The organism is Paenibacillus sp. MZ03-122A, assembly GCF_024213325.1.
Classification (GTDB): Bacteria; Bacillota; Bacilli; order Paenibacillales; family Paenibacillaceae; genus Paenibacillus; species Paenibacillus polymyxa_B.
Map to the genome: position 1 here is coordinate 1 of NZ_JANAVI010000023.1, position 40,565 is coordinate 40,565.

The 40,565-nt window shown below is 47.1% G+C and carries 37 protein-coding genes, 1 other RNA gene and 1 pseudogene; 28 read left to right on the plus strand and 11 right to left on the minus strand.

Annotation, left to right across the window (positions count from 1 at the left end; all coding sequences use genetic code 11):
* Positions 1-178 precede the first annotated feature (178 nt).
* Positions 179-229, minus strand: a pseudogene (locus NLX74_RS25965) (putative holin-like toxin); the annotation flags it as partial.
* Between the two features lie 367 nt (positions 230-596).
* On the opposite strand from NLX74_RS25965, the gene NLX74_RS24725 reads away from it, so the two are divergent.
* Complete coding sequence (locus NLX74_RS24725; RefSeq protein ID WP_235306879.1) at positions 597-1,103, plus strand: PTS sugar transporter subunit IIA; 507 nt, start codon at positions 597-599, stop codon at positions 1,101-1,103.
* A 91-nt stretch (positions 1,104-1,194) separates the two neighbouring features.
* Here NLX74_RS24725 and NLX74_RS24730 read toward each other — a convergent pair whose 3' ends face one another.
* Positions 1,195-1,950, minus strand: a complete 756-nt coding sequence (locus tag NLX74_RS24730; RefSeq protein ID WP_254330858.1) for an MBL fold metallo-hydrolase — start codon at positions 1,948-1,950, stop codon at positions 1,195-1,197.
* A gap of 141 nt (positions 1,951-2,091) precedes the next feature.
* On the opposite strand from NLX74_RS24730, the gene NLX74_RS24735 reads away from it, so the two are divergent.
* Both NLX74_RS24735 and NLX74_RS24740 read left to right on the plus strand, forming a co-directional pair.
* A complete protein-coding gene (locus tag NLX74_RS24735) occupies positions 2,092-2,637 on the plus strand; it encodes a histidine phosphatase family protein (RefSeq protein ID WP_254330860.1) in 546 nt (181 codons plus the stop codon).
* 57 nt (positions 2,638-2,694) lie between these two features.
* Positions 2,695-3,048, plus strand: a complete 354-nt coding sequence (locus NLX74_RS24740) for a YunG family protein (RefSeq protein WP_254330874.1) — start codon at positions 2,695-2,697, stop codon at positions 3,046-3,048.
* Positions 3,049-3,318: 270 nt separating this feature from the next.
* On the opposite strand, the gene NLX74_RS24745 is transcribed toward NLX74_RS24740, so the two are convergent.
* The 3 genes from NLX74_RS24745 to NLX74_RS24755 form a co-directional block, all read right to left on the minus strand.
* Positions 3,319-3,399, minus strand: coding sequence for a putative holin-like toxin (locus tag NLX74_RS24745; protein ID WP_322175755.1), 81 nt, complete (start codon positions 3,397-3,399; stop codon positions 3,319-3,321).
* 47 nt (positions 3,400-3,446) lie between these two features.
* Positions 3,447-4,259 (minus strand): pentapeptide repeat-containing protein, encoded by an 813-nt coding sequence (locus NLX74_RS24750; protein WP_254330861.1) that lies wholly within the window; start codon positions 4,257-4,259, stop codon positions 3,447-3,449.
* Between the two features lie 118 nt (positions 4,260-4,377).
* On the minus strand, positions 4,378-4,770 hold the full coding sequence (locus tag NLX74_RS24755) for a VOC family protein (RefSeq protein ID WP_013308197.1): 393 nt from the start codon (positions 4,768-4,770) through the stop codon (positions 4,378-4,380).
* A gap of 119 nt (positions 4,771-4,889) precedes the next feature.
* On the opposite strand from NLX74_RS24755, the gene NLX74_RS24760 reads away from it, so the two are divergent.
* Positions 4,890-5,939, plus strand: a complete 1,050-nt coding sequence (locus NLX74_RS24760) for a hypothetical protein (RefSeq protein ID WP_367997064.1) — start codon at positions 4,890-4,892, stop codon at positions 5,937-5,939.
* Between the two features lie 135 nt (positions 5,940-6,074).
* The gene (locus tag NLX74_RS24765) at positions 6,075-6,539 is read left to right on the plus strand and encodes a transporter (protein ID WP_254330863.1); all 465 of its coding nucleotides are present in this window, start codon (positions 6,075-6,077) and stop codon (positions 6,537-6,539) included.
* 143 nt (positions 6,540-6,682) lie between these two features.
* On the opposite strand, the gene NLX74_RS24770 is transcribed toward NLX74_RS24765, so the two are convergent.
* The gene (locus NLX74_RS24770; protein WP_254330864.1) at positions 6,683-8,740 is read right to left on the minus strand and encodes a transglycosylase domain-containing protein; all 2,058 of its coding nucleotides are present in this window, start codon (positions 8,738-8,740) and stop codon (positions 6,683-6,685) included.
* A 282-nt stretch (positions 8,741-9,022) separates the two neighbouring features.
* Between NLX74_RS24770 and speE the strand changes: the two genes are divergently transcribed.
* Both speE and NLX74_RS24780 read left to right on the plus strand, forming a co-directional pair.
* Positions 9,023-9,850: a polyamine aminopropyltransferase gene (speE, locus tag NLX74_RS24775; RefSeq protein ID WP_053324352.1), complete on the plus strand. Its 828-nt coding sequence runs from the start codon at positions 9,023-9,025 to the stop codon at positions 9,848-9,850.
* Between the two features lie 270 nt (positions 9,851-10,120).
* Positions 10,121-11,413, plus strand: a complete 1,293-nt coding sequence (locus tag NLX74_RS24780; protein ID WP_254330865.1) for an MFS transporter — start codon at positions 10,121-10,123, stop codon at positions 11,411-11,413.
* 77 nt (positions 11,414-11,490) lie between these two features.
* On the opposite strand, the gene NLX74_RS24785 is transcribed toward NLX74_RS24780, so the two are convergent.
* Positions 11,491-13,230 (minus strand): ABC transporter ATP-binding protein, encoded by a 1,740-nt coding sequence (locus NLX74_RS24785; RefSeq protein ID WP_254330866.1) that lies wholly within the window; start codon positions 13,228-13,230, stop codon positions 11,491-11,493.
* The gene (locus NLX74_RS24790; RefSeq protein ID WP_254330867.1) at positions 13,227-14,981 is read right to left on the minus strand and encodes an ABC transporter ATP-binding protein; all 1,755 of its coding nucleotides are present in this window, start codon (positions 14,979-14,981) and stop codon (positions 13,227-13,229) included. The genes NLX74_RS24785 and NLX74_RS24790 overlap by 4 nt, the downstream gene beginning before the upstream one ends.
* 153 nt (positions 14,982-15,134) lie before the next feature.
* On the opposite strand from NLX74_RS24790, the gene NLX74_RS24795 reads away from it, so the two are divergent.
* From NLX74_RS24795 to argS, 3 genes are all read left to right on the plus strand, one after another.
* Positions 15,135-16,025: a LysR family transcriptional regulator gene (locus NLX74_RS24795; RefSeq protein WP_254330875.1), complete on the plus strand. Its 891-nt coding sequence runs from the start codon at positions 15,135-15,137 to the stop codon at positions 16,023-16,025.
* A gap of 92 nt (positions 16,026-16,117) precedes the next feature.
* Positions 16,118-16,552: a YwiB family protein gene (locus tag NLX74_RS24800; RefSeq protein WP_081112515.1), complete on the plus strand. Its 435-nt coding sequence runs from the start codon at positions 16,118-16,120 to the stop codon at positions 16,550-16,552.
* 2 nt (positions 16,553-16,554) lie between these two features.
* Positions 16,555-18,234 carry an arginine--tRNA ligase gene (gene argS / locus NLX74_RS24805; RefSeq protein ID WP_028542578.1) on the plus strand — a complete coding sequence of 560 codons (1,680 nt, stop codon included), beginning with the start codon at positions 16,555-16,557 and terminating at the stop codon, positions 18,232-18,234.
* A gap of 110 nt (positions 18,235-18,344) precedes the next feature.
* On the opposite strand, the gene NLX74_RS24810 is transcribed toward argS, so the two are convergent.
* Together NLX74_RS24810 and NLX74_RS24815 are read right to left on the minus strand one after the other, a co-directional pair.
* Positions 18,345-19,205, minus strand: coding sequence for a hypothetical protein (locus tag NLX74_RS24810; protein WP_254330868.1), 861 nt, complete (start codon positions 19,203-19,205; stop codon positions 18,345-18,347).
* 126 nt (positions 19,206-19,331) lie between these two features.
* Positions 19,332-20,225, minus strand: coding sequence for a LysR family transcriptional regulator (locus NLX74_RS24815; RefSeq protein WP_254330869.1), 894 nt, complete (start codon positions 20,223-20,225; stop codon positions 19,332-19,334).
* 202 nt (positions 20,226-20,427) lie between these two features.
* Between NLX74_RS24815 and NLX74_RS24820 the strand changes: the two genes are divergently transcribed.
* Genes NLX74_RS24820 through NLX74_RS24835 form a run of 4 tightly spaced genes read left to right on the plus strand, consistent with a single transcriptional unit; the run spans position 20,428 to position 25,574 of the window.
* Positions 20,428-21,426 carry an ABC transporter ATP-binding protein gene (locus NLX74_RS24820; RefSeq protein WP_254330870.1) on the plus strand — a complete coding sequence of 333 codons (999 nt, stop codon included), beginning with the start codon at positions 20,428-20,430 and terminating at the stop codon, positions 21,424-21,426.
* Between the two features lie 20 nt (positions 21,427-21,446).
* Positions 21,447-22,517 (plus strand): ABC transporter substrate-binding protein, encoded by a 1,071-nt coding sequence (locus NLX74_RS24825; RefSeq protein WP_254330871.1) that lies wholly within the window; start codon positions 21,447-21,449, stop codon positions 22,515-22,517.
* Positions 22,518-22,521: 4 nt separating this feature from the next.
* Complete coding sequence (locus NLX74_RS24830; protein ID WP_254330872.1) at positions 22,522-24,192, plus strand: ABC transporter permease; 1,671 nt, start codon at positions 22,522-22,524, stop codon at positions 24,190-24,192.
* A complete protein-coding gene (locus NLX74_RS24835) occupies positions 24,189-25,574 on the plus strand; it encodes an MBL fold metallo-hydrolase (RefSeq protein ID WP_254330873.1) in 1,386 nt (461 codons plus the stop codon). The genes NLX74_RS24830 and NLX74_RS24835 overlap by 4 nt, the downstream gene beginning before the upstream one ends.
* Positions 25,575-25,588: 14 nt before the next feature.
* Here NLX74_RS24835 and NLX74_RS24840 read toward each other — a convergent pair whose 3' ends face one another.
* On the minus strand, positions 25,589-26,749 hold the full coding sequence (locus tag NLX74_RS24840; protein ID WP_029514895.1) for a S8 family peptidase: 1,161 nt from the start codon (positions 26,747-26,749) through the stop codon (positions 25,589-25,591).
* A gap of 404 nt (positions 26,750-27,153) precedes the next feature.
* Between NLX74_RS24840 and rpoE the strand changes: the two genes are divergently transcribed.
* From rpoE to NLX74_RS24910, 14 genes are all read left to right on the plus strand, one after another.
* Entirely contained in the window at positions 27,154-27,702 is a 549-nt protein-coding gene (rpoE, locus tag NLX74_RS24845; RefSeq protein ID WP_103050209.1) for a DNA-directed RNA polymerase subunit delta, read from the plus strand.
* A 402-nt stretch (positions 27,703-28,104) separates the two neighbouring features.
* Entirely contained in the window at positions 28,105-29,706 is a 1,602-nt protein-coding gene (locus tag NLX74_RS24850) for a CTP synthase (RefSeq protein WP_013368772.1), read from the plus strand.
* Between the two features lie 213 nt (positions 29,707-29,919).
* On the plus strand, positions 29,920-30,288 hold the full coding sequence (locus NLX74_RS24855) for a response regulator (RefSeq protein WP_013308218.1): 369 nt from the start codon (positions 29,920-29,922) through the stop codon (positions 30,286-30,288).
* A 246-nt stretch (positions 30,289-30,534) separates the two neighbouring features.
* Positions 30,535-31,389 carry a class II fructose-1,6-bisphosphate aldolase gene (fba, locus tag NLX74_RS24860; protein WP_013308219.1) on the plus strand — a complete coding sequence of 285 codons (855 nt, stop codon included), beginning with the start codon at positions 30,535-30,537 and terminating at the stop codon, positions 31,387-31,389.
* 228 nt (positions 31,390-31,617) lie between these two features.
* Positions 31,618-32,871, plus strand: a complete 1,254-nt coding sequence (locus NLX74_RS24865) for a UDP-N-acetylglucosamine 1-carboxyvinyltransferase (RefSeq protein ID WP_013308220.1) — start codon at positions 31,618-31,620, stop codon at positions 32,869-32,871.
* A 259-nt stretch (positions 32,872-33,130) separates the two neighbouring features.
* Positions 33,131-34,468 carry a transcription termination factor Rho gene (gene rho, locus NLX74_RS24870; protein ID WP_069290792.1) on the plus strand — a complete coding sequence of 446 codons (1,338 nt, stop codon included), beginning with the start codon at positions 33,131-33,133 and terminating at the stop codon, positions 34,466-34,468.
* Positions 34,469-34,563: 95 nt separating this feature from the next.
* On the plus strand, positions 34,564-35,835 hold the full coding sequence (locus tag NLX74_RS24875) for a radical SAM family protein (RefSeq protein WP_061831800.1): 1,272 nt from the start codon (positions 34,564-34,566) through the stop codon (positions 35,833-35,835).
* 157 nt (positions 35,836-35,992) lie between these two features.
* The gene (gene rpmE, locus NLX74_RS24880) at positions 35,993-36,190 is read left to right on the plus strand and encodes a 50S ribosomal protein L31 (RefSeq protein ID WP_071639069.1); all 198 of its coding nucleotides are present in this window, start codon (positions 35,993-35,995) and stop codon (positions 36,188-36,190) included.
* Positions 36,191-36,300: 110 nt separating this feature from the next.
* Positions 36,301-36,567, plus strand: an RNA gene (gene ffs, locus NLX74_RS24885) — signal recognition particle sRNA large type.
* Positions 36,568-36,725: 158 nt separating this feature from the next.
* Entirely contained in the window at positions 36,726-38,477 is a 1,752-nt protein-coding gene (gene dnaX / locus NLX74_RS24890; protein ID WP_235306896.1) for a DNA polymerase III subunit gamma/tau, read from the plus strand.
* Between the two features lie 43 nt (positions 38,478-38,520).
* Positions 38,521-38,832 (plus strand): YbaB/EbfC family nucleoid-associated protein, encoded by a 312-nt coding sequence (locus NLX74_RS24895; RefSeq protein ID WP_013308226.1) that lies wholly within the window; start codon positions 38,521-38,523, stop codon positions 38,830-38,832.
* Between the two features lie 27 nt (positions 38,833-38,859).
* Entirely contained in the window at positions 38,860-39,459 is a 600-nt protein-coding gene (gene recR, locus NLX74_RS24900) for a recombination mediator RecR (protein ID WP_103050204.1), read from the plus strand.
* Positions 39,460-39,673: 214 nt separating this feature from the next.
* Positions 39,674-39,985: a DUF2508 family protein gene (locus NLX74_RS24905; protein WP_025676300.1), complete on the plus strand. Its 312-nt coding sequence runs from the start codon at positions 39,674-39,676 to the stop codon at positions 39,983-39,985.
* A complete protein-coding gene (locus NLX74_RS24910) occupies positions 39,982-40,257 on the plus strand; it encodes a pro-sigmaK processing inhibitor BofA family protein (RefSeq protein ID WP_061831803.1) in 276 nt (91 codons plus the stop codon). Before NLX74_RS24905 ends, NLX74_RS24910 begins: the two co-directional genes overlap by 4 nt.
* Positions 40,258-40,565: the final 308 nt, after the last annotated feature.

Genomic DNA, 40,565 nt, shown 5'->3' on the forward strand with positions numbered 1-40,565 from the left:
ATGAGCCCGGTACAATACCGAGCTCATGCCCAACTGGTTGCATAAAAATAGTTGTCTAACTTTAAGGGGTCACTTCAATCTGTGGGCTGCTTTTTTCCTATGAGAAGCAACCAAATTAGATCCTCTATTTAAGCTTTGTGTTACCTGGATATAGACCGTATTCCTTAGTCAGAGCGGTCTATTTCTTTTTCACGTAGGTAAGCAATGCCAGAATAAACATGCCAAACCCCTGATCATCAAGGAAATCGCGTCTTTAACCTCCATGGGCATCACTTCCCTTCGGGGAGACTAGCCGACCGCCCTTTTAGCCGTATGTTGTACTGGCAAAGTATATCATAAAACAATCGCTTTTAAGATTGAAAATGCTTAAATGCGTAATTGTGGTAACAAATGACCCGACTAAGATAGACATTATCTTAGCCGGGTTATTTTACGACGGCAGCGCCTTGACATCCTGAACAGGCATTCACTATAATTCAGATAGAAATCGCTTCCACTTTTCTTTTTATTTATTCTGTGGAACCGGTTCCTTGAAATGTGTAGCTAAGTCTCATTCACTGTTTATGAATGTAATCTCTAAATAAGGTGGCATCGTTATGTTTAAATGGTTGAAAAAGAAGGCGGCTCCTCGTATTGAACAATTTGACATGGTAGCACCAATCAAGGGAAAAGTGGTTTCCCTTGAAGAGGTTCCAGATCCTGCGTTCTCCACGAAGGCTATGGGGGAAGGTATCGCTATTCATCCGACTGAAGGTAAAGTGACTGCTCCTTTCGCGGGTAAAGTGGTCCACGTGATGGAGAAAAGTAAGCATGCTCTAATCATTGAGCATGAATCCGGTGTACAAATTTTGATACATGTCGGGATTAATACAGTTTCCCTCAAAGGACAAGGGTTTAACCCTCACGTTCAAACAGGAGATAACATTAAAGCAGGGCAATTACTGATGGAGTTTGATCTAGACGCGATTCAACAGGGTGGCTTGCCTGTAATTACGCCGGTAATCGTTCCAGACGGGCAAGAGATGATCAGTCATGTGGAAATCTTGGAAGGTACATCCGCCTCTTCAGAGGTACCCGTATTAAGAGTTCACTTAAAAGCCTAGTCTCATTCAGAAAAGACTAGCCAGTAATTCCTGGTTAGTCTTTTCTTTAGATGATTCACTGACTGGTCAAGGATCGGGTATGACCATGTGATCAAAAGCTAGGTTCACATATTTCAGATATCCGCTGATTACAATTGCCTCCGTACAGCCCTCCATGAAAGCAGATCACTTTTTTAATATCATATGGCAGCAGGTTTTTAAGAGATTCTTTGGCCATATTGAAATCACAGCAGTATTGCGGGTCTGGAGCCAATAATTTGCCGCTTACCACGCGTAGAGCATCTCCTGCAATCAGGGTTTGACTGGATTTATGATAGAAACTTAGGTGTCCTGGTGTATGTCCAGCAGTATCTATAACTACGATCCCCCCACAGAAGGGTAATTCCTCTCCGGCAACGATGGTGGAGTTTACAATAGCCTTTGGGGGATTTTCAAGTGTACGCCGGAATGCGTGTCTCCACTCTACCGGAACGGATTCGGGCATGGCGCTTACAGCTTGATCTATTGCTTCTGGAGTCAGCTTTATAAGCTGTTGTTCTCCCTGTATATAAGGCTTTTCGATAGAACTGGCTAATACTTGAACTGGGGATGAAGAAGCCCGGATTATATCTGCTAAACTGCCGATATGATCAAGATCTTGGTGTGTTATTAATATGAAGGTAAGTTTATGGATTGTTAATCCGGTGCCTAGAATAGCCTCATGCAAAAGTGAGAGTTGCCCGGGGTAAGCCGTATCAACTAAAATCATGTTATCTTCGTCCCACATTAAAGTGGGGTGAATACTCTCTATACTTCCCATAATGTTAGCAGAAACCTGGAGCATGTGTATTCCCTTGTCTAATTGCATCGAATCCCTCCCATAAGAGTTGATGTAATACCAAGGAATCGTATCATGAAATATAAATATGTAAACATATATTATATCACAAAAATAATTATTTGTAAATACATAGAATTTTAAATTTGTGTGACAGTTAGGAGTGATGACGTGAAGAAAATTTATTTTGTCAGACATGCCCAAGCAACAGGACAGGAACCAGATGCCCGACTTACCGATGAGGGTACCCGACAAGCTGAGTTGTTAGTTGATTTTATGGAGAATGTAGGTGTGGAATATATTGTGTCCAGCCCGTGGAAACGGGCCGTGCGAACCATTCAGCCCTTGGCTGAACGGAAACAGTTGCAGGTGTATACTGATGTACGTCTTCAAGAACGGGTACTTAGCCATGAGCATTTGGACCATTGGCTGGACGTGCTGGAACAGACCTATTTGGACGAGGACTTGAAGCTGGAGGGAGGGGAATCATCCCGTGAAGCAGTAGATCGAGGAATCCAGCTTGTTCAGGAGCTTATAGAGCGGGCGGAAAAAACGGTTATCATTGTAACTCATGGAGCTTTACTATCTCTTCTCATTCGACATTACGATCCGCAGTTTGGGTTTGAGGACTGGAAAAAGATTTCGAATCCCGACGTGTATTTGCTAGAGCTGAAAGAAGCAGAAGCCAAGATTCACAGAGTGTGGAATACGGGTTGAAATGAATAAAGCACGTTCACCATAAGTGCAGAATGGAATCGAAAGGGGAGGCGCATGTTGAATGCAAACCGTTTTTTAGAATTAGAAAAGGCGTTGTTTCAAGCTTGGTCTTTGGAGTCTAGTTCTAAATGGACAGCAAATAATCCTGCGGCTGGACAATGTGGTGTCACAACGCTTGTCGTTCAGGACAGGCTTGGCGGCGATATTTTGAGGACATGGCTGGATAGTGGCTGGCATTATTACAACCGTATTGGTGAGGACATTATAGATTTTACGAGGTCGCAATTTTCAATCTCTCCACAATATCAGGATGTATACTCCAACCGGGAGGAGGCTTTTTCGGACACCAATGCAGAGCAGTATGCAGCCTTAAGTCGGAGATTAAAGGAATTTCTAAACGAAGAAGAATAAGGGGATTTAAATCTGGATGCAGTCATAAAGACGTGATTTTTGAACCTGATCCAATGGAAGGTACTTTTTGTTGCCCAATATACATTAAAGAGCTGAGTAATCAGTAAAATTCTTGAAGATAAAAGCTGTATTTACGTTATAAAATGGGCTATACTGAGGTAAGAATAGTAAAGGAGTCGTGCGCTAACACGACTCCAGTATACAACCACTGCTTAAAGAGCAGTCGGCAGTAGGGTCCAACAATAGACCGTTACCCTGGATCGGGGCGGTCTATTTCTTTTTCATGTAGGTAAGCAATGCCAGAATGAACATGCCGAACATGATCATCAAGGAGATTGCGTCTTGAGATATTAATTACTTAATTACGTATTTTCTTGGAGAGTACTATAAAATAAACTCTAATGCAGCCAATGACCGGGAATGCTTAGAGAAGGGGGCAGTTTGGTTTTACAATTGCCCTTAGCCGAATTTAATTGCGCCTGTGTAAGAAAGATACTTCCTTCCAGATTAGCCCCACTTAAATCAGCATCTCTAAAATCCGTACCGATCAAGTCTGTCATTCTCAGATCAGCCTCTCGCAGATCAGCAGCAATCATTAAAACCCCTCTCAGGTTGGTACCTCTAAGATTAGCGCCTCTCAAATTGGCCCCGATAAGGTCTCTACTCCTGATTTTTTTACTATATTTATTGTGCTCCACGTTTTTCTTACCTTTTTCTCGTACTAACTCACTTGTTTGTAAAAGTAAATCATTGACTAACGCCCTATGGGTTGGTACATGAAGATTTATGAGGGATTTTGGATCTTGATCCGTAAGCTGCTCGGTTTTCGCCATAGCTTTTTGTAAGTCTGTATAGATGGGTTGAGTTTCTTTTAAGTTAAGGGCTTCATTGAGGTAATAAAGCATTTCATGAAGCTGTTGCATGATGGGAAATATATTGAACATTTCCTCAGCTATTGCCGGATCGTCTCGCCAGCTTTTTCCCTTGTATGTAACTTGGGAAACTTTTTGACCTGCTCCAAAGCAATCATATACCGTACAGCCTCGCAAGCCGTTGTTTCTTAGATTCTTATGAATATCACAACGATAATCCGCATTTAGGTTTTGACAAGGGGTTCCTCCATCCTTATTAAAAGCAAAATCAGCTGATTTTGCATAAGGCAAGGCTACACAGCATAAACCAAAACATTGTTCACAATTTGCACTATACAATAAACACACATCCTTTTACTGGCACCTATTAAATATAATATTACCAAAAAAAGATGGAGCATGGTCTATTGTTTTTTCGTAGACTTCTAGAGTCTGCTGGATCGTTTAGAGAAGAAATTTAGTCTTTTGCCAGGTTCAATTGCCATGAGACTCCGTATTTATCTTCAACCCACCCAAATTGTTGGCTTACGGGAGAGGCTTCAAGGGGCATTAGAACTCGGCCTTCCTGAGATAGCTGGTCAAACACGCTATGGATTTCTTCTTCCGAATCACAAGTGACGAATAGCGATAGAGCTGGGGTAAAAGGGTGTTTGTCCTGATGGTTATAGTCTATAGCCATAAAAGTCTGCCCTTTGAGGTTGAATACGGCATGTAACACGGTCCCATCTTCCTGATGAAAAATGCTCATGATACCAGACGGCTTAAATACAGAGGTATAATATTGCATGGCTTCTTCTGCTTGACCGGAGAACATGAAAAATGTTGTGATTTTTGGACTGGAATCATGCATGAGATCAACTCCCTAGATTGTATCGTAGATGATAACATCTTTCCTCTTTTTTAATAGAAATATTCAGCATTAGAGAAGTGCTTCATGAAGACGTACACACGTGAAAGGAGAAAGACAGGATAATGGACGCGACAGCAAGACTTATGGATATGTTCGGCTCAGCTAAGAAGCTGGATGCCAGCATCATTTCTGCCTATACGGATGTGGTTGCCCAATATGGGACAGTGGAGGATGCGTGGGAGTTATATAGGCTTTTTGTAGAAGATCCCCATCATTATATCCGGGGGTTGCTCCTTCAGCCGATCATGAGATGCGGGGATGTTACTTTGGCGCAGGATATGTACGAGCGTTACGTCCGAAATCAGGCATCCCCAGAACATATACCTGACGGTGTGCTGTATGCGCTAGGTTATTTGGGTTATGTGGAGGTTGCTGCTGATCTCGTCGCTTTGGTGAACGGACCGTATGGAGCTGTGTCTGTGGATGCCTGTTTGGGACTGGTACATCTTCCATGCGAAATGTATCGTGAGAAACTGGCGGCTGAATTGGAAAAAGCGCTGGATCAGAATTTGTTTAATGAATTCTTACCTCTGTTAAGCTTCAAATGCACGACTGAAGATATGATTCCGCGATTGGTACATTGGGGAGAGCAACATGCTTCCGTAGACTGTAATGCAGGAATTATTGCTGGAATCGCATTGTTTGGAGAAGGGCAGAAGGAGACGATCCGATCTATCCTGTGGAATCCGTTTTGGGAGGCTCATGGAACGGCTACAGGCAGTTGTGTGTGGTCTTATTTTGCTATGCAGCATGTAGGACTAACCTTTAGGGAGCTTGTTCAGGATATAAAAAGCTACGATACATCCAAAAAAGATGTACAGACATTGGAATACCGTTTGGACGTGCTACATGAGATGTTGGAACTAAAGCTAAGCTATACAGCCCGACCGATCCGGTTCGCTCGCAGCAATGAGGAATCATTTGGTCAGCTATATAGCGATTTGTTTAGCTGGTCTAACGAACATCACGATGACTCTATTATAGGCTGGATGAATGAACAGTTGGGGGTTGAGCACCGACTACTGGAACGGTATTATGAGCTAAGGAAACGAATCGAGATTAAAATGGTGCATGAAATTGAGCTGGAGCATGTTCAGAAAGGGAGTTAATCGTATCAGGAAATAAGAATTTTTGATGTAAAAGGACGAAATGGCGGAGTTTGGCGGCGATATGGGGATTCGCCCAGTCCGCGGGCTGATGTCCCGCATAGGATACATCAGCCTAGAACACAAGGAGTGAAACACATGTCTTTACTGCCACAAGTTCCTTTCGGAACGCAACCGGGTACTCCGGGTCCATTCACGCCGTCAGGTCCTTCGATTTCACAATTTCCTGATATGCAGGATTCGTTCCCATCTCCGATAGGTCCGCCACCAGGCCCAGGGCCTTTTTCGCCACAGCCGTTCTCACCGCCGCCGCAGGGGCCATTCGGTCCGCAAGGTGGGCAGCAAACTCAAGCACCAACTTCCCCACCACCGCAATTTACGCCACCCAAGCCGCTGGTTTCGGCGTATGCGGTTGACCCTGGAGCCATCTTTGGTTGTTTGTTCCGCAACACGTTTGTATGGCTGACGAACGGAGAGCGTTTCTGGATGTACCCTGTCTTTGTAGGCAGGACATCCGTAGCGGGTTTTCGGTGGAGTGGACGTTTTTGGTTTTATTATGGTGTAGACACTAACCGTATTGAGTCGTTTAGCTGTTATTGGTAATAGCGCAGCTTTAGGGAAGAGCGGGGCTTAACGGGATGATGGCTGATGGCACTGTCAAGAGAGGTAAATGGGCACATGAGGTAAAGTGAAGCGAAAATAAAAAGACTGAGAGAGCGCTCATCGCGTTCCCTCAGTCTTTTTTGCTATTCCATCCACCAACGTTTAAAATTGCCCCACCATGATTTCTTTTCGGCTTGTCGCTCCGCTTGGTCAGTTGGTGTTGATGCCGGTGGGTTATCTTGCCCCGACAGCGTCTCCTTCGGCTCCGTGCCGCTGACAAATACCTCCAGCCGCTTATCCGGGCTGTCCGGTGCAGCCAGTTTGCCGCTGGCCGGATCAATATAAGCGCTGACTACGCCGTCGGGGATAGGAAAGATTTTGGGCGGCACATTCTCCAGCGCTTTCTCCGTATATTGCGCAAAAATTGGAGCCGCCCTTCGGGCATCCTGTGTGCTGATGTCCTTGCCCTTGTCATAGCCAACCCAGACAGCGGTGGATAGTTCGGGGGTAAAGCCGACCATCCACGCATCGGTGTTGGTCGTGCCGCTCTTGCCGGCAACCGGGCGCTTGATCAGCTTCGCGACCCGGTTGCCGGTGCCGCCTTCTTCGAACACGCCTTCCATGAGGCGTGTGAGGACATAGGCGGAGGCGGGCTTCACCACCTGCACGGGCGCGGCTTGGGGCGCTTCGTACAGCGACCGCCCGGCCGCATCGGTAATGCGCAGCACTGCCACCGGAGCCACCTTTTGCCCGCCGCTGCCGATGACCGAGAAGGCCGAGGCCATCTCGAACGGGCTGACGGGTGACACGCCCAGCGCCAGCGAAGGTACGGGCTTGAGCTCGCTTGTAATGCCCATTTTGCTGGCGAGGTCCATGACCTTGTCCGTTCCCACCTTCAAAATGGTGCTAACGGCATAAATATTATCGGACGCCGCAATTGCGCGCCGAAGATCTATTTCGCCCAAGTATTTGTCTCCAAAATTTTTGGGCTTATAGGTCTTGCGGTTGTTATCGTAGTGGAACAACGTCGGTCGGCTTTCGAACTTGGACGTACTCGTCAATTCGCCGGAATCCAGCGCGCTCAGATACATAATCGGCTTGAAGGCTGAGCCCGGCTGCCGGGTTGTGGCCAGCGCATGATTATATTGATTTCCGACATAGTTCGTTCCGCCGACCATGGCCTTGACATGTCCGTTGCGCGGGTCCATGGAGATTAACGCGGTTTCCAGTCCGTTGCTGTTCTTCATGCCTTCGTTTACAGCCGCCTCGGCTGCCTGCTGCATGTGCATGTCCAGCGTGGTATAAATACTCAGTCCGCCATGCTCAAGCACCCCTTCGCTAATCCCAAGTTGATGAGTCGCCAGCTGGCGAACGTAATCGCGGAACCAGGGAGCGGTTTCCACTGTCCGGCGCTGGCTCTCGGGCCGCAGGGCCAGCATTTCCTCATAGGCCTTGGTGGCTTCAGCCGGAGTAATCTTGCCAGTGAGCGCCATGGAGTCCAGTACAATTTTCTGCCGATCCTTTGCATTTTTCATATGATTATACGGTGAATAGTAGGTCGGTCCTTTCGGAATACCCGCCAACAGGGCACTTTCGGCCAAATCCAGATCCTTTGCGGATTTACCGAAATACATTTGCGAAGCTGCTTCAATGCCATAGGCGCCGTGACCATAGTAAATTTCATTCAAATACATTTGCAGCAGCTCATTCTTGGTGTACTTCATTTCAAGCTGTGCGGTATAAATGGCCTCCTTGGCTTTGCGCGTCCACGTTTTCTCATGAGATAAGTACAGATTACGTGCAAGCTGCTGAGTCAGCGTGCTGGCCCCTTGCGACATATCCCAGCGGGTCAGATTAACGATTACCGCCCGGCCCAGACCTTTGAAATCAAAGCCAAAATGATCGTAAAACTTCCGATCTTCCACAGCCAGGGTAGCTGCAATCAAATCGGGTGAAATGTGATCAAGCTGGACCGGAATGGATTCCTTGCCTCCAGCAGAGAAAGTGGCGATGACTTGTCCCTGACTATCTAGCAGACGTGAATTCCGATCCGTATCCGCGAGCGGAAGGCTGGTCGTGTACAAATAGGCGAGCAGGATGCAGGCGGCGATGACCGTCAGAATAGTGAGAGACATCAGTCCTTGAAAGCATCGAAGCCAAAGCGGTTTACGCTTGGGGGATCGCCCGGTCGTATCGGTCATCATGCCACCTCCTTCCATAGTTGATGTTCTCAGTATAGTCAATCCGAAAGCGTCTATTCATCAGATACACACACGTATCTATTTTAAACAAGATTAAATCTCCAAATTGCTTTTGCAGTCCATTCAGGTATCACTTATAATGCAAAAAGTGTGAAATTCCAATGCGTTTGGTACAATAAATATAGCAAACTCGGCGTTTGCGTGTTGCTGATATAAGGAAAGTCAACGTTTATGCTAACGGATTGCCGGACACATACTTTGATCAGAAAGAAGGTTGGAATGATGGACTTGTGGTTTACGGAGAAGCAGACTCCCTCTTTCGGCATTACAGCAAAAATCAAACAAACCTATGTCTCTGAGAAAACAGATTTTCAGGATCTGGCTATGATCGAGACAGAGGAATTCGGCAATATGCTTGTTCTGGATGGCATGGTGATGACAACGGTTAAGGATGAATTTGTGTATCACGAAATGGTAGCACATCCGGCCTTGAATACACATCCGAATCCGAAAAAAGTTTTGGTTGTGGGCGGTGGCGATGGCGGCGTTATTCGTGAGGTCATCAAGCACCCTGAGGTAGAAAAGGCGGTATTGGTTGAGATCGACGGTAAGGTGATTGAATATTCCAAAAAATATTTGCCTGAAATCGCAGGGAAGCTGGACGAGCCTAATGTAGAAGTGCTAGTCAATGACGGATATATGCACATTATTGAACACAAAAATGAATACGACGTCATTATGGTCGATTCGACGGAGCCGGTAGGTCCGGCAGCCCCGCTGTTCGAGCGCGGGTTTTACCAAGGTATTTTTGAGGCGTTGAAGGAAGATGGCATTTTTGTTGCGCAAACGGATAACCCTTGGTTCAAGGCAGACCTGATTCAGAAAGTCAACAAAGATGTGAAGGAAATTTTCCCGATTGTGCGTGTGTATGGTGCGAACATTCCGACCTATCCGAGTGGTCTTTGGACATTCACGTTGGGGAGTAAGAAGTATGATCCGCTCGAAGTAGACGAGACCCGAATTCCAGAAATGGACACCCGATATTACAGTCCGCGTCTACACAAAGCGGCGTTTGTACTACCTAAGTTTGTAGAAGATTTAACGAAGTAAACATTTTAAAAAGCGCCTTAGTGGTCTTTATTGCCTGTTTTTGGGTGGGAAAGAGCGCTATAGGCGCTTTTTTTGTGTTGGATAAGATTTGAAAAAGGGTATAAAAGCATACTGGACACTGGATTTCCTTTTAAGATAAAAGAAGGAAATTTAAGGGTGTGCGTAGAATATACAAAAAACCAGACATTTAACAGATTTGTAATGTCAACAGGAACGGTTTGGTTATGGAAATACATAAATCGGCGATGTACCAAAGAGGGGGAAACTTTTTTGATCAGACGCTCTTTTTATTACCTGTGGGGGTCTCAGACAATCTCCAACGTAGCAGATATCATCTACATGTTGAGTGTAGTGGTATTGGTGTTCAGTTCAAGTAATTCCTTAATGACGACTATTTTAATTCCGTTGTTCCGATTGTCTGCCCAAGTACTTAGTGGGCTCGTTGCACCGATCGTCCTTGGCCGATTTCAGCTAACGCGCGTGTTGCTATTTTCCCAGTTTGGGCAGTTTGTCATTTTTACGCTGCTGCTGCTTTATTTGTGGATCGTACCTGAGCAGAGGTCGTTTCTATTTATTTTTGTGATGGTGTTTGGTATGTCTTTTCTGGATGGCTGGACAAATCCCGCGCGTAATGCGCTTGTACCCCGTTTGGCTACGGGTGAAGGACTAATGCGGGCCAACGGCATGGTAGCGGTCAGTGATCAGGTGGTCAAGTGTGCAGGCTGGGCGTTGAGCGGAATTATTGTGGCTTGGCTGGGTTCCCTGAATACGCTTGTGATCGCATCCTGTTGTTATCTTGTGGCTGTAACTGTCACGTCCTTCATCCGTGATCCGCTGGATCAGAAGGAATTAAGTCTTGAAGCTTCGGATTCCTCAACAAATCTAGTAGAACCTGCAAAGGGAAAGGAAAAAAACTCCCATTGGAAAGAGCTTGGGGAAGGCTGGAAAATCATTTGGCATAACCGTCGTATTCGTTCTCTGATGATCGTCGATAGTGTGGATAGTATTGGGGGAGTCTCCTGGCTCGGCGTATTTATTTTGGCGTACGTCAGCCAAGTGCTGCATCGGGATGCAAGCTGGTGGGGCTTTATGAATGCATCCTTTTTCTCGGGCACAATTTTGGGTGGATTGATTGTCGTCGGTTTGGTGAAGCGCTTGCAAAAGAACAGCTTTTTGTACATGCTCGGAGCGTTGCTGGTGTATGTACTGATTACAATTGTATTTGCGCTGAATACAATCCCCGTTGCTGCACTTATTCTTTTTGCTGTATCAGGCTTACCTGTTCAAATGGCAGGGATTATTCGCCGCACTTTGCTGCAAACCAGTGCACCGGCAGCTCAGCTGCCCAAAGTGATGGCGGGAATTGATGTGATTACAAATCTCGCTTTCGGTCTGTCCTTGTTATTCATGGGCTGGTATGCAGACCGTTTCGGTATGGTGCAGGTGTATTTGTTGGCTGCGATTATGACGACCATTGCTATCTTGATCGGCTGGTTGTACCGCAGGGATTTTCAGGAAAGTGAGCAAATGGATCATCCAACCGCTACGGGGGCAGGCATTTGAGCTTTGTTTCTTCCTGTGTCACAACAAAAAAAGCCGATTGCATAAGAGCAACCGACTTTTCCCCTTAACCCGCAGTGTTAGGCTGTAGTGAACTGGCTGTTATAGAGCGAGGCATAATGGCCGCCGCTGGCAAGCAGTCCCTCATGGGTACCGCTTTCCACGACATCGCCGTTTTTCATGTATAAAATCAAATCCGCTTCGCGGATGGTCGATAGTCTGTGGGCGATCACAAAGCTGGTGCGTCCGGCAATCATTTTCATAAATGCTTTTTGGATACGCGCTTCTGTCAGGGTATCTATGCTGCTGGTGGCTTCATCCAGGATCAGCATAGGTGGATCGACGAGGATCACCCTCGCGATGGTGAGCAGCTGTTTTTGGCCTTGCGACAGGCTGTCGCCTGACCCGCTAATGACCGTATCGTAGCCATGAGGCAGTTGCTTGATGAAGCTATGCGCATTGGCAGCTGTTGCAGCTGCGATGACTTCTTCATCCGTGGCCTCTGGCTTCCCGTAAGCGATATTGTCCCGAATGGTCCCGCTGAACAGCCATGTATCTTGAAGCACCATACCAAAGTTAGTCCGTAGGCTGTCCCGGCTCATGTCGTTGATATTCACCCCGTCGATGGATATCGAGCCGCTGTCTACATCGTAAAATCGCATGAGCAGATTGACGAGTGTGGTTTTGCCAGCTCCAGTCTGCCCGACAATGGCCACACGAGTGCCTGGCTTTACCTCCAAACTAAAGTTCGTAATGAGCGTACGTTCCGGGTTATAGGAGAATTTGACATGATCAAAAAGAATCGTGCCTTTGCTGTGCTCCAGCTGTACGGCGTTCGATTTTTCGGGCTGCTCTGGCGGTGAGTCCAAAATAGCAAATATGCGCTGAGCAGAAGCCGTAGCTGCCTGGAACTGGGTCAGCACACCCGTAATTTCATTAAAAGGCTTGGCGAACAAATTGGTATAAATCAGAAAGCTCGACAATCCGCCTACCGAGATCCCACCCAAAATAATGGAGATACAGCCAATCATGGCGGTGACTGAAAAAGTCATGTTGTTCACCAATCGGGTAGAGGGGTTGGACAGTGATCCGTAAAACTGCGATTTCACTCCGGCTTGATACAATTGTTCGTTTCTGGCCGAAAATTCCTCGAGCGAGCGGTTTTCATAATGAAAAGCGGTAACTACCCGTTGCCCGCCGATCATTTCTTCCACATAACCGTTCAGGCTTCCTAAAATTTTGGCCTGTTCGCGGAACATACGCTGCGATCTTGTGGTAATGAACCGTGCTACGCCATATGTGATCGGGGCAGACACCAATACGACCAACGTCATGATCGGACTGATATACAGCATGAGTACAATGGAGCCTATAATCGTAATAATCCCGGTAATCAATGTGGAAAAGCCCTGTAGTAATCCATCCGACACAGCATCCATATCGTTCACAAAACGGCTAATGCTGTCTCCTTGTGGATGAGTGTCATGAAAGCTTAATGGAAGGATATTAAAATGATCAAATAACTCCCGCCGCATATCATTTACGGTCTGATAAGCAATACGGTTCGTCAAATACGTGAGCAGCCAGCTAAATAGACTGCCTACAACATATACAATGCCTAATCCAGCTAGAATCTGCGCAATACCTTTAAAATCTACTACTCCCTTATCCACCATATGGTCGATAGCCTGACCAATCATGTAGGGTCCGATCAGACTGGCAAGCACGCTGAGAACTGCACTGACGATGACCCAACATGTTGTTGTTTTATATTGACCCACATAGGTTAACAATCTTCTCCAGGTTTCCTTGCCACTCATTGGTCTACCTCCTGCGTTGAGAGCTGGGAATGATTAATTTCCTGATATACATCTGAGCTGCTCATCAACTGTTCATGTGTGCCGATACCAACAATCCGTCCCTCATCAAACACAATTATTTTATCAGCATGCTGTACGCTGCTTACTCGTTGCGAGACCAACAGGACGGTCATGCTGGTGCTATTTTCCCGTAGCGATTTACGGAGGGCGGCGTCGGTTGCAAAATCGAGTGCGCTTGAAGAGTCATCCAAAATGAGGATTTGCGGATTGCCGACAATAGCTCGGGCAATGGTAAGTCGCTGCTTTTGTCCTCCTGACAAATTAAGCCCCCCTCGGGTGATCGGAGCATCGAATTTCTCCGGCAGGTTGGAAATGAACTCATCCGCTTGCGCGATTGCTGCTGCTTGAGCGACTTCCTCATCGGTGGCGTGTTCATGCCCCCAACGGATATTATCCGCTATAGTACCAGTGAACAGCAGTGCCTTCTGAGGGACAATTCCGATTTTCTGCCGCAATTGCTCGAGCTTATATTGCCGAACGTCGATGCCATCAACCTGCACACGACCCTCTACCGCATCATAGAAGCGGGGAATAAGATTCACAAAGGTGGATTTCCCAGAACCTGTTCCTCCGATGATGCCGACCGTTTCACCGGGATAGATGTTTACCACTATATCGCTCAGTGCCAGTTGTCCTGTCTTATTGTATCTAAAGGAAACATGATCAAAAGAGATGGCTGGTACAGCGCCATGCTCACTTGCTCCCTCCCTGTCTATAGATGTAGAAGTAGCAGCAGTGTCGGAAATCGAAGCTTGCGTGTCTAGGACCTCCTGAATACGCGCTGCTGAAGTGGCAGCTTTGGTGAACAAAATAATTAAATTGGTTACCACAATCAGAGCCAGTAAAATTTGCGTAATGTAATTAATAAAGGCAATAATCTCCCCTTGTGTAAGAGATCCATATTGGATATGGATACCGCCGATCCACAGGATAGCAATAATAGCTCCGTTCACCACCAACAAGGTGGCGGGGCTTAGCAAAGCAGAAATACGTCCGACACGAATAGCAGTCTGGGTCAGGTCATCTGAGGTGGCATTGAACTTTCCTCGTTCAGCTCCTCTTTTAGCAAATGCACGTATGACCCGTACGCCTGTAAGATTTTCGCTAAGTACCAGAGCGATTTTATCGAGTTTTTTCTGGTATAGCCGGTACAGGGGAGAAGCCTTCGTAATGACTACATACAGAATCAAAGCCAGAATCGGTGTAGCCGCCAACAGCACCAAAGCAAGGCGGAAGTCCAGAATCATGGACATGATAATCGCCCCGATACAAATAAAAGGAGCGCGAATGACCAAACGAATCAACATCGCTACAGCTGTTTGCAGCTGATTGACATCATTCGTAATCCGGTTGATAAGCGAGGGTGTACCGAATTTATCGAGATCAGCATAAGAAAACGAAGAAATATGCTTAAACATTCTATTGCGCAGCGTAGTTCCGAATCCTTGAGAGGCACGAGCTGCGTAAAACTGACAAACTAATGAACTGCCAAAGCCCAGTATAGTCATGAGTAACATCAAAAGACCCATCTGCCAAACATAATGGGTGTCTCCTTTACCTACACCATGATTGATCATTAAAGCAACCATCGTAGGCAGCAATAGTTCCAGGATGGCCTCAATTAGTTTAAACAGAGGTCCAAGAATCGTTTCCTTTTTATAGGGTTTCAAAAAAACAGCAAATTTCAGCAATTAAACCATCACCTAACCTAAATAATGTATCTAGCTTCATGCCGCAATAGCATAACTGAGTTTGATTATGGCATATCCCCAACCATATGAATAATATTTAATATATATTAGAGGTATAGGTTTTACATATATCAGTACCGGAGGTCCATAATGATGGAATTGAGACATCTCAAGTATTTTTTGGCGATTGCAGAGGCCGGACAGATTACAGCGGCAGCCAAAAAGCTGAAAATTGCACAGCCTCCCTTAAGTCAGCAGCTCATGCAGCTAGAGGAAGAGCTTGGCGTAAAGCTCGTGCATCGAGGCTCACGAAGCATCCAGTTGACGGAGGCCGGCATTATTTTACAGAACAGGGCCAAGCAGATTTTGGAGCTGACAGATGCCACGACAAGAGAGATAAACGATTTTGCCATGGGGATGAAAGGTACGCTCACCATTGGAACGGTCTCCTCCTCTGGGGCAACGCTGATGAAAGACAGGCTTTCCGAATTTCATAAAACCTATGCGGGTGTAAAATTTGAAATTCATGAGGGAAATACGTTCATGATTCTCGATCTTTTGAACAAAGGAATTGTCGAGGTCGGTATCGTCAGAACCCCTTTTAATGCTACCGATTTAGGGTGTAGATATGCGTCCACTGAGCCGATGATAGCAGTGATGACAGAAGAATATGACTGGAACCCTGAACAGAAGACCATTTCATTGTCTGAGTTGAAGAACAGGCCGCTCATCGTATATCGCCGCTTTGAACAATTGATCCACGATACCTGTATGAAGCATGGCTTTGAGCCGAATTTCTTTTGCAAAAACGACGATGCTCGCACCACGCTTCACTGGGCTAATGAAGGGCTGGGGATCGGTATGATTTCGCGGTCTGCGTTGTCACTCGGAAGCAATAACCAGTTAATCGTTAAGGAAATTATGTGTGAGGAATTGCATACGCGTGTGGCGGCTGTCTGGCTGAAGGATAAATACATGTCTTCTCTAGCCTCTCGATTCATTGAAAGTTTTAGCCAAGCATCCGATGGAGCTGACTTAAGGTAGCTGAATTTTTTGGATGAAAGCATCTTTTTGTAAAAACTCATTTGAATTGCAATCGGGAACTGGATATAGTAGTACAGTAGGATAGCAATAGAATGGAGTTTGAATACATGCCACATAATGCAAAGGTCCGAATCCGTCTTCATAGTCACCATGACGGAGAAGATGTGGTACAGGAACTTCCCGGAGAAGCGATCGTGCGTGGGAAGCATCTATATATAAGGTACGATGAGCCGCAAGAAAGTCCTGAGGGCGGTACGACACGGAACACAGTCAAAATCGGATCGGATGAGCTAAAACTGATTCGTCACGGTGAGGTACAATCAGAGCAGTCGTTTGCGCTGGGACGCAGGTTGCCTGGATTTTACCGCTCGCCTTATTTAAACCTGAACATGTCTGCGCATACGCAGAAGCTCGATATTCGGATGGATGGTTTCACCGGACATGTGAGCTGGACCTATGATCTGTACGTATTTGAGGATTTCTCGGGGCATTTTGCCATCAGTTTGCATATACAGGAGGAGCAATAATCATGACAAGCAATCCACTGGAACTTATTAATCAAAAGGTGACTTCAGCAATCGAAGCGGCAGTGCTGGCTACCGGAATCGTGAGCCGCGAAGAGCTGCCGACCATTACGCTGGAGGTGCCAAAGGACAAGTCACACGGTGATTTGGCTACCAACGCTGCGATGCAGCTCACCCGCATTGCGAAGAAGAACCCACGGCAAATCGCTGAAGATTTGATCGCGAATATGGATTTAGCTTCCGCTTCTATTGAAAGTGCGGAAATCGCTGGACCGGGCTTTATTAACTTTCGCCTGAACAAGAGCTACCTGTATGCAGTCATTGGACAAGTGCAGGAGCAGGGGGCAGATTACGGGCGTATACAGGAAGGTGCAGGCAAAAAGGTACAAATCGAGTTTGTCAGCGCCAATCCGACAGGTAGCCTTCACTTAGGTCATGCACGTGGTGCAGCCGTAGGGGATGCTCTCTGCAACGTGCTTGATTTTGCCGGATACAAAGTAACTCGTGAATACTACATTAATGATGCGGGCAACCAGATTTACAACATGAGCCGCTCTATTGAAGCGCGTTATTTGCAGGAGCTGGGACAGCCTGCGGAGATGCCGGAGGATGGTTACCATGGTGAGGATATCATCGGGTTTGCCAAGGAACTGGTGGCCGAAAAGGGCGATTCTCTGTTGTCCATGGAACCGGGAGATCGAGCAGCTTATTTCCGTGACTACGGTCTGGAAAAGGAACTGAACAAGATCAAGCGCGATCTGGAGCTGTTCCGTGTACCTTTTGACTCCTGGTTCAGCGAAACGTCGCTGTATGAAAACGGTGAAGTGCTTAAAGCGCTGAATGAGTTGCGTGACCGTGAGGAGATTTACGAGAAGGACGGAGCTACATGGCTGAATACGACCAAGTACGGCGACGATAAAGACCGTGTCTTGATCAAAAATGACGGTACATATACGTACCTGACCCCGGATATCGCTTACCATCGTGATAAATATGCTCGTGGGTATGACACGATCATCAACATCTGGGGAGCGGATCACCACGGCTACATTCCACGGATGAAGGCAGCAATGGAAGCACTGGGCAATGATCCAGATAAGCTTAAAGTGCTGATTGCCCAAATGGTCAGCTTGTTCCAAAATGGGGAAAAAGTAAAAATGTCCAAACGTACCGGCAAGGCCGTGACGATGGAAGATCTGATGGAAGAAGTGGGTGTAGACGCGATCCGTTACTTCTTCACTATGCGCAGCATGGATTCGCACCTGGATTTTGACATGGATTTGGCGATTTCCACTTCCAATGAGAATCCAGTATTCTACGTACAATATGCGCACGCACGTGCATGCAGCGTATATCGTCAAGCCGAAGAGCAAGGTATTGCTGTCCTGCCGTTGGCAGAAGTTGACTTGTCCAAGCTGACGGCTGAACATGAATACGATCTGTTACGCAAAATCGGCGAACTGCCGGAAGAAGTATCGGTAGCGGCTGCAAACTTTGCACCACACCGTATGATTCGCTATGTCTACGAGCTGGCTTCATTGTTCCACAGCTACTATAAGGCAGAGCGCGTCATCACAGAGGATGCCGCTCAAACACAGGCACGCTTGGCGTTGTTTGGTGCGGTGCGCACGACCATTGCCAACGTACTGAAGCTGGTGGGCGTGTCTGCACCAGAACGTATGTAAGCAAACAACTTAACGTAATGACCTTGTAGTCATATAATTAATAATAAAAGGAACCGTTCGTATCACCCTCAACAGGGTGGCGATTCGGTTCCTTTTTATGTTGGATTAGCTTAGTAGCGTTCCAGTACCAAATTCGTTTTCAGGGAATCGGCGGGAACCAGCCATCCTTTGGATTGCAGCAGGTTCATCAGCTTGGTGCGGTTGCTGGCGGCAACACTGTAATCCGAGGTTTTGAAGGAGATTTCGATAATATGCTCTGTACCTGATCCGTTTGCGCTGCGAATAGGCCATATTTCAACGTCGGTATCCAATCCCTGAAAGCTACCCTCGTATTTACTGACCTGTACAGGACCGCGTACTCTGGAGTCTGCCAAGGTTTGTTTGCCCCAATTGCTGTTTTTCCAGTTTTGCAGCTTGCCCGGAAGATTATCCTGCAATTGCTTTAATGCTTGATCTGGGGAAGGCAGAGCCAATCCTTTGGAGGCGTTTGTTTTTTTATCATTGGAAAAGCTTAGTGTTTGCTTGTTGTATCCCCAATCCACCTCAGCCTCATAATTATCATCAGATGCGCTGAACCCTTCTTTATTCGCTTGGGTGAGCGCCGCGTCAATATTTCCATTTGTGACCGTATAGCGCTTTTTGTAGGTTAATTCATAATTTTTTTTGTCCTCTTTTTTGCGAAATCTCACGTTCCAGCCCTCGTCATTCAATTGCAATGAATTTGTATCAAAATACTCGACGCTCAATCGTTGTGCATCGTTGCTAATTTGAAACTCGTTCACGATGCCACTTTTTAATGAGCCATCCGCATTGAGGACCTGAGCCGTATCCAGTAGTAGCTTCACCTCATAGCTTGGTGTGGCATTGGCGGCGGCTTGTACCGGTTCTGCTCCTTTCCATCCTGTTACGAGCAGTACTGCACTCAGAGTTACTACCGACATCAATTTGGTGATACGAAGGCCTGTTTTCATTTCATCCTCTCCTGTTCGTCCGAATAGGTTACACGCTACACTTTACGGGTGTATTGTCAGTCGTATGTCAAAGCAAGAGGAGACTCCGGTTAAAAAATTACATAATTTCTATATGACAGGTAAGATTTAATCTTGGTTCCATGACAAATATTCGGTGAATCTGTGAATGAGCGCCGAGCGATGACGGTCTTTGTTGCTGACCATATAGATGTACCGCTCAACAGACTGCCCCGGAATAGGTCTTACAACCAGTAAGCCCCGCTCAACCTCTGATTGAACGGCAATGCGAGAGACAAAGGAGATGTGTTCTCCCAGCATAACCGCCTGTTTAATGGCTTCCAATGAATCCAGCTCCAGGTAGGAAGGAAGTCGCCGACTCCCACGCTCCAGCCATTTGTCGGTCACATGGCGTGTGCTGGATTCCTTGCCATGTAATACGAAGGAGGAAGAAGAGATAAGCTCGGGCGTCAAATCGGTTTTGTTGGCGAGCGGATGAGTGGGTGAGCAGATGAGTATCAGTTCATCTTCGCCCAAGGATTCGGAGAGTAGCGTTGGGGATTGAAACGGCTCTGCCGAAATAATGCCGAGGTCAATTTCGTGGCGAGCGAGCATGTCCTTGATCACGGGCGCTGTTTTCACAGACAAGGCGATGTGGATGCCCGGATGCTCACGGGCAAAGCGGTGCAGCACAGCAGGAAGTAGGTAGGTAGCGGGTACATAGCTTGCGCCAATACGTATACTTCCCCGCTGGAGCGTATCGAACTCGCGGACGACTCGCTCAGCTTCAGCAGCCAGTGCATTAATTTTGCTGGCATAGTGCAGCAGTGCATTTCCGGCATCCGTCAGGATGATTTTGCCCATACGTGTGTCAAACAGCTTTACTCCGAATTCACGCTCCAGATTTTTCATATGAAAAGTAACGGTGGGTTGCTTCAGGCCAAGAAGCTCGGCGACTGTGGTGATTTTATGATGCTTATTTAGCAGCTCTACAATATGTAACTTTAGAAGACTTAAGTTCACTTAGAATGCCTCGCTTTCAGGTTAATCGAACAATCATGCCTATTTCTATGGGTAGCAGCATCAACCCCCTCTATATAGATTAAATCTATGAGTGTTAACAAAATTCATTGAAATAATTAATTTTGTTTTAACTTTCCAATAACACAGGTTGCGAATTCAAGTTTTACACTGGGATCAGTCAGAAGAACAGGCAGGTAATGCGATGAATCAGGATCTATATATTCACGGATTAAGTAAAACCTTCAGCCAAATAACCGCGCTGCATGAGACGAATCTGGTAGTACGACGGGGCAAATTCACAACACTGCTCGGACCGTCCGGCTGTGGGAAAACAACGCTCTTGCGCTTGATTGCTGGTCTGGAGACACCGGATACCGGCACAATCACGATGGGAGAGGAAATTCTTTTTTCGGCAGAACGCAAAAAGGATATTCCCGCCCATCTCCGCCACTTTGGCATGGTCTTTCAGGATTTCGCGTTATGGCCGCATATGACGGTGTTTGAAAATGTGGCCTTCGGCCTGCGTGCGGGCAAGCGAGGGAAAGGGTTCGCCAGCGCTCGAGACAAGGAACTGCGGACAGTGGTGCTGGAGGCGCTCGACATGGTCAGATTGTCAGGGATGGAGGATCGGTATCCTCATCAGCTGTCCGGTGGCCAGCAGCAGCGGGTTGCCTTTGCAAGAGCGGTTGCTATCCGGCCTCGACTTGTGTTGTTCGACGAGCCACTCAGTGCGCTGGATGCGGTGCTACGGGAGGAGATGCGCATTGAGATGATATCGCTTGTGCGCGATCTGGGGCTGACCGCCCTATATGTCACCCATGATCAGATCGAGGCCATGTCCATGTCTGATGAAGTGGTTGTTATGAAAAGTGGACATATTTTGCAGACCGGAACACCAGAGGTGATCTACGGTTGCCCAGCTCATCCAGAGGTGGCGAGGTTTATTGGCAAATCCAACTGGCTGGAGTCGGAACGGACACTATTTCGTCCTGAACATGTGCGTTGGGAACAGGAGCAAGCAGATCAGCATGCTTTTACAGTAGAGATCCTGCATGTCAGCTATGTCGGCGATCGTTATGAAATTCGTATACTAGCCGAGAACGGCGAGCAATGGACTGCATATCATTCCAGCCGCTTGCCCATAGGTCAACAAATGCACGTTTGGGTATCACCGCAACACATCCACCAACTTGAAGCATAGGGAAAAGGGGTATATACAAGATGATGAATAGGCATGTTTTTCGTACAGGATGGAAAAAAGGAACGATGCTCGCATTAACCTTGACTTTTGGACTCGCTGTGGCGGGTTGCGGAACAGCTACAACATCCAAGGATGGGGCACAAGCTACTGGATCAGCAGGACAAGCGGAGGCGGCATCCACCGATCAGAAGCTGGTGGTCTACAGCGCAGGCCCGGATGGACTGGCGAAAAAGTTGGTAGCAGGGTATGAGGCGCAGAGCGGAGTTAAGGTAGAGTTGTTTCAGGGAACGACAGGGAAAATTTTGGCCCGCATGGAAGCCGAGAAGACGAATCCGGTAGCGGACGTGGTTGTGTTGGCATCGCTTCCGTCTGTACAAGGCCTGAAAAAGGAAGGACTCACGCTGCCTTACCCGGATGCCAAGAATGCAGACAAGCTAAATCCAGACTGGTCCGATAAGGAAGGCAACTACTTCAGTACCAGTGCTTCTGCTCTGGGCATTGCGTATAACACGAAGCTGGTGAAAACACCACCAACTTCATGGGCTGATTTGGCGAAGCCTGAGTACAAGGATCAGGTTAATATTCCCGATCCATCCCTGTCCGGCTCAGCGTTGGATTTTATGACAGGCTATCTGAGCGCCAAGGGCGATGGAGGCTGGACGTTGTTCGAGCAGTACAAGGCTAACGGTGTTGCTATGGCTGGTGCCAATCAGGAAGCGCTGGACCCCGTGATTACCGGAGCTAAAGGTGTAGTCGTCGCTGCGGTCGATTACATGACCTACAAGGCTAAAGCCAAAGGTGAGCCGATTGATATCGTCTATCCGACAGAGGGAACAGTCATCAGCCCACGTCCTGCCGCAATTCTCAAGTCAACGCAGCATGAGCAGAATGCCAAGGCATTTATTGACTATCTGTTGTCGGAAGAGGCACAGAAACTAGTAGCAGATGCCTCCTTACTCCCGGGCCGCACGGATGTCAAAGCCGACAAGCGTGCCAACCTGGACGAGATTCCATTGTTGAAAACCAATTGGGAGTGGATGGGTGAGCACGGATCAGACGTGACGGAGAAGTTCACGCAAATGTTCAAGTAAGCCGATGGGAGGCTTATCCGTTAAACACATCAGAGCGTGGTGTCTGACGCTGGCTCTAATCGCGCTTCTTTTCCTGATTGTGATGCCGTTGCTGCAAATCTTTATCCAAAGTGTATATGTTGATGAAAAATTTCAATGGGATGCGCCTTTTCGAACGTTAGCTGCTTCACCATTTGCAGGCGTGCTATTTAGCTCGATTTGGCTAGGCATCTGTGTGATTGCAGGAACGACGGTACTTGCACTTCCGCTAGCCTGGATCATGTCCAACACTCGTCTTGCACACTGGCGCTGGTTGGATGTCGTGTTGCTGATTCCGTTTATGACCCCGCCCTATATCGGGTCCATGGGCTGGATTCTGTTTATGCAAAAAAACGGATATCTGGAGCAGTTGTTCCCGGACCTGCATTTCTTAACGTCGTCCTTCTTCAGCCTTGGTGGCATGGTGATGATCATGAGCCTGCATCTGTTTCCATTCCTGTACCTGTTGCTGCGCGGGGCGCTGGTGAGGATTGGCGGGAGCCTGGAAGAGGCGGGTGCCGTAATGGGCGGCGGCTTTCTGTACAGGTTCCGTCGAATTATTTTACCGCTACTGCTATCAGCTTACGGAATGGGCGCGTTGCTCATTTTCGTTAAAACGATTGCCGAGTTTGGTACCCCCGCTACCTTTGGGCGACGTATCGGGTATGAGGTCATGACTTCGGAAATTCACAAATATATCTCCAGCTGGCCCATAGATTTTGGCAAAGCGACGTCAATGGCCTCGGTGCTGTTAACCGCCTGCCTGCTCATGTGGTATGCGCAGTCGGTGATCAACCGAAAGTTTACGTACAGGCTGGTAGGTGGTAAAGGTTCGCGTCCGTCCCGTCTCCGTATATCCGGCTGGACTACGGGGCTGAGTGTTGCATTCATTTTATTGTTGCTCATTGCGTCCATTGGCATTCCTTATTTTTCAATTCTTTCAGCCTCGACGATGAAGCTGAGGGGAATGGGTCTTGCCTGGGATAATTTGACGCTCGACTCTTACAAGGAACTGCTGTCTTGGGGATCAGAGAGCATGGAGGCGCTCCTGAACAGCGTATTTCTCTCTTTGGGTGCTTCGACGCTTGCTGTGGTACTGGGCACTTGGTTTGCGCTTGTCATTGGCGGCTCACGCACGAGAATCCAACGGACAGTTGATGCATTCAGCTTGCTTCCGAATACGGTTCCGGGAATTGTTATGGTGGTCGGCCTGATTTTGTGGTGGAACTCGCCGTGGATGCCGATCCCTTTGTATAACACATACGGCATGGTCATTCTGACGTATGTTATCTTGTTTGTTCCTTATACGGTGCAGTATGTCAAAAGCGCCTTTACACAGGTGGACACGGGTCTTTTTCAGGCGGGACGGGTATTTGGCGGACGACCGTCTTACATATTCCGCCGGATTGTACTGCCGCTGATTGTACCGGGAATGCTCGCTGGTTGGATGATGACATTTACGATCGCTTCACGCGAGCTGGTAGGATCGTTGCTGATTTTGCCGCCATCCGTTCAGACGTCTGCAACCTACATATTTGCACAATTTGAGCAGGGACAGGTGTCACTTGGGATGGCGATGGCCGTCATATCGGTCGGAATGACCACACTGCTGCTGATCTTAATCGAAAGCTTAAACTCGCAAAGAAAGTGGAAATGATCATGACCAAGCTTAGGATTTGGGGAGGAGCGGGCGAACATGGTCGCTCCTGCTATGTTTTTGAAGGAACGCAGCATCGCGTCATGCTCGATTGTGGCGTGAAAAAGGAAGGAACCGGACAATATCCGGTTTTTCCGCCGCAAAAGGCGGAGGGACTGACTACTGTATTGCTGTCTCATGCACATGAAGATCATTCCATGGCGCTCCCCTTACTGTACAAGTATGGATACCGGGGAGTGGTCTGGACGACCAAGGCCACCGCTGAGCAGTTAGGCTCCTATTTTCGCTCCTGGCATACTTATGTTGAATCGAGAGGAGCCGACTTGCCATACGACGAACAGGATATCCAATCCATTGCTTATCGCTATCTAGAAGATGAATCGCCAGCAGGAGAATGGCTTGAGGCTTGTCCGGGTGTGAGAATCATGTGGGGACGCAGTGGACATTTGGCTGGTGCAGTGTGGTATGTGGTAGAAATGGAAGGGAAGCGGTTGTTTTTTTCTGGAGATTACAGCCGCGAATCTGAACTTCTTGCTGCCGATGCGCCAGACTTGGGTGTTGGAGAGGGGCTGCATGACCTACCTGAATGGAAGTCAGAGCCCAATCTAGCGGACATATCCATTATGGACAATGCCTATGGCATGGATATAGACCCGCAGCCTGTTAAGCTGGAGCGGCTGAGGGTCGAGATGGAGCGGACATTAGGGTCTGGAGGTCATGTGTTGTTGCCGGTGCCTGCCTTTGGTAGAGGACAGGACATGATCGTATGGGCTAGCGAGCAATTCCCTGAACAGGCAATGATTGTAGAGCACGACATATGGCAGGGATTGAAACAGTTAAACCGCTGGAAAGAATGGCTGCGTCCAGAAGCCCCGGCGCGAATAAAACATGTGCTAAACAGTGACAGGGTCTTCGTGCCTCGTGATGCTGCGGAACGAGTGAGTCTGCTGGAACAGAACCCAACGGTTATTATCATAACAAGAGACGGCATGATGGATTCCCCACAGGCGCGTTGGTACTATCAGTATCTTTCGGATAACCGCAACATGGGGGAGGGTGAAGATAGCGGAGAAAGCATTAGCAACAGTGTTATATTGACCGGACATGCTCCACAGGGTTCTTTTGGCAAACATCTGTTGGAACGTGCGGATGAAAATAACAACTGTGTAGCTCGGCATTTGATTTATAAGGTGCATCAGGGATTATCAGATGTGCGGCAAATGCTGAAGGAGCTGCCTAGCAAACAGGTTGTACTCGTTCATGCGCCGAAGCTGCAGACCGACCTGGTACGAGATGAGTTGATAAGAGAAGGAAATGGTGGATGTGAAGGTCCTGCCAGAAAAGTTCACTCTCTGGAGCCGGGCGCTACACTAGAGGTTTAGTATCACAATATCATTCACTTTGTGCCCTCCTGCATCAATCGGAAGGCATCGACTTCTCCAAGTTTGGTCGAGATAGAGCTACGTCCGGCGCTTTTACGCAGACGGAGCGGTGTGGCGGTACGCTTAAGCAACGCCTTGATTTCTCCAGGCCCCAGTTCCGGTCTCAGTGAAAGGAGAAGTGCGATGCTTCCGGTCACATGGGAGGTAGCCATAGAGGTACCGCTCATTTCGTGATGCTTGCCATGGATCCAGGAGGATGTGATCTTTTCGCCAGGTGCGTACACGTCTACAAATTGCCCCCGGTTGCTGAAAGGCGCGATGCGTCTGTATTTGTCGGTAGCCCCCACTGAAATCGTCTGAGAATAGCGGGCTGGATAGTCAATACTTCGGCGCTTGCCCTCATTTCCCGAGGACGCTACAACCACAATGCCGTTATGATATGCTTTATTCACCATATCAAGTAGTGCCTTGCTGCGCGACTTCATACCAAAGCTCATATTGATGATATCGACACGATTTAATACACACCAGTCGATACCAAGGATGATATCGGAGACGTAGGCGGCTCCATTATGATCAAAAGCTTTTACGGGATGAATTAAAGCCCGTGGTGCTACGCCGACCATACCTTCGTCATAGTTGGACGCCGCGATAGTTCCAGCAATATGAGTACCATGGCCGTTATCGTCATAGGGTAGCATGGTTCGGTTAAGCAAATTAATACCTCTGGCGAGAGAATGACGAAGATCAGGATGTTGAAAATCCGCTCCTGTGTCGATCACACCGATTCTGACCCGATTCCCTGTCGAGGAAGGCCAAGCCTTGTATGCACGTACCTGTTTGACTCCCCATGGCATGGAAAGGTTCTTTTCTGCTTTTGGTATATGAGCAGTTTCAGCGTGGACCTTCATGCGGGTATCTTCTTCAACGGTGACACCGTTGTGATATTTGCCCAGCCTGTCTCCCCCTGAAAGCGGAGCGATTAAAGCACGGATTAGTCGGGCCGGTTGTACTTGCCGTAATCCCGCAAGCTCGGGTTTCAGCTTCCTGAGATAGGACAGGCATTCCCGGTATTGGTGAGGCTTATCGAACGTGATGATCTGTTTGTTCCGTCCACTGCCGGACGGCTCCGAAATACCCTCATGCAGACGCTGCAAAAAATCCGGATAGTCCATTTGAGACGGTCCCCCTCCGATGAGCCATGCTGAGGTATTGTATGAGCAAGCGTCAACTGCGGCATGGGAAACCTGCCCCTTTTTTATGGAAATAGGCCTGCTTGTCGTGTCAAAGTGGCCGTGGACACATACGATACATGGAGGGCATAAGCTCTTGTGCAACAACTTTGGGGGGTTCTCCCGGAGCGGGTACAGTCGAAGACGGGGGGGACCCCGTCTTTTTATGTATGCCGTCTTGTTTAGGGGGATATTCCTGGAAATTATGACGATACCCATCTTTAACTTGCAATTTGCTTCCAAATAGGTTTTACTTAGTTTTGATAATGGATATGTTAGTATTGCATGTATCGTGTATGCTCTGAAACATGTTCTTGTGAATTACGTGTGAGAGGAAGTGTCCCTAGGTGAGTACCCCACTCAACTTGAAGATTGACCCGGAGAAAGTCCACGAGACTCCAATGGTGGATTTGGCATTTATGGTATTGAAAGCAGCCAATACTCCGTATTATTACCGTGACCTGATGAAGGAAGTCGCCAAATTGCGTGGCTTTTCCGACGAAGAAATTAATGACGTTATTGCTCAGCTATATACTGAAATCAACATTGACGGGCGTTTTGCCTGTGTCGGTACGAATCTGTGGGGCTTGAAACGTTGGTATCCGGTAGATAAATCCGAAGATGCCCTGACAGGCGCCAAGCGTCCTCGTATTATTAACGACGAAGACGATGACGATGAAGATGACTATCATGAGGAAGAAGAAACATACAACTCTGATGACGACTTCGATGCAGATAGCGAAGACGAGGATGGCGAAGATGAGCTGTTCGACGGAGAAGAAGATGATGATAGTGATGAAGACGTGGTTATAGACGATGAAGACCTCAGTGATGAGGAAGATTCAGAAGATGAAAATGATGATGAGTCGACGGAAGACGACGATTCGCTTCGTTAGGAACAGGCTGCAGGGGGAGATGCGTTCTCCCCTTTTTCATGACCGTTTTCTTGAAAACCCCTTCTGATTTAAAGCTTTCAGGTGGATTCTCTCCAATCTGGTTCAATGGACAAATTAACACGGATAACTTCCTTGACAGCGGATTGGACACGGGGTAAACTATTGCTTGGGCTTATGATTGATTCACTTATATGTTTGCTTTTTGTATAAAAGTGCCCCGTACTACGGGAGTGCTTTTTTGTTTTTTATAGGGGTGTTTTCACTCATGAAAGAGGGCTAAGGGCGGCGGACATGGAAAATGATTCCGCTGCCTTCTTCATGGATGATAATCCGTGCAAACGGGTTACGATAACATCATAATGTCGCCTGAATTTTGCATCTTATCTAGGAGGGTTTTGAACAGTGACAAAGTATATTTTTGTGACAGGCGGGGTTGTGTCTTCCTTGGGCAAAGGGATTACGGCAGCTTCACTGGGGAGGCTTTTGAAGAACAGGGGACTGAAGGTAACGATCCAAAAATTTGATCCTTACCTGAATGTCGATCCGGGTACGATGAGTCCTTACCAGCACGGTGAAGTATTTGTAACGGATGATGGTGCGGAAACGGACCTTGACTTGGGACACTATGAGCGCTTTATTGATATTAATCTGTCCAAGAACAGCAATGTCACAACAGGCAAGGTATATTCCAGCGTAATCAGCAAAGAGCGTCGCGGAGAATATTTGGGCGGTACGGTGCAGGTTATCCCTCATATTACGAACGAAATCAAGGAACGCGTGTACCGTGCAGGCCGTGAAGCAGGTTCGGACGTAATTATTACAGAAATCGGCGGTACGGTGGGCGATATTGAAAGCTTGCCATTTTTGGAAGCTATTCGTCAGCTCAAAAGCGAAGTTGGGCGCGAGAATGTGATGTACATTCACGTAACACTCATTCCTTATATTAAAGCTGCGGGTGAGGTTAAAACCAAACCAACTCAGCACAGTGTAAAAGAACTGCGCAGTATCGGTATCCAACCGAATGTCATTGTTTGCCGTACAGAGCATGAACTGTCCTCCGATATGAAGGCTAAAATTGCATTGTTCTGCGATATTGATGCGAATGCAGTGGTAGAATGCCGCGATGCTTCAACCCTCTACGAGGTTCCGTTGAACCTGCGTGAAGAAGGATTGGACGAAATCGTAGTTAACCACCTCAAGCTGACAACACCTGCACCAGATATGACCGAATGGGAAGGGTTAGTTGATCGAATCAGCAAGCTGGATAAAACGGTTGAGATTGCCATTGTTGGTAAATATGTCGCGTTACATGATGCGTACTTAAGTGTGGTTGAATCACTTTCCCACGCTGGATTTGATGCGAATGCAGACGTAAAAATCCGTTGGGTGAACGCTGAAGAAGTGACGGACGAGAACGTAGCTGACATGCTGGGCGGCATTGGCGGCATTCTCGTACCGGGTGGCTTCGGCGATCGCGGAATTGAAGGCAAAATTAGTACCATTCGTTATGCACGGGAGCAAAAAATTCCGTTCTTCGGCATTTGTCTGGGTATGCAGGTATCTGTCATTGAGGTTGCCCGTTCCCTGGCTGGTCTCGAAGGAGCCAACAGCTCGGAAATTAACCCGGCTACTGATTATCCTGTCATCGATTTGCTTCCTGACCAAAAAGACATCGAAGATTTGGGCGGTACGATGCGTCTTGGCTTGTATCCATGCAAACTGGTGGAAGGTTCCCTGGCTTCGGCTTGCTACAACGACGAGCTGGTGTACGAAAGACACCGTCATCGGTACGAATTCAATAACGAATATCGTGAAGTTATTGAAAAAGCGGGTCTTCGTATTTCCGGTACTTCACCAGATGGACGCTTGGTGGAAATTGTGGAGCTCCCTGAGCATCCGTGGTTCCTGGCGGTACAATTCCATCCAGAATTTACTTCCCGTCCGAATCGTCCACAGCCTTTGTTCCGTGAATTTGTAAAGGCAGCATTGCAGCTTCAAGGTTAATGCTATGGCTTGTAAGACCTCCTCAGGGAGGTCTTTTTTTATCCCATGCTTCCTGATTATGAAAGAATATTCCACAATTATGTATAAGAGCAGGATTTTCTTTTTGCAGGAGCGAATATAGTTTTAGGTATGGGACGGATATTGTACGTCATCGGACGCTGTTATGGCAATAGCTGCATGATCCTCGTTTTAAGATCTTAGGAGGTTAAAACATTGGAAAAGAAGAAAGTATTAATCGTCGATGACCAGAATGGAATACGGATTTTACTAATGGAAGTGTTCGGAAGTGAGGGTTATGAGACCTTTCAGGCGGCGAACGGGAAAATTGCACTTGAAATTGTTGAGAAGGAACCACCTGATCTGGTTCTGCTCGATATGAAAATCCCAGGTATGGACGGACTCGAAATTCTGAAGCATCTAAAAACCATGAATCCTGATATCAAGGTTATTATGATGACAGCATATGGAGAACTGGACATGATTAAAGAGGCGACGGAGCTAGGTGCGCTCATGCATTTTACCAAGCCCTTTGATATTGACGAAATGCGGATCGCTGTGAACAAACAACTCAGAGGTGATTAGGTGAGTCACTATGGTTGAGAACTCTGTTAACACAACAGGGTTTTTTGTTTGTGATTATGGGAAATACTGAAAGTAAATCCTCTCCTTATACAATTCTATGAAAAAACGGCGTCCTAACGTGATTTTTGTATGTGTTGATATGCAAAAGCTTGTTTAGTATTTAACATGGGTTGTGGTATAATAAGCCCGTATGTGATGTCGGCTAAAATATAGACAAACCCAAACACCTTTAGGAGGACTGTAACCATGCCATTGGTATCTATGAAAGACATGTTGAACAAAGCACTCGAAGGAAAATATGCAGTAGGTCAATACAACATTAATAACCTGGAGTGGACTCAAGCTATTTTGGGCGCTGCTGAAGAAGAAAAATCCCCAGTAATCTTGGGCGTTTCTGAAGGCGCAGCACGTCACATGGGCGGATTCTACACTGTTGTTAAAATGGTAGAAGGTCTTATTCATGACATGAAAATCACCGTTCCAGTTGCGATCCATTTGGACCACGGTTCCAGCTTTGAAAAATGTAAAGAAGCTATCGACGCTGGTTTCACATCCGTTATGATTGACGATTCCCACAGCCCGATCGACACAAACATTGCTACAACGAAAAAAGTGGTTGAATATGCTCATTCCAAAGGCGTTTCTGTTGAAGCTGAAGTTGGAATGGTTGGCGGTCAAGAGGATGATGTTGTCGGCGACGTAATGTACGCTAAGCTGGACGACTGTCTGCGTATCGTTAACGAAACAGGTATCGATACACTGGCACCTGCACTGGGTTCCGTACACGGACCTTACAAAGGCGAGCCAAACCTCGGATTCAAAGAAATGGAAGAGATCTGCAATGCAATCAAACTTCCACTCGTTCTGCACGGTGGTACTGGTATCCCAACACATGACATTAAAAAAGCAATCTCTCTGGGAACTTCCAAAATCAATGTAAACACTGAGAACCAAATCGTATTTGCGAAAGTGGTTCGTGAAGTGCTTGCTGAGAAACCGGATGCTTATGACCCACGTACATTCATCGCTCCAGGTCGTGAAGCGATTAAACAAACCGTTATCGGTAAAATTCGTGAGTTCGGTTCCAACAACAAAGCGTAATAATGAATCAAACTGGTCGTGCGTCTGCACGGGCTAGATGTATTTTTTAGTTGTAGCTGTAGTTCTGCTGCACAAAATATTTAAATCTGTACAGTTGAATAGTTTGGTATGGAAAGCACACCGCTTAGCCGGTGTCTTTCCATTTTCACCACTAAAAAAGTTAAAAGATTTATAATTTGAGATTATTGTTTGACCGACTGCAAAACACGTAGGGGGACCCTCAAGCTTATGGAAAAATTGATGATCACCGGTGGACGGCCGCTTCAAGGTACAGTTTCCATCAGCGGTGCCAAAAACAGTGCCATCGCCTTGATTCCCGCAGCCATTCTGGCAGAGTCGGAAGTCATTTTGGACAATTTGCCACTGTTGAGTGATGTGGCGGTGTATTCCGAAATACTGGAGGAACTTGGTGCAACGGTTACCTGGGAAGGTAGCCAGATGAAAATAGATCCTTCCTCCATTAAATCCATTCCTATGCCGAATGGGCCTGTTAAGAAATTACGAGCCTCTTATTATATGATGGGAGCCATGCTGGGCAGATTCAAGGAAGCGATCATCGGTTTGCCAGGAGGGTGCAATTTCGAACCCCGGCCCATTGATCAGCATATCAAAGGTTTCGAAGCGCTGGGTGCCACGGTAACGAACGAGCACGGCGCTATTCATTTGCACGCCAAAGAACTGCGCGGAACTAAGATTTATTTGGATGTTAGCAGCGTAGGCGCTACCATTAATATTATGCTGGCGGCTGCACGTGCCAAAGGCGCCACAATTATCGAAAATGCGGCTAAAGAGCCTGAGATTATAGATGTAGCAACTCTTTTAAACTCGATGGGGGCTATTATTAAAGGTGCCGGTACGGAAACGATTCGAATTGAAGGTGTGTCGGAGCTGCATGGCTGCCGTCATTCCATCATACCTGACCGTATACAAGCGGGCACATATATGATTGCTGCTGCGGCAACCCGTGGAAATGTATTGATTGACAATGTAATCCCCAAACATATGGAGGCTCTCACTGCAAAAATGCAGGAAATGGGCATCGGCATCGAGGAATATGATGAAAGTATTCGCGTACTAGGTGCACCTTCCTATGAACATGTCGACGTTAAAGCCTTGATATACCCCGGATTCGCCACAGATTTACAATCTCCCATGACCAGCTTGCTTACCCAAGCGCAGGGTGTCAGTGTATTGAGCGATTTTGTGTACAGCAATCGTTTTAAGCACGTCCCTGAGCTGGTGCGTATGGGGGCTAAAATTCGCGTAGAGGGTCGGTCTGCTATTATAGAGGGTGGTCAGCTGAATGCAGCTAAAGTAAAAGCGGCAGATCTGCGCGCCGGAGCGGCCCTTGTCATTGCTGGACTTACAGTAAGCGAAGGTGTAACTGAGGTGACGGGTGTCGAGTACATTGACCGTGGTTATGATCACCTTGTTTCCAACCTGCGTCTTTTAGGCGCGGATGTATGGCGGCAGACTGAATAATTAGACCATGCCATTTTTTCGAACTTCCGGAACGAAAGCGATAGAACGGGCAACACCTATGCAGCCGCTGCTTGATACAAGATTGTGGTTCATACCTAACAATCCTTTATCGGAAAACCGGAATAATTCGGTATAATTCAGGCAGATGGCTGCATAACTTTATTTGTTTTGGTTAAAATTATGTTAATGGTGTTTATGATATCATTGTCTATCATTTAGATGTATGAATGGACTTAATAATTGAATAGGTGGTTATTATATGGATCTGCAAATTTCCGATCTGGAAGAAATGAAGCTGACCGACCTGTACAAGCTGGCCAAGCAATACCAGATCCCGTACTACGGAACGCTCAAAAAGAAAGAATTAATATTCGCGATCCTGCGCGCACAAGCTGAGAAGAGCGGATTGATGTTTATGCAGGGGGTTCTGGAAATCCTTCCCGAAGGTTACGGCTTTCTGAGGCCGATCAATTATCTCCCGAGTACCGAAGATATTTACATCTCTGCTTCACAAATCCGCAAGTTTGACTTGAGAACGGGCGATCTTGTTTCTGGTAAATGCCGAACGCCAAAAGAGAATGAACGATATTTTGGATTGCTTCAAGTTAACGCCGTCAATGGAAGAAGTCCTGAGCAAGCTGCTGAGCGGCTACATTTTCCTGCACTGACTCCACTGTATCCGCAAACCAAATTAGTCCTTGAAACTTCCCCCAACCATTTGTCTACGAGAATTATGGATGTACTGGCCCCTGTCGGACTTGGACAGCGCGGACTCATTGTAGCACCTCCCAAAGCTGGGAAGACGCTTCTCCTCAAAGAAATTGCCAATAGCATTTCTACTAACAATCCCGAGATCGAGCTTTTTGTCTTGTTGATTGATGAACGCCCCGAAGAAGTGACCGACATGCAGCGTTCTGTTAAAGGTGAAGTTGTGGCCTCTACATTTGACGAACTTCCTGAAAATCACATTAAAGTGGCAGAACTCGTGTTGGAGCGTGCGCTGCGTCTCGTAGAACATAAAAAGGATGTTGTCATCCTGTTGGATAGCATCACACGTTTGGCTCGTGCGTACAATCTCGTTATCCCTCCTTCTGGTCGTACTTTGAGCGGGGGTATTGATCCGGCGGCATTTCACCGTCCAAAACGCTTTTTTGGTGCGGCTCGGAATGTGGAGGAAGGCGGTAGCTTGACGATTCTTGCTACAGCGCTGATTGATACGGGATCACGCATGGATGATATCATTTATGAAGAGTTTAAAGGTACAGGCAACATGGAGTTGCATTTGGACCGCAAGCTAGCAGAACGTCGTATCTTTCCTGCGATTGATATTCGTCGTTCCGGCACACGCCGTGAGGAAGTGTTGTTGAACAAGGAAGAATTGGATACCATCTGGGCCATTCGTAAAAACATGACGGAAAGCCATGATTTTGTGGAAGGCTTCCTCAAAAAGCTGCGTAATAGCAAAACTAATGCTGAGTTTTTGGCTTCGTTTGATTTGACGGCACCTTCTTCCAGTAGCTCGCAAAGCAGTTCTGGTGGGCAACAACGGAGAACTGCGCGTTCTACCACAGCGTCAGTCCCGGCCACAACCAACTAAAACCCATTCATGTATTTTATCTGTTCCGTAAGTACACAGTCGTTACCATTCATTTGTTAATGGCGTAGGCTTAACGGAGCGAAAGGAGCTCCATAATGTATTTGGTGTATGCCGACGAAAAAGGCAATGTATATGATCATGCTTCTTTGTATGGGCTTGCCCGTAGTGCAGACATGATTGTTGAAATCATGGAGGATGAGCTTATTCCGTTACCGGAAGGAGCTACATTGGTAAGCTTGCCCAGCACTCGCCCGGTCGGTATGAACCCTGAAACAGGGGAAATGGTTTCTCTTCCCGGAGATATGCAAGCAGTAGGGGCTTTATTGCCGCAAGGTTTTACGCGCTTGTGCCTACCGGGATATGTGAAGACCGATAAGGAGTACAAACTTCCCTTGTTCGGTTATTCGGCTGTAGTCTGGAAAGACGGGGCATTTTATGTAACGGCAGAGCAGAGTGACAGTCCATCCAAGTGGAATCCGGAAAACTGTGACCGTCATCAAGTTAAACTAGGTGTGCAGCGGATGACGGAGCAATATCCCGAAAATCGGCTGTACCAACATTTGTCTAACTGTGCGCTGGGCTACGAATGTCTTACTTCCTCGAACACATTCCTGAATCGCTGGGAAGGGGGAGTTCCGGTATCTTATTCTTGTAATGCGGGTTGCTTTGGCTGTATATCTGAACAGCCGGATGACAGTGGCTTTGTATCTCCGCAGACAAGAATGAACTTCCGTCCCCGTGTCGAAGAAATTGTAGAAGTTATGCTGGAACATTTGAAGACACCGGAGTCCATCATCAGTTTTGGCCAGGGTTGCGAAGGTGAGCCTTCCACACAAGCCAAACTGATTATTGATTCGATCAAAGAGGTGCGCTCCATTACCGATATGGGATACATCAATATCAATACGAATGCGGGATTGAGTGATCATATCCGGGGAATCGTGGATGCGGGTCTTGATCTGATGCGCGTTAGTACCATTAGTGCGCTGGACGATCACTACAATGCGTATTACAAGCCGCGCGGCTACACGTTGGCTAATGTGGAAAAATCACTTCGTTATGCTTCTGAGCAGGGAGTATATACGTCGATTAACTATTTGATTTTTCCGGGTGTAACAGACCGAGAGGAAGAAATTGAGGCAATGATTGAATTTGCCAAACGTACTAAGCTCAAGCTGATTCAAATGCGTAACTTGAATATCGATCCTGAAAGCTATCTGGAGTTGATTCCACCTGCTCAAGGTGAGATCCTTGGCATGAAGCAAATGCTTGAGATTTATCGTGAGGAACTGCCTGATGTAGTCATCGGTTCTTACACTCATGTACCCCCACAAGGGCTGGCACGTCCCAAATTTGCCAAGGCCTAAAACGGTCAATAGCAACTTGAAACTCACCTATTTTACGCCATCTTTGAATGCGGAAAAGAGTTGTTGAAACGCTCATATTCAAGTGCTATAATGTGAACATGTGTTCATACAACTCTGGACTGATAGGACGTTCAGGGCGGAAAGAGGTGAAAGTTCAATGCAACAAGCTATTCAACCAAAATTTAACGTAACTAATGTCACTTGTGCTTGCGGAAATTCGTTTGAAACGGGTTCTGTGAAAGGATCTCTGCGTGTGGAGATTTGCTCCGCCTGCCACCCATTCTTCACAGGCAAGCAGAAATTTATTGATGCTGGTGGACGCGTAGATCGTTTCAAAAAGAAATACGGTATCTAATGGATTACCGCAGGTTATAAAGTTATTAGAGCCTTCTGCAACTGCAGAGGGCTCTTTTTGTAATAATGTGTATTTGCTTTTTATGCGGCCTTAAGATATACTTATTTTCACCGTGCTAGATGGGGAGGTAGCGGTGCCCTGTAACTCGCAATCCGCTATAGCGAGGTTGAATTCCTGTTAGAGGTGTTGTTGATGTGAGGCTGGTCCCTGCGCACAATGTTGACGGCTGGGTCCTCCGCAATGAGTACTTGTGAACCTGGTCAGGTCCGGAAGGAAGCAGCCATAAGCAAGCCCACTCTTGTGCCGGAGGGTTGCCTAGCCCGAGTTGTTGTTCAGGGTTGCCGCTCGGATCACAACGATCAATAACAGGTGCACGGTATATATTAGTGATTAGAACATCTTGGCAATCATTGCGAAGATGTTTTTTTGTGTTTTATAAATTGGAAGGTGTCTGGTTTAGATTCGGACGGGAGTATAGTATAATGAAGTGACCATGAATGGTCATGAAAGTGAATGGGAAAGAGGGTAACGCGCATTGGAACATATAGCGTTGTACCGTGCTTGGCGGCCGCAGGCTTTCAAGGACATGGTAGGACAACAGCATATTATCCAGACATTGCAGAATGCCATCCGCGAAAATCGCACGTCCCATGCCTACCTGTTCAGCGGTCCACGAGGAACAGGTAAGACGAGTGCGGCCAAAATTTTGGCCAAGGCTATCAACTGTGAGCATGGACCTGCGCCGGAACCTTGCAACGAATGCGAAGCCTGTAAACGGATCACGGCCGGAGCGGTCATGGATGTACAGGAGATTGATGCAGCCTCCAACCGGGGCGTTGAAGAGATTCGTGATTTGCGCGATAAAGTCAAATATGCGCCCACAGAAGTGCGGCACAAGGTTTATATCATTGATGAAGTGCACATGCTGACGACGGAAGCGTTCAATGCGCTGCTCAAGACACTAGAAGAGCCGCCGCCACACGTGATGTTCATATTGGCTACGACTGAACCACATCGGATTCCGGCGACAATTATTTCGCGTTGCCAGCGGTTTGACTTCCGGCGGGTATCGCTGGAAGAACAGACAGAGCGGCTTGACCTGATATGTCAACAGGAGAACATACAGGCTGATTTAGATGCACTGCAGTACATTGCGCGTCTTTCAGATGGCGGGATGCGAGATGCAGTTAGCGTTTTGGACCAGATATCCTCGTTTACAGATGGTCGGGTTACTTATCAGCAGGTGCTGGATATGACGGGAGGTATTGCGTCCGAGCAATTCGGTAAGCTTGCCTTGGCGTTGCTGAAAGAAGATGTGGGCACGGTGCTCCAAATGATCGAGAACTTTATGCAGGAAGGTAAAAGTGCGGATAAGTGCATGGAGAATCTTCTGTACTATTTCCGAGACCTGCTAATGATCAAGATGGTGCCTCAGGCAACCAAAATGACGGAGCGAGTGCTAGATCCAGAGCGATTTAAGGAAGTGGCAGATGCTTTTACCAAGGAGCAACTCTTTGCGATGATTGACACCCTTAATCGTTATCAGAGCGAGATGAAATATGCCGTTCAGCCTCAAACTTTGTTTGAGGTAGCTCTGTTGAAACTATGCAGTATTCCGGGGGAAGCAGGAGCTGTTGTTCAGTCGGCCGCACAGCGCTCAGGTGCTGCAGCTGAGCAGGAAGATGTGGTAATGTTGAAGCGCCAGCTTGCTGAGTTGGAAAAGAAACTGGAGCGCGCGCTGCAAGGTGGATTGGGCGCTGGAGCGGGACAGGAAGCATCGTCGGGTGGTCGTCAGGCTTCCGGGGGTCGTGCCCCTGCTCCGCGGATTTCAGCGCCAGCCAAACTTCCTTCTCAGTTGGATCGCTATATCGCTGAGAAGTCGAGCGAAGCATTCGCAGCAGCGGGGCGTAAGTGGAGTCAGATTTTACAAGGGGTAAAAGAGGCGAAAGTTACGGTTCATGCCTGGTTTATGGACGGTGAGCCAGTTTCTGTGTTAGAGGACAGTGTGCTGGTCGCATTTAAGAACAATATTCATCGTGAAACTACCGAAAAGCCTGCCAATAAGCAGGTCATCGAGAAAGTATTGCATGAGCAGTTGGGCCATCCTTATCGTTTAGTAACGATGATGCAAAAGGATTGGAATGCTGCGATTGAAGGAGTTTCCGACCAGCCTGCCGAAGAATTGCAACTGGAGCCGGAGCATGATACGCCGGGAAAGTCCAAGGAGCCCTGGATTGATGAAGCTATTCAACTTTTCGGGGAAGATCTGGTAGTCATTAAAGATTAAATCAAGTGTCTAGATGTATACTTCATTAAAGGAGATGATTGAAATGAACAATATGAACCAAATGATGAAGCAAGTGAAAAAAATGCAGGAACAAATGCTGAAAGCCCAAGAGGAACTTGGCGGAAAAGTAATCGAAGGTACTTCTGGCGGCGGTGTTGTGACGGTGGAGGTAAATGGACATAAAAAAGTGTTGTCCATCACGATCAAACCGGAAGCCGTAGATCCTGATGATGTAGAAATGCTGCAAGATCTTGTACTGACTGCAGTCAATGATGCTTTGTCCAAAGCAGATGAACTGGCTAATGATGATATGGGTAAATTTACAGGCGGCATGAAAATTCCGGGCTTGTTCTAGTCTGCTGCATAAAGGAGAAACACGCTATTGTATTATCCGGAGCCGATTGCAAAGCTAATTGATGCTTTTACGCGCCTGCCAGGAGTAGGGCCGAAGACGGCTGCCCGGTTGGCCTTTCACGTACTGAAAATGAAGGAAGATGATGTGATTGACTTTGCCAAAGCGCTAGTCAATGTAAAACGCAATCTGCACTTCTGTTCAGTCTGCGGCAACATTACGGATACGGACCCTTGTCGGATCTGTCAGGATAAGACGAGGGATGCTTCCGTCATTTGTGTTGTTCAGGATTCCAAGGATTTGGTGGCTATGGAGCGTACCAAGGAGTTTAATGGCTTTTACCATGTGCTTCACGGGGCGATATCTCCTATGGAGGGAATTGGTCCTGAGGATATCAAACTCAAGGAATTGCTGAATAGACTCAGTGATGAACGCGTCAAGGAGCTGATTTTAGCTACGAACCCGAACATTGAAGGAGAGGCCACGGCCATGTACATTTCTCGGCTAGTGCGTCCTTTTGAAATCAAGGTTACTCGTATTGCTCACGGATTGCCAGTGGGTGGAGATTTGGAGTATGCTGACGAGGTTACCCTGTCCAAAGCGTTGGAAGGCCGTAGAGAGCTCAATTAATAGGTGTATTTATACGTTATAAATAGGGAGTCTGGAATGTCCTTAGGGTATTCTCGACTCACTTGGGGGAGCCGCTATGGCTCCTTTTTTATTTGCGGTGATAGATGGCAGTATAGATCGTTCCTGGTTCTAAGTTTGTCCTTTGTTCAATAAGTATGAATAAGGTAATCTTGCAGACTGTGCACATAATTCAGCTTGTGAGGAGGATGAACGGATGTGGGAACGGATGAAACAAAATTTCCGTCGTCAGGAGAATGGCAAATCAGAAGCGGAGTATCGGCAGGAGTTGTTTGCCCAGATTCGGGCTTCGCATGCGGAATGGTTAAGAGCGCATCGTTTATTTCATGAAGCAACGGGTAAAGATGAGATCGACTACGCTATATTTGTTCTAGAAGCTGCAGAACGTAAATATCAGATACATTTAAAAAGTGCGAAACAGCAAGGCCTGCATCGTTTCCATCTGCCTGCAGATGAACCGGGGTATGCCAATGATACGGATCGTGTTCACAAGCGGAGAGCTGAATGAAAGGGGCGGTCTGGCTTGTTTTGATTGCCTGTGTCGGGATGTTACTATTTCTAATCTTAAAAAAACGTTTGGGTATCAGCTGGCTTGTAGTATTCGGGGCACATATGGGCCTGGCAGCCATCGCATTGTATGTTATCAATTATTCAGGGTGGATTACGCAGGTGTACATCCCGATCAATCCAGTGACAATGGGGGCGGTAACGATATTAGGCTTGCCTGGGATTGTCCTTTTACTGGGATTGAAAATAGTATTATTCGGACAGGCTATATGAAAACTTAAATGTTATTGTTTCTATTTTTAAAATATAGTTGACGGCGAATTCAAAAATGTGATACATTAATTCTCGGCCCTTAAAGCCCGGGAATTTTTTTGTGAGAACAACAATTAAATGAAATTAAAAAATAATTTTAAAAAAGTGTTGACTTAAATCCCGAATGTGTGTTATATTAATCAAGTCGCCGCTGAGATGCGGTGGTGAAACAAAGTAAGACATAATGCAGGTTTGATCTTTGAAAACTGAACAACGAGTGAGTGAAACGATTTTGTTCGCAAAATCAAACAAGAGATATTTTTATCTCG

Coding starts and splice junctions, on each gene's coding strand:
- NLX74_RS24910 (WP_061831803.1), top strand. CDS start 39,982: ATGAAAGGGGCGGTCTGGCTTGTTTTGATTGCCTGTGTCGGGATGTTA.
- NLX74_RS24770 (WP_254330864.1), bottom strand. CDS start 8,740: ATGACCGATACGACCGGGCGATCCCCCAAGCGTAAACCGCTTTGGCTT.
- NLX74_RS24825 (WP_254330871.1), top strand. CDS start 21,447: ATGATGAATAGGCATGTTTTTCGTACAGGATGGAAAAAAGGAACGATG.
- NLX74_RS24875 (WP_061831800.1), top strand. CDS start 34,564: ATGTATTTGGTGTATGCCGACGAAAAAGGCAATGTATATGATCATGCT.
- rho (WP_069290792.1), top strand. CDS start 33,131: ATGGATCTGCAAATTTCCGATCTGGAAGAAATGAAGCTGACCGACCTG.
- fba (WP_013308219.1), top strand. CDS start 30,535: ATGCCATTGGTATCTATGAAAGACATGTTGAACAAAGCACTCGAAGGA.
- NLX74_RS24835 (WP_254330873.1), top strand. CDS start 24,189: ATGATCATGACCAAGCTTAGGATTTGGGGAGGAGCGGGCGAACATGGT.
- NLX74_RS24820 (WP_254330870.1), top strand. CDS start 20,428: ATGAATCAGGATCTATATATTCACGGATTAAGTAAAACCTTCAGCCAA.
- NLX74_RS24865 (WP_013308220.1), top strand. CDS start 31,618: ATGGAAAAATTGATGATCACCGGTGGACGGCCGCTTCAAGGTACAGTT.
- NLX74_RS24800 (WP_081112515.1), top strand. CDS start 16,118: ATGGAGTTTGAATACATGCCACATAATGCAAAGGTCCGAATCCGTCTT.
- NLX74_RS24730 (WP_254330858.1), bottom strand. CDS start 1,950: ATGCAATTAGACAAGGGAATACACATGCTCCAGGTTTCTGCTAACATT.
- NLX74_RS24905 (WP_025676300.1), top strand. CDS start 39,674: ATGTGGGAACGGATGAAACAAAATTTCCGTCGTCAGGAGAATGGCAAA.
- NLX74_RS24755 (WP_013308197.1), bottom strand. CDS start 4,770: ATGCATGATTCCAGTCCAAAAATCACAACATTTTTCATGTTCTCCGGT.
- speE (WP_053324352.1), top strand. CDS start 9,023: ATGGACTTGTGGTTTACGGAGAAGCAGACTCCCTCTTTCGGCATTACA.
- NLX74_RS24830 (WP_254330872.1), top strand. CDS start 22,522: ATGGGAGGCTTATCCGTTAAACACATCAGAGCGTGGTGTCTGACGCTG.
- argS (WP_028542578.1), top strand. CDS start 16,555: ATGACAAGCAATCCACTGGAACTTATTAATCAAAAGGTGACTTCAGCA.
- NLX74_RS24795 (WP_254330875.1), top strand. CDS start 15,135: ATGGAATTGAGACATCTCAAGTATTTTTTGGCGATTGCAGAGGCCGGA.
- NLX74_RS24785 (WP_254330866.1), bottom strand. CDS start 13,230: ATGAGTGGCAAGGAAACCTGGAGAAGATTGTTAACCTATGTGGGTCAA.
- rpmE (WP_071639069.1), top strand. CDS start 35,993: ATGCAACAAGCTATTCAACCAAAATTTAACGTAACTAATGTCACTTGT.
- NLX74_RS24765 (WP_254330863.1), top strand. CDS start 6,075: ATGTCTTTACTGCCACAAGTTCCTTTCGGAACGCAACCGGGTACTCCG.
- NLX74_RS24725 (WP_235306879.1), top strand. CDS start 597: ATGTTTAAATGGTTGAAAAAGAAGGCGGCTCCTCGTATTGAACAATTT.
- NLX74_RS24810 (WP_254330868.1), bottom strand. CDS start 19,205: ATGAAAACAGGCCTTCGTATCACCAAATTGATGTCGGTAGTAACTCTG.
- NLX74_RS24895 (WP_013308226.1), top strand. CDS start 38,521: ATGAACAATATGAACCAAATGATGAAGCAAGTGAAAAAAATGCAGGAA.
- NLX74_RS24840 (WP_029514895.1), bottom strand. CDS start 26,749: ATGGACTATCCGGATTTTTTGCAGCGTCTGCATGAGGGTATTTCGGAG.